This window comes from Psychrobacter sp. LFX-11D (genome assembly GCF_904846475.1).
In the GTDB taxonomy this organism is placed as follows: Bacteria; Pseudomonadota; Gammaproteobacteria; order Pseudomonadales; family Moraxellaceae; genus Psychrobacter; species Psychrobacter cryohalolentis.
The window spans coordinates 1-57,671 of the sequence record NZ_CAJHAV010000007.1; the positions used below are offsets into that span (position 1 = coordinate 1).

The 57,671-nt window shown below is 43.2% G+C and carries 42 protein-coding genes and 1 pseudogene (1 of these 43 running past the window's edge); 27 read left to right on the top strand and 16 right to left on the bottom strand.

Going from position 1 to position 57,671, the window contains the following annotated elements; genetic code table 11:
- Both JMX75_RS06650 and JMX75_RS06655 read left to right on the top strand, forming a co-directional pair.
- Nucleotides 1-600: pseudogene (locus JMX75_RS06650) on the top strand (DNA polymerase III subunit gamma/tau); the annotation flags it as partial.
- A 234-nt stretch (nt 601-834) separates the two neighbouring features.
- Nucleotides 835-1,734 carry a LysR family transcriptional regulator gene (locus JMX75_RS06655; protein ID WP_011513737.1) on the top strand — a complete coding sequence of 300 codons (900 nt, stop codon included), beginning with the start codon at nt 835-837 and terminating at the stop codon, nt 1,732-1,734.
- Between the two features lie 103 nt (nt 1,735-1,837).
- Here JMX75_RS06655 and JMX75_RS06660 read toward each other — a convergent pair whose 3' ends face one another.
- Together JMX75_RS06660 and JMX75_RS06665 are read right to left on the bottom strand one after the other, a co-directional pair.
- A complete protein-coding gene (locus JMX75_RS06660) occupies nt 1,838-3,019 on the bottom strand; it encodes an aspartate aminotransferase family protein (RefSeq protein ID WP_201531634.1) in 1,182 nt (393 codons plus the stop codon).
- A 56-nt stretch (nt 3,020-3,075) separates the two neighbouring features.
- Nucleotides 3,076-3,273 (bottom strand): DNA gyrase inhibitor YacG, encoded by a 198-nt coding sequence (locus JMX75_RS06665; protein ID WP_020443572.1) that lies wholly within the window; start codon nt 3,271-3,273, stop codon nt 3,076-3,078.
- Between the two features lie 210 nt (nt 3,274-3,483).
- Here JMX75_RS06665 and JMX75_RS06670 point away from each other — a divergent pair, with 210 nt between their 5' ends.
- A complete protein-coding gene (locus tag JMX75_RS06670) occupies nt 3,484-4,149 on the top strand; it encodes a methyltransferase domain-containing protein (protein ID WP_201531636.1) in 666 nt (221 codons plus the stop codon).
- A gap of 161 nt (nt 4,150-4,310) precedes the next feature.
- Here the strand turns inward: JMX75_RS06670 and JMX75_RS06675 are convergent, their stop codons facing one another.
- Entirely contained in the window at nt 4,311-5,705 is a 1,395-nt protein-coding gene (locus tag JMX75_RS06675; protein ID WP_201531638.1) for an ABC1 kinase family protein, read from the bottom strand.
- A 298-nt stretch (nt 5,706-6,003) separates the two neighbouring features.
- Nucleotides 6,004-7,329: a phosphoribosylamine--glycine ligase gene (gene purD / locus JMX75_RS06680; protein WP_201531818.1), complete on the bottom strand. Its 1,326-nt coding sequence runs from the start codon at nt 7,327-7,329 to the stop codon at nt 6,004-6,006.
- Nucleotides 7,330-7,776: 447 nt separating this feature from the next.
- Between purD and JMX75_RS06685 the strand changes: the two genes are divergently transcribed.
- Entirely contained in the window at nt 7,777-12,636 is a 4,860-nt protein-coding gene (locus JMX75_RS06685; protein WP_201531640.1) for an NAD-glutamate dehydrogenase, read from the top strand.
- Nucleotides 12,637-12,799: 163 nt separating this feature from the next.
- On the opposite strand, the gene JMX75_RS06690 is transcribed toward JMX75_RS06685, so the two are convergent.
- The 6 genes from JMX75_RS06690 to JMX75_RS06715 all read right to left on the bottom strand — a co-directional run bounded on the left by JMX75_RS06690 (nt 12,800) and on the right by JMX75_RS06715 (nt 23,269).
- Nucleotides 12,800-16,711: an AAA family ATPase gene (locus JMX75_RS06690; protein ID WP_201531642.1), complete on the bottom strand. Its 3,912-nt coding sequence runs from the start codon at nt 16,709-16,711 to the stop codon at nt 12,800-12,802.
- 72 nt (nt 16,712-16,783) lie between these two features.
- A complete protein-coding gene (locus JMX75_RS06695) occupies nt 16,784-18,325 on the bottom strand; it encodes an exonuclease SbcCD subunit D C-terminal domain-containing protein (protein ID WP_201531643.1) in 1,542 nt (513 codons plus the stop codon).
- A gap of 136 nt (nt 18,326-18,461) precedes the next feature.
- Complete coding sequence (gene cysG / locus JMX75_RS06700; protein ID WP_201531645.1) at nt 18,462-20,033, bottom strand: siroheme synthase CysG; 1,572 nt, start codon at nt 20,031-20,033, stop codon at nt 18,462-18,464.
- A gap of 240 nt (nt 20,034-20,273) precedes the next feature.
- Nucleotides 20,274-20,912 (bottom strand): phosphoadenosine phosphosulfate reductase family protein, encoded by a 639-nt coding sequence (locus JMX75_RS06705; protein WP_201531647.1) that lies wholly within the window; start codon nt 20,910-20,912, stop codon nt 20,274-20,276.
- An 82-nt stretch (nt 20,913-20,994) separates the two neighbouring features.
- Nucleotides 20,995-21,591, bottom strand: a complete 597-nt coding sequence (locus tag JMX75_RS06710) for a DUF934 domain-containing protein (RefSeq protein ID WP_201531649.1) — start codon at nt 21,589-21,591, stop codon at nt 20,995-20,997.
- On the bottom strand, nt 21,584-23,269 hold the full coding sequence (locus JMX75_RS06715; protein ID WP_201531651.1) for a nitrite/sulfite reductase: 1,686 nt from the start codon (nt 23,267-23,269) through the stop codon (nt 21,584-21,586). The genes JMX75_RS06710 and JMX75_RS06715 overlap by 8 nt, the downstream gene beginning before the upstream one ends.
- 361 nt (nt 23,270-23,630) lie before the next feature.
- Here JMX75_RS06715 and sat point away from each other — a divergent pair, with 361 nt between their 5' ends.
- On the top strand, nt 23,631-24,884 hold the full coding sequence (gene sat, locus JMX75_RS06720; RefSeq protein ID WP_201531653.1) for a sulfate adenylyltransferase: 1,254 nt from the start codon (nt 23,631-23,633) through the stop codon (nt 24,882-24,884).
- Nucleotides 24,885-24,979: 95 nt separating this feature from the next.
- On the opposite strand, the gene JMX75_RS06725 is transcribed toward sat, so the two are convergent.
- Nucleotides 24,980-25,498: a hypothetical protein gene (locus JMX75_RS06725; protein WP_201531655.1), complete on the bottom strand. Its 519-nt coding sequence runs from the start codon at nt 25,496-25,498 to the stop codon at nt 24,980-24,982.
- A gap of 582 nt (nt 25,499-26,080) precedes the next feature.
- On the opposite strand from JMX75_RS06725, the gene JMX75_RS06730 reads away from it, so the two are divergent.
- The 5 genes from JMX75_RS06730 to JMX75_RS06750 all read left to right on the top strand — a co-directional run bounded on the left by JMX75_RS06730 (nt 26,081) and on the right by JMX75_RS06750 (nt 31,522).
- Entirely contained in the window at nt 26,081-27,250 is a 1,170-nt protein-coding gene (locus JMX75_RS06730) for a sulfate ABC transporter substrate-binding protein (protein ID WP_041772259.1), read from the top strand.
- Between the two features lie 286 nt (nt 27,251-27,536).
- Nucleotides 27,537-28,634, top strand: a complete 1,098-nt coding sequence (locus JMX75_RS06735) for a sulfate ABC transporter substrate-binding protein (RefSeq protein ID WP_201531657.1) — start codon at nt 27,537-27,539, stop codon at nt 28,632-28,634.
- A 266-nt stretch (nt 28,635-28,900) separates the two neighbouring features.
- Nucleotides 28,901-29,785: a sulfate ABC transporter permease subunit CysT gene (gene cysT / locus JMX75_RS06740; protein ID WP_011513720.1), complete on the top strand. Its 885-nt coding sequence runs from the start codon at nt 28,901-28,903 to the stop codon at nt 29,783-29,785.
- Nucleotides 29,785-30,717 (top strand): sulfate ABC transporter permease subunit CysW, encoded by a 933-nt coding sequence (gene cysW / locus JMX75_RS06745; protein ID WP_201531658.1) that lies wholly within the window; start codon nt 29,785-29,787, stop codon nt 30,715-30,717. The genes cysT and cysW overlap by 1 nt, the downstream gene beginning before the upstream one ends.
- An 82-nt stretch (nt 30,718-30,799) precedes the next feature.
- Nucleotides 30,800-31,522: a sulfate/molybdate ABC transporter ATP-binding protein gene (locus tag JMX75_RS06750; RefSeq protein WP_011513718.1), complete on the top strand. Its 723-nt coding sequence runs from the start codon at nt 30,800-30,802 to the stop codon at nt 31,520-31,522.
- Between the two features lie 117 nt (nt 31,523-31,639).
- On the opposite strand, the gene JMX75_RS06755 is transcribed toward JMX75_RS06750, so the two are convergent.
- Nucleotides 31,640-31,963, bottom strand: a complete 324-nt coding sequence (locus JMX75_RS06755; RefSeq protein WP_133104660.1) for an ArsR/SmtB family transcription factor — start codon at nt 31,961-31,963, stop codon at nt 31,640-31,642.
- Nucleotides 31,964-32,251: 288 nt separating this feature from the next.
- Between JMX75_RS06755 and JMX75_RS06760 the strand changes: the two genes are divergently transcribed.
- From JMX75_RS06760 to bfr (JMX75_RS06770), 3 genes are all read left to right on the top strand, one after another.
- Nucleotides 32,252-32,443 carry a bacterioferritin-associated ferredoxin gene (locus JMX75_RS06760; RefSeq protein ID WP_201531660.1) on the top strand — a complete coding sequence of 64 codons (192 nt, stop codon included), beginning with the start codon at nt 32,252-32,254 and terminating at the stop codon, nt 32,441-32,443.
- A 422-nt stretch (nt 32,444-32,865) separates the two neighbouring features.
- Entirely contained in the window at nt 32,866-33,354 is a 489-nt protein-coding gene (bfr, locus tag JMX75_RS06765; RefSeq protein ID WP_011513715.1) for a bacterioferritin, read from the top strand.
- A gap of 62 nt (nt 33,355-33,416) precedes the next feature.
- Nucleotides 33,417-33,890 (top strand): bacterioferritin, encoded by a 474-nt coding sequence (gene bfr / locus JMX75_RS06770; RefSeq protein ID WP_201531662.1) that lies wholly within the window; start codon nt 33,417-33,419, stop codon nt 33,888-33,890.
- A 121-nt stretch (nt 33,891-34,011) separates the two neighbouring features.
- Here the strand turns inward: bfr (JMX75_RS06770) and JMX75_RS06775 are convergent, their stop codons facing one another.
- Nucleotides 34,012-35,388, bottom strand: a complete 1,377-nt coding sequence (locus tag JMX75_RS06775; RefSeq protein ID WP_201531664.1) for a DHA2 family efflux MFS transporter permease subunit — start codon at nt 35,386-35,388, stop codon at nt 34,012-34,014.
- A 395-nt stretch (nt 35,389-35,783) separates the two neighbouring features.
- Between JMX75_RS06775 and yghU the strand changes: the two genes are divergently transcribed.
- The 4 genes from yghU to JMX75_RS06795 all read left to right on the top strand — a co-directional run bounded on the left by yghU (nt 35,784) and on the right by JMX75_RS06795 (nt 42,010).
- The gene (gene yghU / locus JMX75_RS06780; RefSeq protein ID WP_201531665.1) at nt 35,784-36,626 is read left to right on the top strand and encodes a glutathione-dependent disulfide-bond oxidoreductase; all 843 of its coding nucleotides are present in this window, start codon (nt 35,784-35,786) and stop codon (nt 36,624-36,626) included.
- Nucleotides 36,627-37,089: 463 nt separating this feature from the next.
- Entirely contained in the window at nt 37,090-38,169 is a 1,080-nt protein-coding gene (locus tag JMX75_RS06785; protein WP_227673067.1) for a DUF1176 domain-containing protein, read from the top strand.
- A 650-nt stretch (nt 38,170-38,819) separates the two neighbouring features.
- On the top strand, nt 38,820-40,484 hold the full coding sequence (locus tag JMX75_RS06790) for a DEAD/DEAH box helicase (protein ID WP_201531669.1): 1,665 nt from the start codon (nt 38,820-38,822) through the stop codon (nt 40,482-40,484).
- 281 nt (nt 40,485-40,765) lie between these two features.
- On the top strand, nt 40,766-42,010 hold the full coding sequence (locus JMX75_RS06795) for a DUF819 domain-containing protein (protein WP_201531671.1): 1,245 nt from the start codon (nt 40,766-40,768) through the stop codon (nt 42,008-42,010).
- Nucleotides 42,011-42,021: 11 nt separating this feature from the next.
- Here the strand turns inward: JMX75_RS06795 and JMX75_RS06800 are convergent, their stop codons facing one another.
- Complete coding sequence (locus tag JMX75_RS06800; RefSeq protein ID WP_201531673.1) at nt 42,022-43,434, bottom strand: PLP-dependent aminotransferase family protein; 1,413 nt, start codon at nt 43,432-43,434, stop codon at nt 42,022-42,024.
- A gap of 184 nt (nt 43,435-43,618) precedes the next feature.
- Between JMX75_RS06800 and JMX75_RS06805 the strand changes: the two genes are divergently transcribed.
- The 7 genes from JMX75_RS06805 to JMX75_RS06835 all read left to right on the top strand — a co-directional run bounded on the left by JMX75_RS06805 (nt 43,619) and on the right by JMX75_RS06835 (nt 52,536).
- Complete coding sequence (locus JMX75_RS06805) at nt 43,619-44,569, top strand: EamA family transporter (RefSeq protein ID WP_201531674.1); 951 nt, start codon at nt 43,619-43,621, stop codon at nt 44,567-44,569.
- A 363-nt stretch (nt 44,570-44,932) separates the two neighbouring features.
- The gene (locus JMX75_RS06810) at nt 44,933-46,696 is read left to right on the top strand and encodes a hydantoinase B/oxoprolinase family protein (RefSeq protein ID WP_201531676.1); all 1,764 of its coding nucleotides are present in this window, start codon (nt 44,933-44,935) and stop codon (nt 46,694-46,696) included.
- 40 nt (nt 46,697-46,736) lie between these two features.
- Entirely contained in the window at nt 46,737-48,818 is a 2,082-nt protein-coding gene (locus tag JMX75_RS06815) for a hydantoinase/oxoprolinase family protein (protein ID WP_201531678.1), read from the top strand.
- A gap of 218 nt (nt 48,819-49,036) precedes the next feature.
- Complete coding sequence (locus JMX75_RS06820) at nt 49,037-50,137, top strand: helix-turn-helix transcriptional regulator (RefSeq protein WP_201531680.1); 1,101 nt, start codon at nt 49,037-49,039, stop codon at nt 50,135-50,137.
- An 85-nt stretch (nt 50,138-50,222) separates the two neighbouring features.
- Nucleotides 50,223-51,215, top strand: coding sequence for a RhuM family protein (rhuM, locus tag JMX75_RS06825; protein WP_201531682.1), 993 nt, complete (start codon nt 50,223-50,225; stop codon nt 51,213-51,215).
- A gap of 97 nt (nt 51,216-51,312) precedes the next feature.
- Complete coding sequence (locus JMX75_RS06830) at nt 51,313-52,056, top strand: zinc-dependent peptidase (RefSeq protein ID WP_201531684.1); 744 nt, start codon at nt 51,313-51,315, stop codon at nt 52,054-52,056.
- The gene (locus JMX75_RS06835) at nt 52,057-52,536 is read left to right on the top strand and encodes a hypothetical protein (RefSeq protein ID WP_201531686.1); all 480 of its coding nucleotides are present in this window, start codon (nt 52,057-52,059) and stop codon (nt 52,534-52,536) included.
- Between the two features lie 150 nt (nt 52,537-52,686).
- Here the strand turns inward: JMX75_RS06835 and JMX75_RS06840 are convergent, their stop codons facing one another.
- Nucleotides 52,687-53,361, bottom strand: coding sequence for a hypothetical protein (locus JMX75_RS06840; RefSeq protein WP_201531688.1), 675 nt, complete (start codon nt 53,359-53,361; stop codon nt 52,687-52,689).
- A 224-nt stretch (nt 53,362-53,585) separates the two neighbouring features.
- Between JMX75_RS06840 and JMX75_RS06845 the strand changes: the two genes are divergently transcribed.
- Together JMX75_RS06845 and JMX75_RS13020 are read left to right on the top strand one after the other, a co-directional pair.
- A complete protein-coding gene (locus tag JMX75_RS06845) occupies nt 53,586-54,059 on the top strand; it encodes a hypothetical protein (protein ID WP_201531690.1) in 474 nt (157 codons plus the stop codon).
- Nucleotides 54,060-54,693: 634 nt separating this feature from the next.
- Nucleotides 54,694-54,822, top strand: a complete 129-nt coding sequence (locus JMX75_RS13020; protein WP_265088693.1) for a hypothetical protein — start codon at nt 54,694-54,696, stop codon at nt 54,820-54,822.
- A 310-nt stretch (nt 54,823-55,132) separates the two neighbouring features.
- On the opposite strand, the gene JMX75_RS06850 is transcribed toward JMX75_RS13020, so the two are convergent.
- The gene (locus JMX75_RS06850) at nt 55,133-56,302 is read right to left on the bottom strand and encodes an MFS transporter (RefSeq protein ID WP_201531692.1); all 1,170 of its coding nucleotides are present in this window, start codon (nt 56,300-56,302) and stop codon (nt 55,133-55,135) included.
- A 223-nt stretch (nt 56,303-56,525) separates the two neighbouring features.
- Here JMX75_RS06850 and JMX75_RS06855 point away from each other — a divergent pair, with 223 nt between their 5' ends.
- Nucleotides 56,526-57,671 carry the 5' portion of a PLP-dependent aminotransferase family protein gene (locus tag JMX75_RS06855; protein ID WP_201531693.1) on the top strand. 234 nt of this gene lie beyond the right edge of the window, so the window shows 1,146 of its 1,380 coding nt (coding positions 1-1,146); its start codon is at nt 56,526-56,528; its stop codon lies off the right edge, out of view.

The window sequence follows — 57,671 nt, forward strand, 5'->3', positions numbered from 1 at the left end:
GAACCCGTTGTTGAACCCGTTGTTGAACCCGTTGTTGAACCCGTTGTTGAACCCGTTGTTGAACCCGTTGTTGAACCCGTTGTTGAACCCGTTGTTGAACCCGTTGTTGAACCCGTTGTTGAACCCGAGGTAAATGATTCTCAATTATTAATTCAATCTGAAGACCCTCGGGCGCTTCTACGTTGTCCGCCGCAAGAATTGATAGGTGAGTGGACACCAGAAAAATGGGACTATTGGCTACAAGCTGCTCGTGAAGCCGCTAGTTTGGCTCAAGATGAATTGGCGCTTGCCCGTCAAGGTATGATGACAGGCAGCTGTAATGCCGAAGCCATCTTTGTCACAGCAGTCGATAGTAAGCATTTGCAGGCAACCTTTGAGCAGCTAGCGACAAAAATGCAGGTACAATTCCCTGATGCTGCCATCAGCTTACGAATTGATAGCAGTATCGCGCAAGCCGATGATAAAACCCCAGAGCGTCGTCAACAAAAACGTCTCGTTGAGGCTAAAACAGTGGCAGAATCAAGATTGTTTAATACGCCAGTGATGCAATATTTAACCGAGCGCGGCGAAGGAAAAATGGGCAAGGTTCAGTTATATTAAACAGTCATACATTTATTAATTGATAGTTTATAAAAATTAGCACTTTATTAAAAATATTGTATTTATTGAAAAATCAAGGTGATATTTATCTATCATCTTGATTTTTTTACCTTTATTGATTAAGGGGCGCTCACATCTTACTCTGAGTTTAATATTAAAAAACTGTAAGATTTATCATTATCCGCTATAATGGTTAAGTTATATTAACAACTAAAAAGCAGCTTGGATGAGAATATGTTAGATAATTTACGTGGTATGGCTGTGTTTGCTAGTGTGGTCGGACACGGCTCCTTTAGTGGTTCAGCCCGTGAGCTTGGTATCACCACCAGCGCCGTCAGTCAGCAAATACGTTCTTTAGAGAACGAGCTTGGTGTGGTGTTATTACATCGCTCAACCCGTAAGCTCAGCTTAACAGAAGCGGGTGCTAGCTTTTATGAAGCGGCAAAAGATGTGGTAAGTGCGGCAGAGCAAGGTCGAATTAAAGTCAATCAATTACGTGATGAATTGGCAGGTAGTTTGCGTATTGCAACGACACCAGAGCTTGGTGTTAATCATATTTTGCCAGCACTATCGACTTGGATGTCAGCGCACGATGATCTTAGTATCACCTATTTTGCAGATAATAATTATATTGATATGATTGATGAGCGAATCGATATTGCGATACGTATGAGCCCTAATATCAACGACTCAACTGTGAGCAATCATCCGTTATCTGATGTGCGTCAAATGTTGGTCGCTTCACCACAATATTTACGTCAGCATAAGAAAATCGAAACGCCGAAAGATTTGGCAGATCATCATCTTATCTGTATTGATATCATGAAGGATACAAATAATGTTGAGCTTACTCAGACTGAGACTGGTAAAAAAACACGTATCAAAATGACGTCGCGTATCCATACTAATAATGTCTTTATGGCAATGACCATCGCCAAAGAAGGTCATGGTATTCTTAGAATGATGGAAATGGATGTCAAAAAAGAGCTAGAATCGGGCAACTTGGTCGAAGTTTTGACCGGCTACCAGATGCCAAGTTTTGTACTATATGCTGTAACCTTAAACCGTGAGCAACAACCTGCAAAAATCACGCGCTGCTTAGAGGTATTAAAAAAATACTTTCATGCAAACTAAGGTTTAGTTTATTTAAATGCTAATGAAGCTGATTGATTAATAACGAAAAAAGCCTATAGATAATTTGTCTATAGGCTTTTTTATGTTTTTGTTAAATAGACGTTTAAAACGAGGGTTTTAGTAAATTAACCAAGCGTTCAACCACTTGTAAGCTTTCATCACGGCTCATATTAAGTGGTGGTAGCAAACGAATCACATGACCGCCTGTGACATTGATGATAAGTTTCTGCTCATCACGAGCACGATCGACAAGCTTGCTACAGTCCATGTCTTCAGGCAGGGCAATGCCAATCATCATCCCAGCGCCGCGACTGCTGACGCCATATTGTCCAAATGCATCAACCATGCTATCACCAATAAACTGTCCCTCGTTGACGGCGTTTTGCATGATATCACTGTTCGCCAATACGTCATATACGCTATGTACCACACGACTGGCTAACGGTGTGCCGCCATAGGTTGAGCCATGACTACCAGCTCCAAATAAGCCATTAGCGCGACCACGTACCATACAGGCACCGACAGGGAAGCCATTACCTAAGCCTTTAGCCGTCGTTAATACATCAGGGCGTGCGCTGCTATGCTGATAAGCAAAATACTTACCTGTTCGTCCATTGCCGGTCTGTACTTCATCAAGCATGAACAGCCAATTATGTGTATCGCATACGGCTTGTATCTGCTCAAGGTAAGTAAAGCCGTTAGCTGCCGTATTAAGACCACCTTCACCTTGAATAGGCTCTACGAATACCGCGCAAATATCCTCATAGTCATGAGCTGCTTGTTCAATGGCGGCAATATCCCCAAATGGCACACGGATAAAATCATTATCTAAAGTGTAAAAGCCTTCGCGCGCTTTGGGGTTGGCAGTTGCTGATAATGATAATAAGGTACGACCATGGAAAGATTGCTCCATCACAATGACTTTTGGACGCTTAAATCCTTGCTGATACGCGTATAGACGCGCCAATTTTAGTGCTGCTTCATTTGCTTCAGCGCCACTATTGGCAAAAAATACACTGTCCATTTGCGCGGCATTACATAATGCTTCACCAGCACGCTCTTGCCAGTCTATACCAAATAAATTACTGGTATGAACCAATGTTGCTGCCTGCTGTTGAATAGCTTCGGTTACTTGTGGATGGCAATGTCCTAAACCACATACCGCGATACCAGTCAATGCGTCTAGATAAGGCGTCTCATCTTGAGTATAGAGCCAGCTTCCTGAGCCGCGGGTAAAACTGATAGGTTGACGAAGATAAGTGGGCATCAGGTAAGTAGCAGACATGTACAGCATCCTTGGAATCATAAAGTGATAAAAGTAAGAGGGTAAAGGGCTTAATACTATAGCTCATCAGAAAACGGCGTGGACTCAGCAGGCAATGTATAGTCTTCGTTTGCCCATGCGCCAAGATCGATCAGCTTACAGTGATGACTACAAAATGGCTTATATTTATTATCTTGCCATGTGGTTTGCTTACCGCATTCTGGACAAGGATACGTTTTAGGTGAAGGGCTGGCGTTAGAAGTAGATTCGGTCATAATAAAAGTAGAGAGATCCTTGGTTTTATCAACAAAGTATCCTCAAAAAGTAAGCAGTAATTGATTTTAAAATCATTGCTCTAGTAATCTGATTGAGAAAGCTATTTGTCGATGAGTAATCGATATCGTGATATTACTATTGGGTTGCATTGACTATATAATAGCATGCAGCCGAATAATGACAAATGACAAATATTTTAAGGACAGCAAATGACTGACAACCTTGAGCTTTCACATCAGCAAGAGCGGGCATTTCAACCTCAACGACTCTCAGCACCACGTGATTTTGTGATGCCAGACGCAGCACTTAAACCTAAATCATCACTCGTTTTGGAGATTGGCGCAGGGAAGGGCAAGCATGCCTTAAGCTTTGCCATGCAAAATCCTGATAAGCATCTGATTGCGATTGAGCGTACGCGCAATAAGTTTGAGGCATTTAAAAAATTGGCAGCGCAGCAGAATTCTGCCAATTTGACCGCTATTCATGCTGATGCAATTGCATGGATCGTACATGCAATTGCGCCAAATAGTATCGATAGTATCTATATCTTATATCCCAATCCTGAGCAGCACAATCCCAATCAACAATGGCTTAATATGCCGTTTTTTGAGTTTTTACTGTCACGCTTACAGGTAGGCGGGGAGATAATATTGGCAACCAACATCGAAACATATATGGACAATGCCGAGCATCAAGCAAATGAGGTATGGTGTTTGCCCAATACGCGTAGTCAGGTTGCAAGCAGCAGTCAGCGTACACATTTTGAAGTTAAATACTTAGCACGGCAAGAAACCTGTTGGGAGTTAAGCATGAAGAAACCTGAAGGTTATCAAACCAGATTCGATAAGTGGATGATAGCTAATGTGAGTATTTAAGGTAATAGCCTAAGTAAAAAAGATAAAAGAATTACATTTACTATAAAATGCTAAGGTTAAGTTAAAACTATAAAATAGCCTAAGCAATTAAAATTGTAATAAATAAAACCGCCCCAGAAAGGCGGTTCAAAAATCCGTCGAGTAAGTACGTTAAAATAAGTTTATAAAAACGGTTTTACTAAGTTATTAGAATCCGTACGAGCATCAAGCACCGTCAAAAATGTATAAGCACCAATAAATTTCCGACTGATAAACATAAACTCTTTAGGTGGTAGATTGAACTCGAAAGACTGCATCGCTTGTGTCGCATCATTTGAGAGGCGAGTATGCAGCTTACTGTTAGCCCAAATATAGCGCTGTTGCTCATCTAGACAATTAGCAGGCATATCCGTGTTTATCACAGGATCACTAAAAGGTTCAGTTGCCAACAAAAACAATGAAGCGATATCTGAACGTACTTTATCACTCATGGTATCAAAAAAGTCATAACCAGTCATGGCACTCATCATAGATTGATGATCATGATAATAACCGGCACGTAATAAATTATGAGCAATCGTCAATAAGTTATTATCGAACTGCCGAATCGCGCCAAAATCTAATAAGACCAGTTTATCAATTTCGGTTTCGTCGCGTGCGACACGGACAAGGTAATTACCAAAGTTTGGATCCGTTTGCATCTCACCCCAAACGAAAATCTCTTGTATCATGATTTCGATAGCCGCCTGACCGATGGCGTTTCGACGCTCAAGAGGGAGTAGTTGCAATGCGTCAGAAACCACACTGATACCCGGCTCATAAGACATACAAAGTAAGCGTTTGGTCGAATAATGGCGATTGATTTTCGGCACTACATAACGTGCATCGTCAATCAAACGGTTATAGAACCGCTCTGTTGTGTCAGCTTCCGCCTCATAGTCGACTTCATGATGTAATAAATCACGTATCTCTTCAAACCATGCATCGAGTGAACGGGTTTGTGGAACGATATTACTAACCTTTAACAAACTCTTAAATAGAGCCAAATCAGAGTTAATCGCATCGGCCACGCCCGGATATTGAATTTTTAATACCACTTGCTCACCCGTGGCTATGACGGTTGCACGGTGAACTTGGGCGAGGGATGCCGTACCAATAGGGACAGGGTCAACCTGAAGCTCCTGCAGCTTATTACCCAATAAATCCTGTAAATTCTGCTCGATTTTTGGCCATGCAAGTGTTGCTGTATCATCATTAAGCGTTTGTAAGGCACGGGTAATCTCAGGTGGTAAGATATGCTCACCATAAATCGCCAGCATTTGACCAATTTTCACGACAGAGCCTTTTAATTTACCAAGCTCTTCTGCCAAATAATGCGCCTGTTCTTCCATAAAAATCTGGTTACGTGCTGTACGTGCTTCTTTATTAAGAAACATACCAGACACGCTATTACCTGCCCAACGACGACCGATGTTCAACGAAGTTTTGGCAATCGACATACGACGATCAAACCCCGAGGTTTTTAAATTATCGATAGACTGCTTGTTATTAGAAGACCTAGAGGTATTGTTTGCCATAGATATCGTCATTTCATCGAGTTGGTATTGATTTGTGGGTGATGTACCTACAATACAAGGGAGATGTGCTATGAGTGTACAGAATTGTATCATATAAAGAAGGCAGGTTTTGCAGCTTAGCCAAGCGACGTTATTTACTTTGTAATTTAGGCTAGCATGCTGAAATTCTTAAGCATTTTTTGCCTGTTAGTTTTAGCAGCCTTTAAAAACTATAACCCATCAAAAAATTCAACCCAGCATCACGCTAGGTCGAATTTATCAAAAGTCGTTATAGGTAGGTGCTACTTATCACTACTATTTAAATGTTTTCACGGGCAATAGCATGATGACCGATATCACGGCGATAATGAGCACCATCAAAACTGATAGCAGCAGTGACCGTTAATGCTGCTTGCTGTGCATCTGAGATGCTATCTGCTAATGCAGTCACACATAATACGCGACCGCCATTGGTCACGACTTCTTTCTCATTGCTAAGGGCATCTTCATTAGAAAAAGCCGTGCCTGCATGAAAGACTTTTACCGAATTTTGATTCTCATTATTTAATTCTGGCAAGCCTGCAATCACATCACCTTTCGATGAAGTTTCAGGGTAGCCTTTTGAGGCGATGACAATACCAAGGGCAGGGCGCTCATCCCAATTGGCTTCGCTCGGTAATTTACCTTCGAGTCCTTGTGCAACCAAATCAACCATCGACGATTGCAGGCGCATCAAAATAGGCTGCGTCTCCGGATCGCCAAAACGGCAGTTAAACTCAATCACATACGGGTCGCCGGCATCATCAATCATGAGTCCAGCATATAAAAATCCGGTATAAGGATGACCGGCAGCTTTCATCGCATCTACAACAGGCTGAATCACTTGTGCCATGACTTTATCATGAACCTCTTGAGTGACGACTGGCGCAGGAGAATATGCACCCATGCCGCCTGTGTTTGGACCCGCATCACCTTCAAAAGCACGCTTATGGTCTTGGCTGGTTGCCATTGGCAGGATATTTTCACCATCGACCATACAGATAAAACTGGCTTCTTCGCCTTGCAAAAACTGCTCAATCACCACGCGGCTACCGGCATCGCCAAATTTATTATCCGCCAACATATCGTCAATGGCTTCATGCGCCTGTTCGATCGTCTCAGCAACAATGACGCCTTTACCAGCAGCAAGACCATCGGCTTTAATGACAATAGGTGCGCCTTGCTCATCGATATAAGCCTTTGCCGCTACTGCGTCGGTAAAGCCCTGATAAGCTGCCGTTGGGATATTGTTTTGTTCCATGAATTCTTTGGCAAAAGTCTTTGAGCCTTCTAACTGCGCGCAATACGCTGTTGGACCCCAAGCTTTGATGCCAGCAGCACGACAAGCATCGACAATGCCTGTTACCAACGGTGCTTCTGGACCAACGATGACCATGTCGATAGCGTTATTCTGACAAAACTTGATAACAGCGCTGTGCTCGCCTGCATCAGTGGCGTCTTCCAAAGTGACGTTTTGGCATTTGGGTTCAAGGGCGGTGCCAGCATTACCGGGCGCGATATAGATATTTTTTACATTATTATCTTTTGCGCACTGCCATGCTAGTGCGTGTTCACGACCACCTGAACCAATCACCAAAATATTCATCATACCTCTTGCCCTTAGCATTAAAATTCATAATAAGTGAGTTAATAGCGAGCCAGCAAAATACTGTCCAATATTCTGCGCTATTCTAACAAAAAAACGCCGCCCTTGTCATGACTATGTGTCATAGCTATGCGCCTGTCCGTCTATATTCAGCCGTATCAGATCACAATCGTCTCATTAGTAAATGTTATCGACATCTTACTGATTCATGAAATGATGTTGTACGCTTTAGCTATGACAGCAGGTGCGTTACAATTCCACCTGAGAGATAGCCTTGAGTGAAATTATTTACTCATAGACCTGTTAAACCTCACAAAATAGTTCATATAGCGGGAGTCAGACAAACCATGATTGCTAATGTTCAATAAGTTCAAACTTAATTATTCACAATACATAAGACATAACACCTAAATAAGAAGCTTATAAAAAAGCGCAAGGACAAAGGATATGCCAAACTCTCTAAATATCGCAAAAGAGCGGATCAGCCAGATAAGCGATATTGCCACCAGTTATGTACAAGCGGACAAATCATTATTTGACCACTTTATTCATAGCTACTATCAGCCATTGCATCAAGAGACTGCAAAGGACATCAGTAATGCTGATTTGGCTGGGATGGCGCTGCATCATTTTACGCTATTAAAAGCCTATGATCGTAGCCATCCGCAGCTTGCCATATTAAATCCCATTGCAGAAGAGCAGCATTTTCACAGCTCACATACCGTTATCCAAATCGTTGCCTATGACCGACCATTTTTGGTCGACACGCTATTGATGAGTCTTGAAGAGCAAGGCATCGATGTGCATCGTACTTATCATATCATCGTCAATGTCGAACGCGATGAAAATGGCGCGATCACTAAAGTTGAAAGTGCTCAAGAAAGTGGCACCTCACACATGTCTTTGATTCATTGTGAAATCTCTTATCAAGACAATGATGAATTGGCGGCATTAAAACAGATGCTGCTGGCAAAAGTAGACACCCTTGATGTCGTCGTTGATGACTGGCAGCAGATACGTGCCAAGCTAACCGATATAAAAGCGGAACTTGCTACAAAAACACTGCCGGAAGTATTTTACTCTCAACAAGAGATTCAAGCATTTTTAGATTGGGTCTTGGACGATCACTTTATCTTTTTGGGATATCGAGAGTACCGCTTAGAAGACGGGCACAGAATCGAGGTTAATAATGCTGGCAATATAGCCAACCAAGACGACCGTAGTGATTTAGATTTATTTTCTATTGGTAATAGTGGGCTTGGGCTATTACGTGGCGGTAGTGAAGACCAGCTTTCAAAAAGCTTTGACGAGCTGCCAAGCAATCTAAAAAGACTGCTAACAGCGCCGCAAGTATTGGTATTGTCAAAATCAAGCCGAGTATCGCCAGTACACCGCCCAGTTTATATGGATTTTTTGGGCATTCATAAGTTTGATGATAATGGAAAGCTCATCGGTGAGCATCGTTTTATTGGTCTTTTTACAGCGCAAGCTTATCAACTAAGCGTGCAACAAATTCCATTATTACGCGAAAAATCCAATAAAATCATGGCGATGGCAAAACTACCACGTGATGGTCATGCGTATCACAAAATGATGCATATCATTAATACCTTGCCACGCGATGACTTATTTCAAGCCAGCATTGAAGATCTTTACCCGACAGTACTAGGAATTAGCCAACTACAGGACAAAAAAAGCCTACGCTTATTTTGCCGTATCGATCATTACCAGCGTTTTGTTTCCTGCTTGGTCTATATTCCGCGTGATAAATTCAATACCGAACTTCGCATCAAGGTACAGAACGTCCTAAAAGAAGCTTATGGTGGTACATCTTCAGGCTTTACAACGGAGTTTAATGAATCTGAACATGCCCGCGTCCATGTGCATGTCCGTACAGTGCCAGGTCAAGTGCATGAGGTGGATACCGCTGCGCTCCAAGCCAAGCTGTCCTTTTTGATGCAGTCGTGGAGTGATAACTATCAAAAAATGCTGCTGGATAATGTCGGTGAGCAGCATGCCAATGCTTTGACGCGCAGATTTTTAAGTTATATCCCTGCCGCTTACCAAGAGCGATTCGATGCACGTACTGCCGTTGAAGATACCAAGCGTTTGGCTGGACTTAGCGATGAGCAGCCGATGATTTGGCACTTGTATCAATCGACAGGTGACGCAAGCAATCAGTTGCACTTAAAGCTATATGGTCGTCAAAAAGCAGTTATCTTATCTAAAGTCTTACCCGTACTAGAGAACTTCGGGGTATCAGTTATCTCAGCGCAGACCTATGAGTTTGATTTACCTGAGCAACCTATTTGGATGCAGGAGTATGAGCTGGTCTTAGAGCACGTTGATACCATTGATATGCAAGTGGTGCGTGCACAGTTTGAAGACAGCTTAAAGCAAATTTGGGCAGGACAGGTTGAGAGTGATTCACTTAACGAATTGGTATTGACCACCAAGTTAGATACTTATGATGTGGTGGTACTGCGCGCCTTGTCACGCTATATGATGCAAGCGAAAGCACCGTTCTCAAACGTCTATATTCAACAAACTATGGTCAAAAACAGTGACATCAGTGTCGCATTAGGCAGTTTATTTGATGCAAGAATGAATCCTAACTATAGTGAAGAGGAACGTGCCAGCAAAACCAGCCAGATTCGAGCACAGATTACCACCGCATTAGCAGGTGTCAGTAGCTTGGATGAAGACCGTATCTTCCGCTGGTACTTGGATTTAATTAACGCTATGGTACGTACCAACTTTTATCAAAGAGAGGCGAATGGGCAGCGTAAAGATCGTTTGTCCTTTAAATTTTTGGCAGCAGATATTCCAAATCTACCCAAGCCTAAACCAATGTTTGAGATATTTGTCTATTCACCACGCGTTGAAGCAGTGCATTTGCGTGGCGGTAAAGTCGCTCGCGGCGGGCTGCGTTGGTCTGATCGTATGGAAGATTTCCGTACTGAAGTACTTGGTCTGGTTAAAGCACAAATGGTCAAAAACGCCGTTATCGTACCGGTTGGCTCAAAAGGCGGCTTTATCGTTAAAACCAAAACGATGGCGGATGGTCGTGATGTGTTCCAAGCTGAAGGTATTGCCTGCTATCAAACATTTCTTCGCGGTATGCTTGATGTGACCGACAATATCGTCGATGGTGCGATTGTCCCGCCAGCCAATACCGTACGTCATGATGAAGATGATCCGTATTTGGTGGTCGCTGCCGATAAAGGTACGGCAACCTTTTCTGATATCGCTAATGCTTTGTCTGCTGAATATAACTTTTGGCTAGATGATGCCTTTGCTTCTGGTGGCTCGGTTGGTTATGACCACAAAGCGATGGGCATTACCGCCCGCGGTGGTTGGGAGTCGGTCAAGCGCCACTTCCGTATGCGCGGCATGGACATCCAAAATCGTGATGACTTTACCGTCGTGGGCATTGGTGACATGAGCGGTGATGTTTTTGGTAACGGTATGCTCAGATCAACCCATACCAAACTGGTTGCTGCCTTTAACCATCTGCATATTTTCATTGACCCAAATCCAGATACAGCAGCGTCTTTTGCAGAACGCGAGCGCTTATTTGATCTACCTCGCTCATCGTGGGAAGATTATAACCAGTCTCTCATTAGCCAAGGCGGTGGTATCTTCTCACGTCAAGACAAGACCATTGCTATCAGCCCTGAAATGAAAGCGGTTTTTGATATCTCAGATGACAGCTTAGCACCCAATGACTTTATCAGCGCGTTGCTAAAATCGCCAGTAGATCTCATTTGGAATGGTGGTATCGGTACCTATGTGAAAAGTAGTGAGGAGAGTCATGCTGACGTAGGTGATCGTGCCAATGATGCCGTACGTGTCAACGGTGGCGAATTACGTGCGGCTATCGTCGGTGAAGGGGGTAACCTAGGCCTCACGCAGCGAGGTCGTATCGAATATGCCCAAACTGGTGGACGTATTTATACTGATGCTATCGATAACTCAGGCGGCGTCAACTGCTCAGATCATGAAGTCAATATCAAAATCTTACTTGGCAAAGTGGTTGAGCAAGGTGATATGACGTTGAAGCAGCGTAATGAGCTTCTTGAAAGCATGACCGAGACCATTAGCGAATTGGTGCTGCGTCAAAACTATCTGCAACCGCAAGCAATTGAGCTGAGTCAAATCCGAGCAGCTGCAAACTTAAGCGATCATCAGCGCTTTATTCAGATGTTAGAAGCAGAAGGGCGTCTAGATCGAGCGATTGAGTATCTGCCATCAGATGAAGAGATTGCTAAACGCCAAAAATCTGGCACAGGTCTGACCAATCCTGAGCTAGCCGTTGTGATGGCTTACGGAAAAATGTGGGTTTATGACAACTTACTGCTCTCAGATTTACCGGATGCGCCGTATTTCGTTAATGAATTACGCAAGTATTTCCCCGATGAGCTGGCATCGCGCTTTTTTGATGAGATGACTGAGCATCGTTTACACCGTGAAATCATCAGTACGTATATGACCAATAGTGTGGTCAACCGTCTGGGTATCGAAGCATTATTCCGTCTGCATGAAGAGACAGGACAAACGCTTGCCACTATCGTGCGCGGCTATGCCATTGCGCGTGATGTATTTCATGTCTCAAAAGCATGGGAGCTGCTTGAAGCACTTGATAATCAAGTCGATGCCACTTTGCTGCTTGAGCTTGAACTGCGTCTGCGCGATGCACTCGAAAACGGAGTAGTCTGGTTTATCAATGCCTTTGGACAAGATTTGCAAGTGGCTGATATGATTAGCCGTTTTGAAGACAGTGTCGAAAAGCTAACCAAATCAGGCGGATTTATTGAGCAGCAATTCTCACAATACTTGCAAGCCGATACCACAAGATTGATAGAAGATGGTCTTTCTATCAATGATGCATCGATGTTTGCAATGTTGCCATACCATGTTGATGCCCTTGATGCTGCCCTTTTAGCAGAGCAGTACGAACGTCCGGTTGACGAGATTGCCACTTTATACTTTGAGGCCTATCACGTTTTGCAGCTTGATTGGATGATGGATAATATTGCTATCTTGCCGCAGCAAGACCACTGGGATCGCCGTGCCCGTCATGCGCTTGCCAATGACGTATCGCGCAGCTTACGTATGCTGATGGAGACGTTATTGACTCGACCTGATGCCATTCAAGCCTTCAGTGATTGGAAGTCGCGTCATGCTAGCCAGCTTGCCGGCGTTACTGCTGAGATGGATAAACTTGATAGCAATAATGATAGCCAAATCAGCCTCTCAACGTTATCCGTCTTGATGAGTGAGTTAAGTGGTTTAGTGACCAAATAGCGAATCGAGTAAGTAAAAAGATAGTTTGATTATAAAAAACCACCGTTATTCATTAACGGTGGTTTTTTTACATTTTTATGCTAAATAGCTGTGCCAGTATCATTTAATAAATGCCTTTAAACGTACTTCTTTATCATATGTCGTCATCAATCAGGCTAACCTATCATACTTTATCACTCATAACACGCCGACATCCTTGACCACTGATTTGACTAAAGCCGCCAGAGATTTTTTCGACCTTTATTTGGGTCAAAATGCGATCTTTTAACGCCTGTACGTGAGAGATAATACCAATCAATTTTCCTTCTTGTTGCAAGCCTGTCAAGGTATCTAGAGCAATATCTAACGACTCTTCATCAAGCGTGCCAAAACCTTCATCCAAAAATAGCGAATCCACACGGATGTTGTGGCTGGCCATTTGAGATAGTCCAAGAGCGAGCGCGAGACTGATAATGAAGCCTTCACCACCAGATAAGTTTTTGGTGCTGCGAATATCGCCGCCTTGATAGTTATCAATCACATTAAGCTCAAGCGGATTGCTGTCATCATGAATCAGCAAGTAGCGGTCACTCATCTTTTGTAATTGGCTATTGGCATGGCTAATCATCACTTCAAAGGTTAAGCCTTGAGCAAAGGTGCGATATTTCTTACCATCGGCTGAACCAATTAAAGTATGCAGCTGCTGCCAAACTTGTAACTTCTCTTTTTGTGCATTAATGGCTATAAGCTGCGTTGCTTGTTGACCTTTTTGGTTTTCATTGTCTTTAAGCCTTTGAACAATAGCACCAATCTGTTGGCTGAGCTGATCAATCTCCATCTGAATGTGCTGATGTTGGGCGGCAATCGTTTCTTGGCTGACATTCGTCATAGCAAGAGATAGGTTCTGCTCTAATGATTGTTGGGTGCTATCTAACTGTGACTGTGCCTGCTGCAAGGCGCTGTCAATCGCAAGCTTACGAGTATGTAAAGCATCACGCTCTTCTTTAGGCAGGCGCGCAAGGGTAAAAGCGTCTTCATCCACAAATTGCGCCGCTGCTAGATGCTCCATAAATACCGCTTGTTGCGTATTAAGGGCTGTCATAGCAGACTGCAATTCTGCCAATAGCTGTCGTTGCCTTTTTTGCAATTGCTCTAATACTTGCTGCGTGCTGTCTAGCTGTCTTTGAGCATTTGCTTGTTTGGCTTTTGCGTCATCCACTGTGTGGCGCAGTAGAGTGTCTTCTGACTCTGGGTTTTTATCTGAAAAAAGCTTTGTTCTTTTGCTCTTGAGCAGCTCAAGTTCAGTGTTTTTATCCGCTATCAAATGTTCGAGGTTCTTTAGAGCGCTTTCATCCGTGCAAAGCTGTGCTTGCTTAGTGTCAATTTGAGCGCTCACTGCACTTAAGGTATTGGTTAGCTGTTGCTGGCTGTTTTTTTGCTCGTTAAAATATTTTTTTAGCTGACTGAGCATGCTGCGCTGTTGACGTAATCTGTCAATATGACGCTCATAGTCGCTGCTATCTAATACGGTTTTATTATGAATACTAGCGTCCAATTGCTTAATTGCACTTTGAACGTCTGCTTTTTTAAAATCAATACTTAAGTATTCTGCATAGTTATCCGCCGGATACTTATCTGCCAAAGTTAGAATACTGCTAGTAAGAGGGATTAATGCCGAAAAGTTGGTGGCTATTTTATCTTCAGTAGTGTCTATTTTCTGCGAGTGTAGCTTGATATCCATCGTCAGGTTATTGATCTTATTCATCAGTGCTTGATGCTGCTTTTCATCACTTTCTATAGCAATACTTAGCGTTGATATGCTTTGTGTCAAGTCATCATGTTGAATTAATATATTTTTAAGAGACTGTTTTTGCTCAAGCAGATTTTGTTTGGTAATGTCTAATAAAGCTAAAGGGCGTTCAATATCACTATCAGGTTTATTTATATCCTCACTCAATTGATAAAGCGGATGGATAATCGCTGCCATCGCTTTTGAATGATTTTTATTGATATCAAGTAGTGAGAGCAGGCTTTCTTGAATATCTTTGCCCAACATCTCGCATTGCTGCTGCAAAGGGGCTAACTGCTGCTGTTGGTGGTTAATGGCTTCGTTCTTAGTAGCATGGTCAATATGATATTTGGACAACGTTTTCTCTAGACTCTCAATGAGTATCTCAAGCTCAGATAATTGCTGCTGGGTCTGCTGCATCAGCGATAACTCTTGTTTATTGTCAATCTGACTATCTAATAGCGGATGATGTTGACCATAAGGGTGCTCATGCGCACCGCACAAAGGGCAGGGCATACCGTCTTTGAGTTCCACGATGTAATCTTCAAGCCTTGCGACTTTTTGTAGTAGATGAAGGTGTGTCTGCTTATCTTGCTTTTTAAGTTTAGTATTTTGAATATCTGCGCGATGAGTGGCAATTAAGTCGTCTAAGACCGTCAATTCTTGATTCAATATCGGTAGCGCGAGATTGATATTATGAACTTGACTGATTCGCTCAGACCGCTGTGTAATCTTAAATCTCACTTGCTCAATTTGTGTGATAATCTGATCGATTTGTTCTTGCTCACCGCGCATACTAGCAAGCGGCTGCTTTTGAATGATCACTGCTTGCTGCTGTTGGAGATTTAGCAGTTGCTCGCGCCGCTGCGCTACCAATGAAAGATCAGTATCTTGCTGTTTAGACAATATCTCAAAATCCGCTTGTAGCTGGCGGGCATGGCTATGTTGACTCATCCTAGCGGCTGAAAGTTCAGCGTTATCTTCTAGTAGCGCCCTTAATCGTTGACAGCTAGTATCAAAGATTGTCATATCGGTATCAAGGTCGATCAGCTCTGGGTAGTTGTCAAAGTAATTGTCGATATTATTTAGCTGAGTTTTGGTGCTATCGGCGGTTTGCTGATGGTTTTGTATTGCTTGGCGCAATATCTGTACATTGCCTACCGATAAGTCCTTACGCTGGTTGTATTCCACTAAGGATTGAGACTGTTGTCTGATTTTGTTATCTAATTCGCGTACCTGTGCGATGATGGGTAAGTTTGTTTGCAGGTTGTCTGCGGCTTGCTTTTCTAGCTTATTGGCATCGCATAAATGGCGAGCAGCTTGCGTAAGCGTTTCTTGCTGGTCAGGGATTTGACTCAGCAAACTCTGTTGTTCAATATCTAGATTTTTTACCGTGTCACGACTATAGCTAAGCTCACGAAACTGGCTATCAATCTCTAATGCCTTGTTGGCAATATCTAGACGCTTGGCTTCTGGAATAAAGGCTTGCTGCGCTTGCTGGGCGGTTGCAAACTCGCTCTGATAAATAGACAGGTTATGTTGTAGCTGTTGTATGTTATTTAGCCATTGCAGCTGCTCACTTAATGTCTTAAAGGTTTGTCGCTGTGTGCTTTGCTGTTGATTTAAGGCTTTTAGCTCGGCTGCCAGCAGATTTTCGTCTTTAACACTGATCAAGGATAAGCTATCAACGCCTGCCTGCAACTTGCTGAGCACATCTTCTTCAAAGCGTTTTTTCTCATGAACATTGAGTGAGATTTTAGCATAGATAGCGGTACCTGTTATCTTCTCTAAAATCGCCGCTCTATCACCGATATCAGATTTTAAAAAGGCGGCAAAACTGCCTTGTGCCAGCATGATGGAGCGGGTAAATTGGCTAAAATCCATACCAATAAGATTCTGAATATACGCAGAGGTCTTAGATTTTTTCTCTTCTAAAATCTTGCCAGATTTGACCTCGCTAATCTCGTGCTTAATCGGTAATAAGTTGCCTTTGGCTTTTTTGTGGGCACGATGTTGATACCATGAACACTGATATCGCTTGGCGTCAATCTCAATGATGACTTCTGCGGAACACTCTCCTGTACCTTGAGTCATAATCTCATTGGTAGAGCCAGTAATATCACCAAGTCGTGGCGTTTGGCTGTAGAGCGCCAAACAGATAGCATCCAAAATGGTGGTTTTGCCAGCGCCCGTTTGTCCTGTAATGGCAAAGATACCTTCGTTAAGAAAAGCGGCGTCACTAAAATCAATGTGCCATTCGCCTTTTAAGGAGTTGAGGTTTTTAAGTCTTAGTTCAATTAGGCGCATGGCATGGTCTTATTTTTATAGATAGTAGTGATAATTTACTGTTAGTTGTATTAGGCTTACGAGTTGTGGATATTATTCAGCTTGAGTATCTGCATGATGTAGGTCATAAACGATCTGACCATAAGCTTCTCGCAAGGTCAATCTTTGCTCATCAGGGATGTTATGAGTGGCTAAACAACGCTCAAATACTTCTTGCTCATTTAAGTCTTGTAGCGTCTCAGAGATTTGTTGCTGATGAAGTACTTTATTATAGTTGCGTGGATTTTTAGTGATTAACACTTCAACCGTTAACTCTTTTGTTATCTCGTCAATTTTCTCACGCAAATCATTTACGATAGTATCGCCGGTATAAGTTACCTCTAACCAGACCGATTCTGAATGAACGAGTTCTTTAATGGTGCTCTCAATAGTTTCCAAATCACCTGATACTTGCGCCAAGTTTTGGAACTTTGGAATAGGGAGTGAGGTAACTTGCATCTGACGGGCGGTATCATGATGCAGTGGCGTGGCGGGTAAAGTGAAAGGAGTGCTTAGAATAACTTCTGTTTGTTCAGAGGGTTCTTCAATACTCGTTTCACTATGCTGATCACTTTCTAGAGACTCGACATCAGCAAATAGGTCATCCATAAAACTTGCCGCCTGATTGACTGCTTTTTTAGCGGTTTTTTCTACGGTCTTATCAGTGTTAATAAGGGTGTTGTTCAGCTGATGAGTGCTGCTCTCAGAGGCATTTTCCAGTGTTAGCTCTTTGTTTTTTAGCACCGTGCCAAACTGTATGAGCAATACTTGCTTTTGCTGGCGCGCCTCACCAAAGCCCATTGCAATGGGTGATCCTGAATATCGAATGGTTTCACGCCCACCGACGCGTTGTGGCACATGTAAATGCCCAAGCGCCACGTAATCAAAGCTTTCACTGAACATATCAGCGGAGACTTTACCAAGCGAGCCAACATATAGCTCACGAACACCATCATCATCAGTAGTGGTGCCGCCGGCAGCAAACAGATGCCCTGTGGCAATAATAGGGATATGGCGCTTATGCGATTTTAATAATTCAGCTTGTTTGGCGTTGGCAATATCTGCGACTTCATCATAGTGCGCGCAGATACCTTTGATAACATTGGCGTCTTTGCTTTGAGCTGACTCGCCAGCCTGACTGCCACGCACATCCCGATCACGCAGATAAGGGACAGCGGCGATAATGCAATGCGGTGTACCGGCTGCATCATCTAACACCATCACTTCATCATTTAAGTCATCACAAGCCGTACCAACGACATGGACGTTTAAAAACTTAAGTACATTGCTTGGGGCATCCAAAAATGTCGGTGAATCATGATTGCCAGCGACGATGACAATATGTTGACAGCATGACTTTGAAACCTTGCCTAAAAACTCATAATACAGCGCTTGGGCTTTATTGCTTGGCGTCATGGTATCAAAGATATCACCAGCGACAATAAGTACATCCACTTGCTGCGCACTAATAGTGTTTTGTAGCCAATTTAAAAAGTCGGCAAATTCATCGTAGCGCAGACGTCCATAAAGCCTGCGTCCCAAATGCCAGTCAGAGGTGTGCAGGATAGTAAGAGGGGTAACAGCGGATACAGACATAATGAGGCTTAATGGTGAATAAAAGACAGCCATTATTCTAGCAAGGATTGGAGGATTTTGCTCTGTTGCAATCAGAAAAAAGCCCTACCACTAGATTGGCAGGGCTTTAAATAAAAAGGGGCTTTTAGGGCGCTTTCTAATCAATCACTAACTGCTCAAGACCACCATCTTCTGTTGCCAAATTAGCAATCATAGATAGCGCATGCGCTTGTTGGTTAGGATTTGGTTTTGGTGTTGTAGCAGTACCGCCTCGTAACCAGTTATTATCGTTTTCTGAGGTCTTTTTATTATTATACCAAGCCAAATCATGATGTAAGCTTACGACATCACCCATGATGAGTAGAGCAGGCGTATGTAGTTGATGTTGTGCTTGTAATTCAACGATACTTGCAAGTGTACCCGTTAATACTTGCTGATTGGGCATACTGGCGTTAGAGACGATGGCAATCGGGGTCTTTGCGCTACGCCCAGCGTCAATCAAACCTTCCGTCAAGCGCGGTAGCGAATGCAGACCCATATAGAATACGACTGTTTCATCAGTATTCAAAAAACTTTTGAAGTTATTATTAGGCGAGCCTGCCTTTAAAAACCCTGTCACAAAACGTACTGACTGCGAATGGTCACGATGGGTCAGCGGAATACCAGCATAGCTAGCAGCGGCATTGGCAGCGGTAATGCCTGGCACTACTTGATACGGAACATTGTGAGAGCGCAAACTTTCAATCTCTTCACCGCCACGCCCAAAGATAAACGGGTCACCGCCTTTTAAACGCACCACACGCCGACCTTCTTTTGCGCTATTAACCAATAGCTCATTGATGCCCAATTGTGCAACGGCATGATTACTGCGTTTCTTGCCCACAAATACTTTATCGGCATCGCGGCGGCACAAATCCAATACTTGCGGTGATACCAGCGCATCATAATAGACGATATCTGCTTGCTGCATCAGACGCAGTGCTTTAAAGGTGAGTAGCTCTGGGTCACCGGGACCGGCACCAACGATATAGACTTCGCCCATCGTATTTTGGGCTTCTGTTGATTCATCTGTAGCATTTTTTGCAGTGATATTTGCCGCTGTGTTATCCAGATCAGTTTGCAATTGGGCAATGGCTTCGTTTTCATTACCGGAAAACATCAATTGACTGACTTTACCTTCAAATACTCGCTCCCAAAACTGCCGACGCCCAGTCAATGTTGGAATTTTGGCTTTAACGTCACCACGAAACTCGCCAGCCAGCTTGGCAAGCTTACCATAGCCTTGCGGAATCAAGGTCTCAAGGCGTGCCCGCAGCAAACGTGCCAGCACCGGTGCTTTACCGTTGGACGAGATACCAATGACGATGGGATTGCGATCAACAATAGCTGGGAAGATAAAATCGCATAAATGCGGCGTATCGACGACGTTTACCGGAATGTTGAGTTCAGTGGCATCAGTATGGATTTGGTGATTAAGCATCTCATCATCAGTCGCCGCGATAATAACGCGCGAATCTGTCATATAGGTTTTATTATAATTCTCATAAATCAGCGCGTGCTTACTCTCACTGAGCAAGGCTTGTATCTCATGGCTAATGCTTGGCGCAAGGACAGTGATACACGCGCCAGCACGGCTCAGCAAATCAGCTTTGCGTAATGCCACATCACCGCCGCCAACAATCAGTACTTTACGATCTTCTAATTTAAAAAATAGGGGAAAGGTATTCATAGTATGACCAGTCATTCAATTGAATATATACTACTATTATGAGTTATCAGTTGCGCAGGCTCACGTAATGTATTGGCATTAGTATATTCGTTTTTGAGATATTAAAAGTAGTTTTTGTTGAGAAAGGGAATAGCAATATAAAATCATGATACTGAAAAAATCCCGCTTAACTCGGTATAAACCGGTTAAGCGGGATTTTTATCCATTGTATTCATTAAATCATAATTCTGTATTTAGCAATTACAACTGTGTATGCAAGCCACACTCGCGATGCTCTTCTACCTTAGTCGGATCGAAGTAATCAAACTCATTAGGTAGGTTATGTTCTTCAAGATACACGTCTAGCTCAGCATCTGTCTTATCAAACAACGGTGCGACTTTTAACACGCCGTCTTTAGACAAGCTCAGGACATCAAGACCTTGACGGAATTCGGTTTGATCTTTACGAATAGCATTGAACCAAACATCAGGTTTTAGCTCATCTAAAGCGCGGCGGAATGGCTCAAGCTTCACTTGATCGGTGAACTCATCATGTAGTGGGTTATCAATACCAGGAATACCTTCCATTGTCACGTCACGATGGGCAGCAGTTTGCTTAGGAATATAGGTGATCACGTTTAAATTTAAATCACGGATGACTTTATTGGCAAACTGGTAAGTGGCGTCAGTGTTATAACCAGAATCTACCCATAGTACCGTGATATCAGGGCGCAGCGACGCAACCAAATGCAAAATCGCTGACTCGTAAGGACGGAAGTTAGTGGTAATAATCGGGTTTTTCGCTTGGCTTAATGCCCATTCTACGATTTGTTCTGGCGTTTGACCTTGCAAGTCTTGGTTGGCTTGATCGATATCTAGATTTGGGTGTAATTGACTCATGGTAGATTCCTTGATGAAAGTTCATGTAAAAATGATTTGAGTGAAAAGTAACTAATATAAGTGCTTATGATTTATTCTAAAACTAAGTGCCTGCAAACATCGGTAATGCGCTAGCATCGCGTCCATCGTAACTGCTGGCAAGCGCATTAAATGCTTGACTGATATCAGAGATAGATTTCATATCATGCTCACTGAGCACAAAGCTATCTGCACCCGCGCGTAAAAGGTAAGCAATTTGGTCACGGCCAAACTTGCCAGCCATACGAATCTCGCCCTGATAGCCTATTTGACGCAGGGTTTGCGCATAACTAAAACCGCGTCCGTCGGTAAAGGCTGGTACATGGATCACAATCAAATCTTGTTGTAATAAAAACTCTGACAAACCAACCAATGTATCGGTGTCATTATCTGACGTAACCCAAACGCCAACACGGCTGGCATGTTCAGTCAATAGCTCGTTCAGCTGCTGTAATAGCCCGCCAGCAAGCTTGCCTTCAGCATTCAATAAATCAGTGAGCGGCAATACGATATCGAATTTTTCTTGTTTATGTAATAGCTCAAGCAGCGATATATGGCTAAGAGCAATGCCATCTGGTAGCTCATCGGTATTAAGCGCCAACCACGTATCACTTTGACCGATATCAATACCTTTGCTGTTTAACACATGATGATTACCCATAGACCTTCTCCTTAAAAGGTGCCACGCCAACGCGATTGACCAAGTCACTAAAAGCTTCTACGTCGTTCTCATTGCTCACGCGCTGCTCTAAATAGACATCCAGTATTTTTTGTAGGGTAATCGCCACATCTTCGGCTGGTACTGCTTTACCCAATATTTTACCGACTTTGGCATCGTTACTAGAGTTACCGCCAAGGCTGATTTGATACCAATGCTCACCCTTTTTATCGACACCAAGAATACCGATATCACCCGTATGATGATGCGCACAAGCATTCATGCAGCCAGACATATTGAGGCGAATCTCACCCAAGTCATAAAGGTAGTCGAGATCATCAAATTGCTTTTCGATTTGTTCAGCGATATTGTGAGTTGTGGCATTGGCGAGTGAGCAGTAGTCCCAACCTGGGCAAACAATCATATCTGTTAATGTGTTTATGTTGGCACGTGCTAAATGCAGATCCGCCAACTGTTCCCATAGCTCATATAGTTGATTGGTTTGCACATCAGAGAATACGAGATTTTGCTGATAAGTACCGCGCAATTCACCAAAGCTATATTTGTCTGACAGATCCGCGAGAGCATCCATTTGTGATTCGCTGACATCACCAGATGGTACGTAGGTTCCGTCGACCAAACCTGCCTTTAGCGAAATGACGACAGCGCGATAGCCTGCTATTTTATGCGCAACTGTATTTTGGTTATACCAATCGGCAAAATCTTTATTCGCATTGAGTTGCTGTTGCAAGTCAGACTGTACTTGTAAGGCATCAAAACCAACATAATCAGGCTCACTAAAGAAGCCAATAGCAGTGTCAAAATTGGCATCGGTCAGCGTCAGTGGACCATCTTTGGTATGAGCTTCCCACTCAGCATCGACCAATTTCGCAAAGGCAGGACCGCCCATGCTCTCGACCAATATTTTGATACGCGCTTTGTATTTATTATCGCGGCGACCATGCAGGTTATAAACGCGCAAAATAGCGTCTAGATAGCTAAGCAAATGCTGACGTGGCAAGAATTCGTTAATTACTTTACCAATCACTGGTGTACGGCCAAGACCGCCACCCACCAATACTTCAAAACCAAGCTCGCCTGCGTCATTGGTTTTTACATGCAATCCCACATCATGTACTTGCGTCGCCGCGCGGTCATTGGCAGTACCAACGACAGCAATCTTAAATTTACGCGGTAAAAAAGCAAATTCAGGATGAAAGGTAGACCACTGACGGATAATTTCGCAATAAGGACGTGGATCCGCAATCTCTTCTTGATGAATACCCGCATAAGGATCGGTAGTCGTGTTGCGAATACAGTTGCCCGACGTTTGAATGGCATGCATCTGTACCGATGCCAGCTCCGCCAATATGTCTGGCACATCTTCTAGCTTTGGCCAGTTTAGCTGGATATTGGTACGGGTCGTGAAGTGTCCGTAACCCTTATCGTATTTACGGGTAATCTCTGCCAATTTACGCAGTTGGTAGCTGGCTAGCAGGCCATATGGAATGGCGATACGCAACATTGGTGCATAGCGCTGAATATAAAGACCGTTTTGCAAACGCAGCGGTAAAAATTGCTCTTCTGGCAGCTCGCCTGCCAAAAACCGTTCGGTTTGGTCGCGAAACTGTGCGACTCGTTCTTCTACCAAGGTTTGGTCAGCGTAGTTATATTGATACATGACGTAATCTCAATTTTATTTTTAAACATAAAAGCTGCGACGAAAATGATTTGCGTGTGTATTCGATTTTATTGCCAGTCGCAAGGTAAACCATTCAGATTTACATCATATAAGCTTGCGTCTATAAACATAAATTCCTTTAAGACATATCTATATCCAAACACAGCATAAATTTTCATAACGAAAATTAGGTAGCCTATGCTTATCGAATTCAATACCTGATTTTAATGAGCAGTTTTTAATCATTTAATAAATAGCTTTAACGTACTGCCATTATCCCTTTATTCGCCCAATTGCTTCTCTACGACTTTTATCTACAGTTACTCATCTTTCTCTCATCTCTTAAGGCTGTAAAATTACTATGACATCTATCACCCATAATCAAACACCCTCAAAACTTGTTCCTCCGCACGGTAGTACTGAGCTTAAGCCGTTACTATTGAATGGTGAGGCTCGCAACCAAGCATTAAAACTTGCTAGTACTTTGCCAACCATTACGCTCAGCTCACGTGAGCGCGGTGATTTGATTATGTTTGGTATTGGCGGTTTTACGCCGTTAAATGGTTTTATGAATCAAGCCGATTGGCAGGGCGTGGTTGATAATATGCACCTGCAAAGTGGTGATAATGCTGGCTTGTTTTGGCCGATTCCTATTACTTTATCAGCACCGAAAGCGACAGCGGACAGCTTAAATACAGGTGATAAAGTCGCATTGGTGGCGCAAGATGGCGAGATTATGGGCATCTTGACGGTAGAAGAAACCTATACCATCGATAAAGGCCATGAGTGCCAGCAAGTATTTACCACCACAGATCCAGAGCATCCTGGCGTACAGCAAGTACTGGAGCAAGGTGAAGTCAACATTGCAGGTAGCGTTGAAGTCCTAAGCGAAGGCGAGTTTCCAACCTTATATCCTGAGATTTATAAAACACCAGCTGAAACCCGCGCAATTTTGGACAATAAAGGCTGGCAAACGGTCGCGGCGTTCCAAACCCGTAATCCCATGCACCGCTCACACGAATATCTTGCCAAGATTGCCATCGAGATTTGTGACGGCGTATTGATTCACTCATTATTAGGCGCATTGAAGCCCGGTGATATCCCAGCAGACATCCGTCAAGAAGCGATCAAAACTTTGATTGATAATTACTTTAGACAAGACACTGTGATCCAAGCCGGTTATCCGCTTGATATGCGTTATGCCGGACCGCGTGAAGCATTATTACATGCCGTATTCCGCCAAAACTACGGCTGTAGCCATTTGATCGTTGGTCGTGACCATGCCGGTGTTGGTGATTATTATGGTGCCTTTGATGCGCAAACCATCTTTGACCACGTCGGTAAAGATGATTTGATTACCCAACCGTTAAAGATTGGTTGGACGTTTTGGTGTAATGCTTGTAATGCCATGGCGTCAGACAAAACCTGCCCGCATGAAGCGTCTGAACATGTCAAAGTATCAGGAACCAAACTACGCAAAGCACTCTCAGAAGACCTTGATGTACCAGAGAACTTTAGCCGTCCAGAAGTGTTGCAGATTTTGCGTGATTATTATGCTGGTATCGCTTTTGATGAGCGTGCTGAGGTTAAATTGGTCGGGGCTTCTGCGGTATAGAAATTTATATCAAATGTGAACTATTAACAATAAAAAAGGGTCAGATGATAAGTCTGACCCTTTTTTTGTTATTTGAAGTTTTGAACATCTCGTGGTTAGCTGAGCTCTAAATCACCAGCCAACTTTTGATAGTCACCAACCAATGTGCCACCGCCAGAGCAAAAGTAGTTAAGCGCGTATTTATCTTGGCTATCAATAGTCAATTTATCATCTTTAAATTGAAAAAAAGCCGTACTGTCATTAACCTTGCTCTGAAAAATAATGCCGTGTGCATCATCTTGACCCATCAATGTTGCTTTGCCATCAAAATAGCAGGTCGGTTTTTTGATATCGCTGCGCGCACGTACCTTAATGTCAATCTGCTTATCACCTTCTGCTTTGACCATCACGCCTACCCAGTCATCGCCTTGCGTACGCTTAGCATAACCCTCAGAAGCATAGTCACCAACGATGACTTTTACGGCAGGCGAGAGTGTCGCTGCGGGTTGCGTAACGCTGTGATTATCCACATTGGCTTTTATAGTGTTATTACAACCACTCAAAGCAAGCAGCGCTGCACTCGTTAAAGAAAGAGCAGCAAAAAAACGCGAGTAACAAGAGAAAGAAGTAATCATTAAGTTGCCTTGGGTAAGTGAGTAAGTGATAAAAATGGCTTTGCAAAATGGCTATTTTTGATTGAATTAAACAGTTTTAGGTAGCAGTCGTTTATTTGCAGCGATTATAGTTGATCCACTTTTAAAAGAGTACGGAACTACTGGGGTTCATTATTCGCAGCCTCTGTCTGCGTAGGCACAGCAAGCAAGAAAAATTAACCCCAGTAGTGATTGATAATATTTGTATTTCTTTTATTAAGGACTGACTATACAGCGCCAGCGAGAATACAGCTTACACAAATATTCGTCTACTGGGCAAACAATACCATCACTTACGTAAAAGCGACGGCTTATCTTTATATTCCAAAAGCAGCTCCTAAAAATATCCATTATAGAATAACTCATAATAGCGCTACTAATCATCGTGCTTATGCCAAGTTCACCACTCGATAAGCGTATTCGTCACTAAGCGTTTGTTATCTATGCTGCTAGCATATCTCTCATCAACAAAAAAACCAATGTATCTCCCAAAATTCTTACCATCACTGCCTTTGTTATCCTTATTTATAGAATTATAAAATAGTAAGGTCCACAAGTGGCAGCATGACATTATCGAGAGCGTCTATGCAAACGACCAATATAGCCAAGAATCAGCCTTTGCGTCATACCTCAATGACTGATAATCAAGTGATTCAAAATAAAGCACCACGTACCTTGATAATGGGTGGTGTGCTGACAATGGCGGTATTCATGACGGGCTGTAGCCCTACTGAATCTAAGCAAAGTGAGACCCAAAACGGCGCCCAAAAATCAGCAGCGCCGTCACAAGATATTGATTTGTTGAATGTCTCTTACGATGTCTCACGCGATTTTTATAAAGACTATAATACCTTATTTGCCAAAGGCTACCAAAAAGAGCATCCCAATAGCAAAGTACATATCAATCAGTCACATGGTGGCTCGAGTAAGCAAGCCCTGTCGGTTGCTAATGGTCTACAAGCGGATGTGGTGACCTTTAACCAAGAAAGCGATATGAATCTATTGGTTGAAAAAGGCTTGGTTGCTGCTGACTGGCAGAAAGCGCTACCAAACGGCGCGGTCCCTTATACTAGTACCATGGTTCTATTGGTGCGCAGCGGCAATCCAAAGGGTATTAAAGACTGGCAAGATTTGGCACGTAGTGACGTAGCTATAGTAATACCAAATCCGAAAACCAGTGGTACGGCGCGTTATGCCTTTTTAGGTGCCTACGGTTACGGTCTGCATCATTTTAAAGAAACTGTCGAAACCTCTACCAAAACAGATACCTTTATCAAACAACTTTTGGCAAACGTCGTCACTTATGACAATGGCGCACGTGCAGCAACGACCAGCTTTACCCAACGCGGTCTGGGGGATGTGCTTATCACGACCGAAAATGAAGCGCATTTGGCCGCCAAGCAATTTGCCAAAGGGCAAGTCGATATCGTCTATCCAAGTTATTCAGTGTTGATTGCCAATCCTGTTGCAGTGGTGAATGCGGTGACTGACAAAGCGGGCAAAACAGAAGCGGCAAACACCTATCTAAAGAGTTTATGGGACACGCCAGCTCAAGAACTGATGGCACAGATGTACATGCGTCCTAGTAATGAGCAAGTACTTGCCGCCCATAAAGGTACTTTGCTTGATATTGAGACTTTTGAGCCAGTCAGTGTCTTTGGTCCTTGGACACAGATTATGGAGACGTTTTTTGTTGATGGCGGGCGTTTTGATAAGCTGGCAAGCGTGCAGTAAAGGTAACCACAAAGGTAATCAAGTTGTTCAGTTATAAGCCATTTGATTCAGACATTCATGCTTAGATGAAAGGCTGAATTAAATGGCTAAATTATTGGCGGATAGCCAATGATCATTAAAAATATTTAACCTATGCATTACTGATAAATTTAAGTTATTGATAATCTTATATTTCTCATTTCTTTATTCCATTTTGGCAATAACATACACATATTCATCATTAAACATAATAAGATAGCGCTGTTAGCATACTTACATTACTTATCAGACATTTTTTGAGGCAGCCATGACATCATATACCGCAGGTTATAAAAATAAGACACTTAGCGCCCTAAGTATCGCCGGTGTGGCGCTCACTTTAGGCGTTGCAGGCTGTAGCAACAACGAAAAAACTGAGCCAGCTGCCAATGCAGAGGGCACGCCAGCAGCGACAGAAGGGCAGGACATCGAAATATTGAACGTCTCCTACGATGTCGCCCGTGATTTTTATAAAGACTACAATCCATTATTTGTTGATCATTACAAAAGCGAGCACCCAAACAGCAATATTCTTATCAAGCAGTCGCATGGTGGTTCGAGTAAACAAGCCCTGTCGGTCGCTAATGGTCTACAAGCCGATGTCGCAACCATGAACCAAGGCTCTGATATTGAGCTGCTTGAGAAAAAAGGCTTGGTTGAGTCAGATTGGGAAAGCAAATTCCCAGACAATGCCGTACCTTTTACCAGCACCATCGTCTTCTTAGTGCGCAAAGACAATCCAAAAGGCATCAATGATTGGGCAGATTTGACCAAAGAGGGTGTTGAGATTGTCATGGCAAACCCAAAAGTGACGGGTAACGGTCGCTATGCCTTCTTAGGTGCTTATGGTTATGGCTTACATGCTTTTAATAAAGATGAAGCACAAGCGGAAAAATACGTCAAAGACATGCTAAAAAACGTCAAAGTCTATGAAAGTGGCGGACGTGCGGCGACTACGACATTTGTACAGCGTGGTATCGGCGATGTCTTGGTAACGTTTGAGAACGAAGCCAACCTTGCAGCAAAAGATTTTGGCGTCGGTCAAGTCGATATTGTTTATCCAAAATACTCAATCAAATCTGAAAGCCCAGTTGCTATCGTAAAAACCGTCACTGATAAAAAAGGCACCACAGATGCCGCCGAAGCTTATCTTGATTTCTTATGGAGCGATGCAGCCCAGCAATTGGCAGCTGATCTATACTTGCGCCCAAGTGTGAAGAGTGTTCTTGATAAAAACAGTGATAAATTGCCACCTATCGACACCTTCCGTCCGAATGATGCATTTGGCACATGGGATGAGATCATGAGCACCTATTTCAGTGATGGTGGTTTGTTTGATAAGTTAGCGGTTAATGCACCTCAGTAACACCAGTAGTACTGTCAGTAACCGACGATAAAAGCCGTTACTTATTCAAGGATTTATTTGAGTATAGCGACTGCATTATTTGACTATTAATCAGTAACGCACGACATCATGAAATTATGTCAATCTCATAAAGGACATGGCCGTCAACGCTATGTCCTTTATACCATGAGCATATTCATCATCTCTTTTTATCATACTTTTTTCTCCATATCGATACGATAGAGTGCTTACGATAAGTACCATCAGCTAGGCAATAGGACACTATTATGAGTGCAACAACACCTTCTACCATCAAACCCGTGCCGAAAAAAGGCTGGTTAACACGCTTGCGTCAGCGCAATGTGCTACCAGGGTTTGGGCTAAGTATGGGTATCACTGTCTTTAGTTTGTCACTGTTGGTAGTACTGCCGTTTGCCATGATGGCCTATACCACAACACAAATGGGCTGGACGGGATTTTGGGAGACTATTAGCCAACCACAAGTTACGGCGGCGATCAAACTCAGCTTATGGATGTCATTTTTGGCGATGCTAACCAATATGGTGTTTGGCACACTGGTCGCATGGGTGCTCGTACGCTATGAATTTTGGGGCAAATCCTTGATAAATGCCTTGGTGGATTTACCCTTTGCACTACCGACAGCGGTCACGGGTATCTCTCTTGCGACTTTGTATGCACCCAATGGTCTTATCGGGCAATGGTTTGCCAAGTTTGATATTCAAGTGGCATTTACACCGATTGGTATTTGGTTGGCTTTAGTGGTCGTCAGTTTTCCCTTTATTGTTCGTGCTGTACAGCCCGTACTTGCGGAGTTATCGGTTGAGTTCGAAGAGGCGTCTGCGGTATTGGGTGCCAATCGCTTGACGACATTTCGCAAGGTAATTTTACCAGAGCTGTTGCCTGCGTTACTGATGGGTGCTGGCATGATGTTTGCCCGTGCGACCGGCGAGTATGGCTCGGTTATTTTTATCGCAGGTAATATTCCAATGCAGTCTGAGATTTTGCCATTAATCATTATCAGTAAGCTTGAGCAGTTTGATGTTCAAGGCGCGTCAGCCGTTGCATTATTTATGCTGCTTATCTCCTTTGTGATTTTATTGACCATTAACATCGTACAGTGGAAGCTGTCGCGCCGTGTAGGAGCTCGCTAATGCAAATCTCTAATAGCTACGACTACCAAAGCAACCCAGCAACCAAAGATACGCCATGGGTACGCCTCACCTTTATTATCATTGCGGTTTTATTCATGGTTATTATGTTGGTAGTGCCGCTGCTAGCTGTGTTTTATGAAGCTTTTAAGGGTGGCTGGGAATTATATATTGCCTCTCTCGTTGATCCTGAAGCCTTGCAGGCGATTAGGCTAACCTTGATTACTGCGGCAATTGTCTTACCGATTAATATGGTGATGGGTATTGCCATTGCGTGGCTAGTAACCCGTTATCATTTCAAAGGTAAGCAGTTGGTGACGACGTTGCTTGATTTACCATTCTCAGTGTCTCCCGTTGTAGCCGGTTTGATGTTTGTTCTGTTATTTGGACTTAATTCTACGATTGGTGGCTGGCTTGAGAGCATGGGTTTTCAGGTAATTTATGCCGTACCCGGTATTATTTTAGCAACGTTATTTGTCACCTTTCCTTTTGTGGCGCGTGAGTTAATACCGCTGATGCAAACGCAGGGCGATAGTGAAGAGCAGGCAGCATTAACGTTAGGCGCGACGGGTTGGCAAACGTTTTGGCATGTGACACTGCCCAATATCAAATGGGCGCTGCTATATGGTTTGATTTTGACCAATGCACGGGCGATGGGGGAGTTTGGTGCGGTGAGTGTGGTCTCAGGTCATATCCGCGGAGAAACCAACACTATGCCGCTACTGGTTGAGATTGCCTATAATGACTATAACTTTACCGCCGCCTTTGCCTTATCGAGCTTACTTGCCGCGCTTGCTTTGGTCACGTTACTTATTCAGCAAATCATGACCAAGCTACAAGATCACAAATTTGCCAAGTCCGAACGTTTGATAAGTGCGCCTGAACTGCCAGTCAGTGCTAATGATACTGTTACAGAATCGGCAGGCAAATCATAACGGTTTATAGAAGCCACTATTGCTATACGCCATACTATTGAAACTATCTGCTACGATAAAAGAAATAATAAGAGACACTATTATGAGCATCGAGATTCGTAACGTTAATAAAAAATTTGGTAACTTCACTGCCTTAGATGATATCAATATCACAGTACCTACCGGCAAATTAACGACTTTATTAGGTCCTTCAGGCTGCGGTAAAACCACTTTGCTGCGTATCATTGCCGGTCTTGAGTATGCAGACTCTGGGCAGATATTATTTGATGAGCTAGACGTCACCAATACACCGGTACAAAAGCGCCACATTGGTTTTATGTTTCAGCACTATGCGTTATTTCGACATAAAAATGTTGCTGACAATGTAGGCTTTGGTCTGACATTACTACCAAAAAACGAGCGCCCCAGTAAAGCGGATATTGATAAGCGCGTGGCTGAGCTATTAGATTTGGTACAGCTGCCACAAGTGGCAAACGCTTACCCGCATCAGCTATCAGGCGGTCAGCGGCAGCGTATTGCGCTGGCTCGTGCACTCGCAGTTAAGCCAAAACTACTGCTATTAGATGAGCCATTTGGGGCGCTGGATGCCAAGGTGCGTAAAGAGCTGCGAACTTGGCTAAAAGACATACATCATGAGCTTGGTATCACCAGCATCATGGTGACTCATGACCAAGAAGAGGCAAGGGCAGTATCTGATGAAATTGTCGTGATGAATCACGGTCGTGTCGAGCAAGTAGGCACCTCAGAGGCGCTGATTCATCATCCAGCCAATGCCTTTGTCAGTGATTTCTTAGACTTGGTTTAACGTTCAATCAAGAGTGCTAGCGATAGCGCATAAAAAAAGACCTTATCATGAGGTCTTTTTTTATGCGGCTAATATAAACCACAGTTACTTAAGCAAAATTTTCACTGCCCATTAGCATTAGGCTAGTTTTAGCATGGCTTTTTCTTTGATTGATATCTGCTTATAGGTAGTGTCCAAGATGTCTTGACACCATTCTGGCAAGTCATTTGCGACCTCGTACCACATCCAAGTTCCATCACGAACACAATTTAGGATGCCCAGTTTTTTTAAGTGGTTGAGATGACGCGATATCGTTGGCTGTGGTTGATCAAGTATCTCTACTAACTCACCGACGCAGCGTGATTCTTTATTATATAGGATTTGGAAAATCTTCAAGCGCGTAGGGTCAGATAATACTTTAAACAACTCAAGTGGTTGTATCATAGAATTATTATTAGACATGGGTCAGTTCCAATGTATATTTAGTTAATAGGAGGACAATATAACAGCAGTTATCCTTAAAATCGATTAAAAAATGAGCAAATTTACAGTTCGTCGCCATTTTACTACCTTTGATACCGTCGGTTTACATGGATTACTATATTCAGTTACATGGATTGATTAAGATCAACATAACCATAAATCTGTCATTAACCTGACTGAAAAAGTCACCAAACACTATTGTAAATGCTAATAATTATCGTTATTATAGCGAATAACACGTTAGTCAATCACAGTAGGAACCCATTTATGTACGTCTGTATCTGTAATGATGTCAAAGAAAAGCAAATAAAAGCTGCTATCGCGTCTGGTATCGATACGTTAGATGGCTTAAAAGATACGTTAGATGTCGCCACCTGCTGCGGCTGCTGTGAGCCTATGGTAAATGATTATCTAGAGGAGCATCATGCTAAGCTCGAAGTATTGTCTTATGCTGTTTAAGCGCTAAATACTTATAAGGCTTTACGCTCTAACTTGTGCATCCTAATCGTGTATAAGCCTTGATAAAACAGGATTATATTCACTATTATGCATTTATTATTTTAGCATTATACCTAAAGAGTAGGTTGCAAGCGTCCATATAACTCCACTGATACTCCACATCAAAACTAGATCTAGCTACTTCTATTGGGAGTTTGCTATCGCACCTGTTGCTGATACGCTAATACAAATAGTGGTTGGTTATGATTCTCAGTTCATATCGTTACAAGCGTTAAGCTCTCTCTATGCTACTATATCCTTCTTAATATGTAAGGGCCTTCGTTGATTTTAATCTTTACTGATTGGTTTACGAATGGCGCTTTATATATATGCAAAATTATGAATGTATATAACAAACAATGATACATACAGGAGTGTAAGTGATGATTGGCAACCCTAAAGTGATTGATTATTTAAACTTTTTGTTAGGTGGTGAGCTTGCAGCTCGTGATCAGTATTTTATCCACTCTGAGATGTATGCAGAATGGCATTACGGTAAATTGTACGATCGTATCAGCCATGAGATGGAAGATGAGACCTTACATGCACAGGCAATTATTCGTCGTATTTTGATGTTAGGCGGCACGCCTAAAATGAGCGTCGACGCGATTAATATTGGTACTACTGTACCTGAGATGCTACAGCTTGATTTAAATTTAGAATATCAGGTACAAAAACATCTTAAAGACGGTATCGCAATGTGTGAAGAAGCGCATGACTATGTCACACGCGAGATGTTGGTTGTGCAGCTCAAAGACACGGAAGAGGATCATGCCCATTGGCTTGAGCAGCAGCTACGCTTGATTGATATGATTGGTCTGCCAAATTATTTGCAAAGTCAGATGGCTGAAGTCTCTTCAAATCTTGTTTGATAGTAACGGATAATAATCGCTATATAGTTAAATCAAATATCCAATAGATAGGGAGAGAGAATATGAATGGGGATAAAGACATTATCTGCGCACTGAATAAAGTGCTGGGTCAGTCGTTAATAGCCATCAACCAGTATTTTTTACATGCACGTATTGCTCGCCATTGGGGCTTAGAATCATTAAACGAAAATTTCTATAAACAGTCTATCGCAGAGATGAAATGGTCTGATGATTTGATTGCACGGATTTTATTGCTAGGTGGTTTACCCAATTTGCAAGATTATGGCAAGATGTTTATCGCTGAAGACGTGCCTGAAATGATTGACTGCAATTTGCGCTTAGAAAAGCAAAAGTTTAGCATTATTACCGATGCGATTACTTTGTGTGAAACGCAGCAAGATTATGTATCACGTCAGCTATTGGTTACTCTAAAAGACGGTAATGAAGAGTATCAAGACTGGCTTGAGACGCAAGAAGACTTAATGAAAGATGTCGGTATTCAAAACTATATCCAATCGCAGATGAATGACGATTAGATATTAGCAACTCTCATTGAGTCACAATAAGCCAGCCTATGTTTTGCTCATAACCCAAGCATAGGCTGGCTTTTTTTGGTCTATTTTTTATATTTCAAATACAACCTTTCAATACTTACTTTTAATATAAACCACGACCGTCCTCGGGTTTTAAGCGTAAAAAATGCAATCCTGAGAGAATGGTAAAGACACCCAATATCCAATAGGTGGTTTGAAAGGCGGTCAATGTATCCATTTGTAGGCGCTCACGTAGCAGAGTGAGCAGCGCAGCGCCAAAGGCAATACCAAAGCTGATGGCGAGTTGTTGGTTGACAGCCATCAGGCTATTGCCGCTACTGGTTTGAGTACCATGCAGGTCGCCAATAGTAATGGTGTTCATTGCGCTGAATTGCATAGAGTTACATGCGCCCATGACAGTTAAAATAGGTATAAACCACATCCACTGCGCCGCATCATTAAACTGCGCCAAGATGATAATCAAGATACCCATAAAAGTCGTGTTATAGACTAATACCGTGCGATAGCTGTAACGCTGGATAATCTTACTCACCCAAGGCTTGATGCCGATAGCACCTACGGCGATAGGGGCAAGTAGCCAGCCAGCTTGCGAGGGAGAGTACTCGAACACCACCTGCAAAAGCAACGGCAGCAAAAATGGCACAGCGCTAATGCCAAATCTGGTAAATAAATTACCCGTGATACCAATGCGAAAGGTACGGATATCAAACAAACTCAATGGAAATAGCGGAGCTGTACGACGTTTTGCGTGCCAAATATAAGCACTAAGCAACAGACTTGCTAGCAGTCCAAATATCAGCCCATAAACTCCACGCCCGACTTGTGCGCCAAACTCTACCGCCAAGGTAAAACCACAAGCGGCAGCGGCAAACAACAAAAACCCTGTCCAATCTAGACGCTTGGTATCCTCAAATAACGCTGGTACCAGTTTTTTGCCCATGATAAAACCAAAAACACCCATGGGTATGTTGATTAAAAATATCCAGTGCCAACTGGCGTACTGTACGATATAGCCACCCAATACCGGTCCAACCAATGGCGCAACCAAAGCGGGGATTACCGCAAAGTTCATCACCGTCAACAGCTTATTGCGCGGATAAGACTTGACCAAAATTAAGCGTGCAACCGGCGTCATCATCGCGCCGCCGATAGCTTGTATAATACGTGAGCCTATTAAGAAGTCTAGTGTCGGAGAAGCGGCACATAATAGCGAGCCGATACAGAATATGATAATGGCGGACAAGAACACGCGGCGTGTGCCATATTTATCGGCTAAAAATCCGCTAATAGGAATAAAAATAGCCAAAGTAAGTGCGTAGCTGATGACTGCCCATTGCATTTGTAGTGGCGATTCGCCCAATGCTTGTGCCATCTGTGGTAGGGACGTGTTTAGAATAGTAGCGTCTAAAATTTGCATAAATAACGCTACCGCCAGTACATAGGGTAGGTATTTATCTTGCGTTGGAGTCAGGGCTACCATTTTACTTTCACCATATCTTAAAACCGTGGCTCGTGGAAACTTACCTTAATCGACAGTAAATTTTCAACAAAGCCATTATATTATGCGTAGTATAAAAATAACTGCCGAGTAGTTAAAGAGCAGCATAGTAAACATTCAAAAGGACTGATCTAAATAGTTGCTATCTAAAAGAAATGGCTTAATAAATTTTTAAAATGTCTGTCATTATCTTATATCCTAAATACTAAATACTAAATACTAAATACTAAATACTATTTCACTTAAACATCTCTACCATATAAATTACAAGACAGGACTTTAATAGCAGGATCAGTCCCCGTTATAGTAGAAGATATATAGTAGAAACCCCCATTTCTAAAATATGACAATCAATACAACAAAAAATAGGTCACATTATGAGTCAGGATAACAATTCTACGAACGATCAGATAGAGAGCTATACACCGCCCAAAATTTGGACACAAGATAAAGAAAACGGCGGCAAATTTGCAAGTATCAACAGTCCAACCGCTGGCGCACGACAAGATAAGGCACTTCCAGTAGGCGATGCGTCATTACAGCTATATTCATTGAATACGCCTAATGGTGTTAAGATAAATATCTTATTAGAAGAGCTTGCTGAGCTTGATATCAAGGAAGCCGCATACAATGCTTATCTGATAGATATCTCAAAAGGCGCTCAGTTTGGCTCGGGCTTCGTCGCTATTAACCCAAACTCGAAGATACCGGCTTTGGTCGACCATAGTCCTAGCGAGGCTGGCGAGCCGTTAGCTATCTTCGAGTCTGGCGCTATCTTAATGTACTTAGCGGAAAAATTTGGCAAATTCATTCCGATGCAGCAAGGTAAGGCACGGGTAGAATGCTTGTCTTGGCTAATGTGGCAGATGGGCAGTGCGCCTTTCTTAGGTGGCGGTTTTGGGCATTTTTACGCCTATGCCCCAGAGCCAATGGAGTATCCTATCAATCGCTATGCTATGGAAGTCAAACGCCAGCTTGACGTCCTTGACCGCCACCTAAAAGACCATACATATATGGGCGGAGACGAGGAGTCTGATTATAATATCGCCGATATGATTATTTGGGCATGGTATGGTCAATTGGCACTTGGCAAGCTCTATGAGGCGGCAGAATTCTTACAAGTGGATGAGTATCAACATCTACAGCGCTGGGCGAAAAAAATTGCTGAACGTCCAGCCGTTAAACGTGCGGTGAACTTAGTCCTTGAGCCTATTGCTTAGACCAATTGCCACGATAATTCATCTAAGCGTCTCATTTATTTGTCTGTAAATGTTTGATATAAAAGGTAAAAAATAAAACATCTTTGTATATTTACGAACAAAAAGGTTAATAAGCACCTGTCTTATTAACCTTTTTTCTGTTTTAAATATTCATTATTCCAAATATACATATGGACATAAGCATTTGAGCTATACTTTGTTAATTACATAATGGTACATTAGTACAACAGATAGAAACATGGATGCGTTAAGATAGCAGCCTCCACCCAAAAAGGGTAGGCGCTTAAACCTCTTCTATTGATGAATGATGATTATGAAGGAGAATGATATGCTTAGGAATAGACCAACCCTCTTATTGAGTGCAAATGGTCCTAGTAGCCAGAGTAGTGTTGTCAAACCTAAATACTCAAACAACTCTCATATCAAAGCGCCGTCTAAAAAAACAAAAAAGATAACAAAAACCATGTCAAAAAGAATTTTATTACCCATCCTTACTGCTATCAGTACCGCGTTATACAGCGCCGCAGCTAGTGCTGATACGCCTATAGATTTTACCAGCCAAGATTGGCAAGTGGTCTGTGACAATACACGTACTTGCCGACTGGCGGGTTATCAAGCAGACAATGATATCGAATTGCCAGTGTCTTTATTGTTGATACGCCGTGCAGGTGTCAATGCCACGGTTGATGCTCGGGTCAAGCTTGGCGGTGCAAGAGAAAATTCTGCCAAAGCCTTGATGCAATTGGGTAACCGTCACCGGATATCTTTATTTATTAATGATAGAGATTATGGCGAAGCCAAGCCTTTTTCAGGTGCTGCTGGTTATGCTGAGCTCACTTCACCGCAAGTCACAGCGCTGTTAGAGGCACTGACCAAATCAAGTAAGATAGAGCTGGTTATCCGTAATACGCGTTGGCGCTTGTCCGATAAAGGGGCGAGTGCGGTCATGCTAAAAGCGGATGAAGCACAAGGTCGAGTGGGCACAGCCAGTGCTTTTGTTCGTACAGAGGGCGCCAGCAAATCTAACAGTAGTGTGTTATCGCCTAAGTCAATACCAGCGATACGGATGGTGATGCCCAATCCGAAAGCCACCTCTGGTAATAAGAAAAAATTCGTCATGCGCTCATCTCAGTTATCAGATCTGATGAAAGGCACCATAAAAGATATCAGTAGCGACTGTCCAAGCCTATATGACAAATCGTCATGGAACGTCAATCGCCTAAACAGCAAGCAGGTATTGGTACAGCATAATTGCTGGACAGGTGCTTATAATGCAGGTAAGGGTGTCTGGGTAATCAATGATACCAAACCATACGAGCCAAAGCTGATCACAAACAACGCCACCGATTACGACAAGGGTCAGATCACTTCTGTCCAAAAAGGTCGGGGTCTTGGCGACTGTATCTCTAAAACCGAATGGTTATGGACGGGTAAGGATTTTGAGAAAAGTCATGAGAGTAGCACTGGTCTGTGCCGTATGATTGAAGCGGGCGGTGCTTGGCAGATGCCCCTATACGTCACTGATGTGAAACTATCACGTTAATATCAATGTCTACAATGCCTCATTGCTTGCTTTTCTTTTAAAGCGGTAATGATCATTTATTCGATATTCTTTAGCGTAAATGCAGCGCGCATGATAAAAATATTTAATGTAAAAATACCTATATTATTAATTATGTATAGCGCACCAACTCTTGTATTATAGCCGTTTTCTACAATAATCGTAAAAACAGCTACTGATTACGATTTTGTTGTGTTATACTGCGTCGCCACGTTAGCATAGTCTAATGTGAATTATGAGATTGATAACATCGCCTGCGATTTTGGGTCTAGGATGACCGAAAGTAATTGTTGCCGATGATTTTGTGTACTTAAATAATCCTATTATTTTTGACTCATATCTTATCTACGGACCCTTGTAGGGGCTAGATTGGTTGTTATTTACCTTTATCTGCTTTGGAATAAGCATTGATATCGAGTTTTTAGCAGACAAAGATGAGACACTCGGCACTACCACCAAAATACGTCAGACAGCACGAACGCCTTTATATAATTTTGACAAACCTTATGGGTTTGGCATGTAATTATCATTATTTTGATAATCAGATTATATGGGTAGCGTGGTGAACGGTTATCAGTGGTATGCATCAAGTTTGCTGAATTTACAGCAGCTTATACTTACCAAGGATACTCATGACTGACATCTTATCTGCAATTGCCGCTGAAAACGGTATCATCGAAAGCACTGACACCCCAAACACTGACACAAATACTCAAGCGGCTACTACTGACGCTTCTGACGAAAACCAAGTTACTTTTACTGATCTTGGCATCGCTAAGCCTATTCTAACTGCACTTGATCGCAGTGGTTATACCAACCCAACGCCTATCCAAGCACAAGCGATTCCTTTTGCTCTAGCAGGTCGTGACCTTCTATTGTCAGCGCAAACTGGTAGTGGTAAAACTGCAGCATTCGTTATCCCAGTACTTGATCGTTTAAGCCGCGCTACTAGCTTTGACAAACTAACCAAAGCACTTATTCTAACGCCAACGCGTGAACTTGCTCAGCAAGTACATGACAGCGTACGCACCTATTCTAAAGACATGCGCGGCCTGTTCTGTGTACCACTAGTTGGCGGCGCACCATATAATGGTCAGATCACTGCTCTGAAGAAAGGCGTTCAAGTTATCGTTGCGACCCCAGGTCGTTTACTTGACCATATCAATGCTGGTCGCGTTGACTTATCAAGCCTAGAAATTTTGGTACTTGATGAAGCTGACCGTATGCTAGACATGGGTTTTGCTGATGACATCAGTGACATCTTGCGTGCTGCACCAACTGATCGCCAAACAATCATGTGTTCTGCAACTTGGGATGGCCCAGTAGGTAAAATTGCTGCCAGCTTCACTAAGAACCCTGAGCGTGTCTCAATCAAAGTAGAATCTGCACACATCGAAGAAAAAGTGTACTACTGTGATGATTTTGATCATAAAAACCGTTTACTTGATAAAATCGTTTGCCAGCAAGATATGGAACAGATCATTATCTTTGCTGCTACCAAACGTAGCACTGAAAAACTAGCAAAACAGCTACAAGAAGCGGGTCATAAAGCCAGCTTCCTACATGGTGACTTGCCACAAAGCAAGCGTAACCGTATCGTTCAAGATTTGCGTAATGGTAAAGTCAAAATCCTAGTAGCGACTGACGTTGCCGCTCGTGGTCTAGACATCCCAGCAATCTCGCACGTTATTAACTATGACTTACCGCGCCAAACTGAAGATTACGTCCATCGTATCGGTCGTTGTGGTCGTGCTGGCCGTACTGGTATCGCTATCAGCTTATGTAGCATGGATGACCGTCCACAGCTAAACGCTATCAACCGTTATTTAGATCGCAAAATGGAAGTATGTATCATCGAAGGCATGGAGCCTAAGAAGACTTATGTACCTAGCGAAAACAAAGGTAACGGTCGCGGTCGTGGCCGTGGTCGTTCAAACGGCGGCGGTAATGGTCAAGGTCGTGGTCGCGCGGGTGGTGGCTATCAAGGTAATCCTGCTAATGCACGCGGTCGCTCAAGCGACAGCGCTCCAACCGGTCAACGCGCAAGCAATGACAGCGGTTATCAAGGTAAGCCACGTGACGCGTCAGGTAAGCCAAATGAGCGTTCAGGTGGCAAGCCGTATCAAGGCAAGCGTACTGGTGCTCCTAGTCGCGGCGATAGCACTGGCGTTCCACGCGGTGAGCGTGCTGCAACGGGTCGTGGTCGTCCAAGTGGCAGCCAAGGTCGCCCAGCTGGTCGTTCAGACAGCCGTGGTCAAGGTCGTCCAACTGGCGGCAACCGTGGTAACAACTCGTAATAGCCTTATTTTAAACGATTAATGATTTTTGATAATCATGTCTTAATCGTCTAAAGATATTGCAAGAAAAGCCAGATACTTGTTATCTGGCTTTTTTGTGCCCAATAGTTTGATATTAACCACCACATAGAGATATGACCCAAGTATATGCAGGTATTTAAAAACTCTGACTTATTCAAAGCTTTTAAAATTAAGCTTTGTACTCGATAGCTACTTGCGCGTTTTTTTTGCCTTGTCTATACTGACAAACTTTTACTCATCGTGTGCTGTGGAGCCAGTTGATGCCGGATATTTCTTATTTAGCTATTGAAAGCTTGCCATTAGCGTTTGGCATCATTATGGCGATTATTGGTTTGGTATTTTATACCCAAGCATTGCCTGGTAAGTTTTGGCAACGGTTTTATGCGGTGCTACCGGGTATCGTACTGTGCTGTTTTATCCCTGCGACGCTAAATAGTCTAGGTGTCTTCGCTGACGGTATTGGCTCGCAGATTTATGGTTTTACTGCCACGTATCTGTTGCCAGCAAGTTTGCTGTTAATGACCTTGTCGATGGATGTACCGAAGATACTGGGCTTAGGCTGGAAAGCGATTGCGATGTTCTTCGCTGCTAGTATCGCTATTGTCATTAGTGGTCCTATTAGCTTAGGTATCGCTAAATGGGTGTCGCCTGAGATGTTTACCGATGACACGCTATGGCGCGGCTTTTCAGCGGTTGCTGGTAGTTGGATCGGCGGCGCGGCAAACCAAGCAGCGATGAAGGAGCTGTTTGGCGTCAGTGATGATCTGTTTGGGATGATGATATTGGTTGATACTACCAATGCTTCACTGTGGTTACTGGCCATCTTAGTCATGGCAAAACACAGTGAGAAGATTGACAAGTTTTTACGGGCGGATAGCAGTAGCATTGATAAGGTCGTCAAAGCCGTTGAGAATTATGAGCGTGACAATGCTCGTCCAGCGACTTTAAATGACTTGATGGTGATGTTTGGCTTATGCTTTGCTATGGTAGGTGTGGCACATTTCGTTGGTGGTCAGATTGCAGGGTTTTTTGCGCCTTATAGCTGGGCGGTGCAATATAGCTTTGCCAGCTCGTTTTTTTGGATGGTAGTGATCATCACGTTAATCGGCGTGGTCTTCTCTTTTACTAAAATACGCAGACTTGATCATGTTGGTGCTTCAAAAATTGGTACCGTCTTTATCTTCATATTAATTGCCGCTATCGGTATGCAAATTAATCTAGCAGGCATCGTCTCACAATGGCGACTGCTACTAATTGGTTTGCTTTGGATGAGCATCCATGTGATATTGATATTTATTTTTGCCAGAATCATCCGTGCGCCGTTTTTCTTTTTGGCGGTCGGCTCCAATGCCAATACTGGCGGCGCGTCATCGGCACCGATTGTCGCAACGGCCTTTCATCCATCGTTAGCACCAGTTGGCGTGTTTTTAGGTATTTTGGGTTATGCAGTGGGCACGTTTGGTGGTTATATCAGTACGCAGCTAATGCGATTGGTGGTGGGATGATAGTATTTTTATCAGTATTGACAGCTTTTATCCAAATAATCACCCAACCACCTCAAAAATTCATCGCTTGTTGTTGATACATTGAGTCGCAGATGGTTTGAGGCGCGGGCATCTGGATAAAATAATTGTCCCGGTGCGACTAGCCAACCTTCTTTATAGGCATCTAGTGCAAGCTGGCTGGTATCTTGCCCCGTGTCTACCCAAACAAAGAGACCTGCTTGTGTATGCTCAGGGTAGATAAGCCCTATCTTTGGTAATGCGTTGCGCATTCTTTCATGAGCGCTATACAAATGCTGCTGCAATTTTTTAATCTGCCGACGATACTCACCATGCGTCCATAAATGATGACAAACCCGTTCGCCAAATTCTGGCGTGTTTGAATTGCTTAAGGTTTTCATACGTAATACATCATCAATATACTTATCAGGACAGACCAACATGCCGACGCGCCAGCCAGACGCCATCGACTTTGAAAACCCAGTTGCATAAAACACCCGTTCAAACTGATCAAGACTGGCATAACGCAGCACTTGACCACCCGGTACGAATGCGGCGTATAAATCGTCCTCAAAAATATAAGCATTGTACTCATGAATAAGATTGAGTACTTGGTGCGCGCGGGCAGGATGCAGATTATAGGATGTTGGGTTGTGCAGCACGCTATTAGTCAGGTATAACTTAGGGCGATACGTGGCAAACAGTTTTTGCATGTGCTCGATATTAGGCCCTTGATGGTCGCGTTCTACAGAGACGACGTTTAAGCCCTGTTGTTGCAGGCAGCTCGATAGCCAATACCAGCCCGGCCCATCAACGACTACCGTATCCCCAGCTTGAGTAAGAAGCCGCGCAACCATGGTCACGGCTTGCGACACTCCTGCTGTAGTAATTACGTGGTCGGCATTAGTTTGCATGCCTAGCGTATGTAGGTGTTGAACCAGCTGCTGACGTAGCGGCAGATAGCCGTGAACATTACCATAGTCATAGATAAAGTTATCAGCTTGCTGGGTGACCTGCCGTATGGCCCATTCCATCTTATCATTACGTACCCAGTCTCTCGGTAAAGTTCCCACCCCTGGCGAGCGATGATGCGGAATATCACTAAAAACTTGCTGTATCAGCCAGCGCGTATCTATTACTGGATACTTAACGACTGCTCTTTTATCATCATTCGGCTGAACTGCTTTTGCTTGCGTATTAACATAATAGCCCGAGCTGGGCTTAGCGACTAGCACACTGGTAGCCACCAATTGCTCATAAGCTTGTACCACCGTAAAGCTTGATATATTTAACAGTTTCGCTAACTTTCGCACCGAGGGCACGCGCTGATTGGGCAGGTAAATCTGCCAGTTAATACGCTGCTGTAACCATTCAGCGACGGCGGCAGTCTTGGTTAAATTTGGATTGAGCGTATAGGTTTCGACCATAATGAAGGACGCCTATTTTTATATGAGGTTTATGAATAAAAGAAGTGTCATGCTGAGAATAACTATACACTTTGTTCACCATTAGTGAAACTGTATCGGGTCTGTTATGGGCATTTAAACTATAGTTGGTTCTTAAGATTCAAATATTAATAACAATTAATAATAGCTATTCTAGGATAAGCCTATGACCCTTCTACACATCGCTCTAGCTGTATTGGTTGCCTTTATTTGGGGTGTCAACTTTACCTTTATTGCATGGGCGCTTGAAAGCTTTCCGCCACTGATGTTAACCGCGCTACGTTTTTTCTTTACTGCTGTGCCGTTGGTTTTGTTCCTTAAACCGCCCAAATTCAACCATACTTTATTTATCTATGCTATTGGTACGTTTGTTATGCAGTATGCTTTTGTATTCACCGCCATGCATTTGGGTGCATCGGCAGGATTAACAGCGCTGTTGTTGCAAGTTCAGATTTTTATTACCGTATTACTGGCTTTTGTCATACTGGGTGAAGCAGTGAGTCGCATGCAGATCATCGGTATGGTAGTCGGTGTGCTAGGACTGGGTGTCATTGCGTTAAACCTTGGGGGTGATATGCCCTTGGTTGGCTTTATCTGCATACTGATTGCAGCCATAGGCTGGAGCTTTGGAAATATTGCTTCAAAACAAGCCTCAACGCAGCAGAGTGCTAGTAATATTTCTACTGCCTTGCCTGTCAATAGCAACAACAAAGCTTCAAATAAGACATCGGCACTGTCTGCGCTAGCACTGGTGGTATGGGGCGGTCTGATCGCCTGTGTGATTTTGACGTTATCTTCTCTACTATTCGAAACCGAAGCATGGCAGTTAGCGACGTTCAAGCAAGCATCGCTCAAGTCTTGGCTATCGCTTGGGTTTATAGTCTATGTCTCAACCCTGATTGGCTTTGGACTGTGGGCACATCTGCTGGCGCAAAATACCGCCTCAAAGGTTATGCCCTTTGCTCTACTGGTGCCCGTATTCGGTATGGCGACTTCAGTGCTGCTCATAGGAGAAGTGGTTACATGGTGGAAGATGCTAGCAATGGTGCTCATCTTATCTGGACTGATTTTGGCTAATGTGAAGATGGGCCTAGGCAGGAAGTCTGCACACGCATAGTAGTAAATAACTTATAGCTTCCTATAGGGTTAGTAAGAATAGACAAAAAGAGCAGTGCATCACATATGAAGCATTGCTCTTTTTTTTATTCTGAACGCTTTATATCCCACTATGATAAAGATGAAAACAGGCTGCTTATAGCTACAGATGTACACTCATAGTCAAAAACTCTGCACGCACAGTCAATCTATTTTTCCAAAACCTCGCTATAGTGAAAAAGCTTGATCATTAGGATAGATGATAAGCCAGATAAAGCGCGCGCTGAAGGGTAAGGATAAATGGTCATATAGACCAGCATATTCTCTTATTTCTCTTATATAAATGCGCTTATTCTGACCCAAATTTCTCGACAAGGAGTCTTTCATGAGCAACGCTCACCCCTCTATAGATCCTATTACCTTGTCTGTCGTACGTGGTGCCCTAGAAACGGCGCAGCGTGAGATGACAACCACCTTAGAAAAAACTGCCCGTTCGAGTGTCTTTAACTTAGCCCATGACTATAGCAATGCGCTGTTTGATCATTTGCCTGAGATGATTTTGCAAGGGCAAGATATTCCCATTCATTTAGGCTCACTCATGCCAGCCATGAAAGCCGTCGCTGAATATTACGGTGATGACATTCATGAAGGCGACGTCATTTATCATAACGATCCTGTGATGATGGGCAGCCATATCCTAGATTGCTGTATGTATAAGCCGGTATTTTATAAAGGTGAATTAGTCTTTTGGACAGTCTGTAAAGGTCATGTCACTGATATCGGAGGCCCTGTACCAGCCGGCTATAACCCTGACGCCAAAGAGATATATGCCGAAGGCTTACGCATTCCGCCCATTAAGATTTGGGAAAAAGGCGTCAGACGTCGTGATGTGATTAACCTCATACACAGTAATATGCGCTCACGCCGTAATCAAGAAGGCGATCTCAATGCTCAGTATGGCGCGTGTGCCGTTGGCGAGCGTAATATGATTGCGCTGCTAGACAAATACGGTGTTGAAACGGTGCGCGGCGCGATTGAAGAGCTAAAGAACATGGCTGACCACCATATGCGCTCATTAATCTCCTCTATCCCAGATGGCGATTATCATGGCGAGGCGGTGTTAGAAGACTCAGGTCATGGCTTGGGTGATATGACCATTAGCGCTGATATCGTTATCAAAGACAGCGACGTACATATTAAAATCACCAGTCCACCGCAAGTCCCTTACTTTATCAACTCTTATGCCGGTAACTCGATGTCAGGGGTGTTACTTGGGCTAATGATGTTTGCCCAAGTAGAGCCGCCGTATAACGAAGGCCTATATCGCTGTGTGACCGTTGATTTGGGCGAGCATGGCACCTTATGTAATGCCAAAGAACCGGCGCCGCATGTCAACTGTACGACCACGCCAATGGAAACTTTAACCGATGCGGTACGTATGGCATTTGAAGCAGCAGCACCAGAGCGCGTTACCGCCTCTTGGGGACATTCGTCAGGGATTAATATCGCTGGTATCGACCCAAAAACTGGCGAGCAATACGTCACCATGATTTTGGCGTCTATTATTTCAGGGGCAGGAGCCACGCAGCAAATGGATGGCTGGCATGCTTGTGGACCATTAAGCTGCTTTGGGGCGCTAAGCTCGGGAGATATTGAGCTATTGGAATATCAGTATCCTATCTTAATTCATAAGTATGGATTGGCAGAAGACAGTGGCGGCGCTGGCGAGTACCGCGGCGGCTGTGGTACGGTTTGGGAAGTTGAGCCATTAGACCATACCATGACAGTTATTGCCTTTGGCGAAGGTCGTCAGCATCCTACTATGGGCGCAGGCGGCGCGGAACAAATCTCACCTGAGCTTAAAGTTGGGCGTCTAGAGATACTACATAAAGACGGACAAACGGATTTGTATAGAAAAAACACCGTCACGGAAATCACGCCGGGTGAACGCGCGCGCAATACCAATCCGGGTGGCGGCGGCTACGGCAGCTCATTTGATCGCGATATTCAAGCGGTCATCAAGGACGTACAAGAAAGGATTATCTCAATCTCTGCGGCAAAGATTGAATACGGCGTGGTAATTGACCCAGAAACTCTGACGCTCAATGAAGCTGAGACTGAGTGCTTACGCCGCCAGATAACCGCATAAAACACACATTGAACTTTCATGATTGAGTTAAGGATGACTTATGAACAACGATTTTCGTATTGGCGTTGATGCTGGCGGGACTTTTACAGATTTTGTCTTGGCAGAAAAAACCGGTGACATTCATCTGTTTAAAGCGCCATCGACCCCAGAGGATGGCACCTTAGCCATTGCCAATGGTCTACAGCAAATTGCCAACAAATTTAACCGTCCTATTGAGGACATCATTCAAGCCTGCGACTTATGCATAAATGGTACGACCGTCGCACTGAATGCATTGATTCAGATGACAGGCGTAAAAGTGGGCTTGCTATGTACCAAAGGGCATGAAGACAGTATCGAGATACGCTTAGGGCACAAAGAAGAAGGGCATCGCTATGATGCCAGTTACCCGCCGGCACCACAGATTGCCACGCGTGACCGCCGCTTTCCTATCCGCGGTCGTATCTTAGCAGACGGCACCGAACACGAGCCGTTACATGAGCAAGATATCCTCGATGCGATTGAAGTGTTAAAACAGCAAGACGTGCAAGCAGTTGCCATCTCTTTTGTGTGGTCTATCCGCAATACCCAGCATGAACAGCGTGCCAAAGAGCTGATTGAGCAGCATATGCCGGGGGTATTTGTCTGCTGCGGTAGTGAAGTATATCCGCAGATTAAGGAATATACGCGGACCTCAACGACACTGGTGAATGCCTATCTAAGCCCGGTTATGGCGTCTTATGTACATAAGATTGATGATTACTTTAAGGCACTCGGCGCTGAGCAGCCCGTTCGTTACTTTCAGTCGAATGGTGGACTTGCGGTCGGTAATATCATGCGTGAACGAGCGGTTAATGCCATCAACTCAGGACCCGCATCAGCACCGCAAGCCGGTTTATATATTGCCAGCGCCTTTGGTATTGATAATATTATTACCGTTGATATGGGCGGTACGTCTTTTGATATCACTATGGCCAAATCTGGTCGAACCAGCCTAAACCGTGATATTGATTTTTTACGCAATCGTATTGGCGTGCCGATGATTCATGTCGAAACGCTGGGCGCAGGCGGCGGCTCTATTGGTCATGTGAATAATTTTGGTATGCTCGAGGTCGGTCCACAAAGTGCTGGCGCGACCCCAGGTCCAGCCTCTTATGGTAAAGGTGGTGAGTTGCCAACGGTTACCGATGCCAATCTGGTTTTAGGCTATCTTGAGCCCGATGCGGTGCTAGGCGGCTGCGTGACTTTGGATAAAGACAAAGCGGTACAAGCGGTACAAAAACATATCGCTGATCCATTAAAAATTGACTTGGCACATGCAGCCTTTGGTATCAGTGCCATCGTCAACCAAAATATGGCAAACGGTATTCGCCGTATTACCATTGAAAAAGGCTATGACCCTCGCGACTTTGCGCTTATCTGTGCAGGCGGTGCTGCTGGCATGCATATTGTTGATTTGGCAGAAGAGATGGGTATTGGTACTATTTTGATACCAAAGATTGCCTCTTGTCTCTGCGCCTTTGGTCAAATCATCTCTGATATTAAATATAATTATCTGGCCACGCAGATGATGATTATTGCGCCAGATTCAGAGCTACAGTCACTCAATGCCACCTTACATGAGCTAGAAAGCTTGGGCGTGCAAAAGCTGCTAGAAGATGGCTTTGCAGAAGACGATATCATCATCGAGCGCACCATGGAGATGCGCTACGTCGGGCAGGTGCATGAGTGTAATGTACTGATACCCAATGGCAAGCTTGATGCCGATAGCGTGCAAACGATTCTAGAAGCCTTTCATCATCGTCATAAAGAGCTCTATACTTATGATGAGCGTGACAATAAGGTCGAGCTGGTCAATATCGAAGTCGCTGTCATCGGTAAAATCAGTAAGCCCAAGCTACCAGAGCTTGCTAAGCAACAAGGTGATATCAGTCAGGCGCAAGTTGGCAGCCGTGAGATGATCATGGATCAAGAATACGAATGGATTGATACGCCTATTTATAATGGTGAGGAATTTGGGGCAGGGGCGCTGATTGCAGGGCCGGCGCTTATTCAAGAGCCAACCACCACGATTGTGATTAAAAAAGGCTGGCAAGCAGAATTGCATGAGACGGGCACTTATAAGCTAACCAAAGCCGCTTAGCTTGCTGTTTTCATCGTTATCGCTTTATAGTTTTCCCATCAGGCATTAAACCTCGTTTAATGCCTGATGTTTGTTTTAGGTATCATATTTAGACATCAGGGTAATAATACGTTTATGATATAAAAATAACCGCTTAGCATCTAATAAAATGCTTACAAATAGCGCTTAGTGTATAAGCAGCCATTACCGCTCATTTTTTATTCATAGAGTATTCAAGGATGAATGCAAGTCGCGATACAGACAATACCAATGCCAATAGCACAGCAAACAGCGATAGTCTCATAGACATTGTAGGGGACAGTTCTATTTCAAATTCGGCAATATCATCACCACTATTAACCCCATTTGCGCCAATATCTTCAACACCTGCTATAAGTGCTCCTCAAACGTTAGACGCGTTTGATTGGAAGCGCACCATCAATGATACCTATTTTGATCTCAATGTAAGCTTTCGCCAGCCAAGTCAGTTTTCTGGTTACTTGCAACACGCCAAGCTTTTGGATATCGGCGTGTCTCATTATCATGCCAATACCGTGCATTATAAACGCAGCTTAGCGAGCAAACAGTCTAGTGACGGCGTTAAGGACAATAGTAGCGACGACAGTATTTTAATCACCTTTCCTGTGACCGGTAGCGTCCGTTTTGCGCAAAAAAACCGCCAATTAACCTCAAGCCCGGGTCAGTTCTTTATTGAATTATCAAACTTACCTTATGAGTTTTATCATCTGCAGCAAGTGTCGTTATATGTGATCAAGGTGCCTTTGGCTCTATTAACCCCGCAAATGGGCACTATAGATCGGCAGTTTGCCCGCAGTCTGTCTATTGATGAAGGGGCAGGCAGGTTGCTGGTTTTTCAAATCAGGCAGATATTAGAGCTGATTCAGCAGCATCGATTGGCGGCTTTAGAGGTTAGAATCCTAGAGCAACAGCTGCTTAACCTTATTGTATTGACATTAAGCGCCCCGAAAGAGGTGATGATGAGTACCAGCTCGTCCATACAGTCGGTACATCTAAAGCGCATCGAGCATTACGTCCATCTGCACCTAGAAAACCCTGCTTTAACCCCAGCGATGGTCGCTGCTGCTTGTCATATATCGGTCAGATACTTGCATAAACTGTTTGCTGAGTTGCCCTATAGTTTTTCAGAATGGGTAAAAGAGCTACGCTTAAAGCAGGCCAATCATATTTTAAAAACCAAAAGCTACGTAACCATCGATGAAGTGGCGCATAGAGTCGGTTATGGTGACCAAGGTTATTTTTCACGCATTTATAAGCAGCATTTCGGTTATACGCCGCGAGATACTCCAAGCACAGGATAGTCATTGTTATGTACTCTGTCACGCAGTCGCTGTATGATTTATGGATTGATCATAAGCGCGTATATTAAGTTAAGGAAAAACCAAGATGACTGATGCGACGAATGATAAAACAGCAAAAGTAGAGATTTATGAAAGCGCTGATGGAGAGGCGCAGGTAGACGTTCGCTTCGAGCAAGAGACTGTTTGGCTCACGCAAGCACAAATGACCGAGTTGTTTGGTCGTGACCAATCAGTGATTTCGCGTCATATTGCCAATGCTATAAACGATGAAGAAATTGCTGAAAAAAGCAATATGCAAAAAATGCATATTGCAAATTCTGATCGCCCTGTGACGTTTTATGACTTAGATGTGGTTATCTCAGTGGGTTATCGCATCAAATCTCCCCAAGGTGTGCAGTTTAGACGCTGGGCAACCCAGCGCCTACGTGAATACTTGGTGCAAGGCTATACACTCAATCAAGAGCGCTTTGATAAAAACTCAAGCGAGCTACAACAAGCGTTAAATTTAATCAGAAAAACCGCGCAAAGTCCCGAGCTGAAAACCGATGAAGGTCGCGGCTTGGTTGAGATTATCAGTCGTTATACACAGACATTCTTATGGTTACAGCGCTATGATGAAGGTTTGCTTGATAATCCTGCAGGGGAGGATGGCGGTATCTTACCCAGTCCGACTGAGGCGATGGCAGCGCTGACGGATTTGAAAGCGCAGCTGATAGATAGAGGTGAGGCGACTGAGCTATTTGCCAAGCCTCGCGGTGATGGCTTGGACAGCGTATTGGGTAATTTAGAGCAGACGGTGTTTGGCGAGCCTGCATACCCGACCATCGAGAGTAAAGCGGCGCACTTACTGTACTTTATGGTCAAAAATCATCCTTTTACCGATGGCAATAAACGCAGCGGCGCTTTTTTGTTTGTAGATTTTTTGCATCGGAATAATCGACTGCTCAATGATAAAGGTGACATGGTTATTAATAACACCGGGCTTGCCGCATTAACCTTGTTGGTTGCCGAGTCTGACCCCAACCAAAAAGAAACTTTGATTAAATTGATTATGAATATGCTGTCATTAGAATCTTGATAAATAGGCTTATTGTCAGCATCACTTAACCTCTTAAAAACACATAACGCCAATAATAAAAAGCACAGTCTAACGACAAAATTAAAGGAAATTCAATATGTTTAGCATGATAAAAGACTGGCGCGAGCAGCGCATATTGGACAACAGCGAGTTTACCCATGCTGACTGGCTGCAAGCTGCCAAGCGTATTGTGATACTTGAGAGGCTAAACGAGGATGAGCTAACACGCTTGTTTGAGCTGGCGACGTTGTTTTTGGCGGATAAGTCGATTACTGGCGCGCAGGGTTTCGAGATTACCGATGCGGTCAAGCAATCTATCGCCTTGCAAGCTTGTCTGCCTATTTTAAACCTAAGCCTTGAATGGTACGCTGGCTGGTCGGCCATTATTATTTATCCGGGTTCTTACAAAAGCGAAACCAGCACCGTAGATGAGTTGGGTATCGTCCATGAGGGCAGTCAGCATCGTAGCGGCGAAGCATGGCTGCGTGGTCCCATTATACTGTCATGGAAGGATGCCAAACACTCAGGCGAGCGTGATGGGCATAATGTCGTCATTCATGAGTTTGTGCATAAGCTTGATATGCTAAATGGTCGCGCTAATGGCTTTCCGCCGCTGCAACCGGATATGGATCCTGCGCGCTGGACTGAAATTATGAGCCGCGACTTTGAGGATTTTCAAAGCCATCATAAATCAGGTCTCGATCGCTATGGTGCCACCAATCCTGCGGAATTTTTTGCGGTACTGAGTGAAGTGTTTTTTGAGACGCCGCAAAAGCTGATTGATGCTTATCCTGATATTTACGAGATAATGGTGAAATTTTTTCGCCAAACGCCGCTATGAATGAAAGGTGTCTTGGTAAAAGCGATTAGAAAAAACCATACTTACGAGAATATGAATTTCATGAAAAAATTGCTAATTTTAATTTATGCTTTGCTGATAACGCATCCGGCATATGCTATCAATGCTCCCTCACAATATCCTAAAGAGCTGCAAGAATTAGGAGTATATATAGATTCAACCCTCGATAAAGTCCAAAATATATCTGATAATAATGAAGATTTTTGTTCAACTCAGTCAGCTTTTGCTTTCAATATTATGGAGATGAGACAAAAGGATGTTGATTATAGTGACATTTATCATTTAATGAATATAAACAACAAAGCAGATTTAACTACAAAAGGCATGGATAAACTAGATAGTTATAAGGGCATTTTTGAGGAAGCGTATGATTATCCAGTATATGAAAGCAAAGAGGATAAGGGTACTGCTACTACCTTCTATATGACCTATAAAAATCATCAATGTTTACTCAGTTTATAAGTGTTTTTACGGATTTTTCAGTCGCTAATTTCTTAATTATCCGTTTAATAGCTTAAAAAAACCATAAAAAGGGCAGTGTATTGATTTAATAACACCGCCCGTTATTGATTTTTATGACTGTAAGCACTTGTTTTTACAGGTAAAGGTTGTTTAAACCGTCCATTGTTCATTGACAATAGCAACCAGATAACGTTTGCCTTGATACTCATCAAACACTAAGCGTAGGATACGCCAGTCCATACCAGAGTATTGCTCTGAGCCTTTATGATAAAACTCAACAAACTCTGAATTGGGGTAAATCTCTTTTAAATTATTGATCATACTGCCGTTATGTTTAAACTCATTAACGCTGATACTGGCATTATTATATTTCTCACCGGCGACCCACGTATCTAAGTATTCTGGTAGTGGCACTACCAATGCCTCGCCAGTACCGTCTTTTTCGCCCCAAGTAAAACGAATTTTTGATTGTTGTAGATACTGAGCATACTGCTCGCGGCTAAAGACTTTATCCGTATCAGTCCTTACGTAAGCATACATCGAAAAACGTACGCCACGAGTTGGATGAATATCATCTGTGATTCTAGAAAAATCATTATTGGCAAGAGCGCGCTGGATACGCAGTGCTTGCTGTTTGAGCGTTTGCTGGCTCATATCTGAGACTATAAGTACAGATGGGTTGCCAGTTGATTGATTTGGAGTGCTGGCGTTGGATTCAGCAGAAGATTGGCACCCTGTGATTGCTAGCACTAAACCAAACCCCGCCGCGGTTGATAGCTTATAAAGATAAGACTGAAAAATATTAGAACGAGTAGATGGCATCATAACAATATCCTTATCGTAGCTTATTTAAGTCATTCCAAAACACATACTAGATCCAATGTATATTTACCAATCAATAGTACTAATAACGCATCAAAGTTTATAATGGTGCTGTGTAAACAGTGTTTTTTAATAAACTCGATAGACACAATTAAGCAGTAAAGTGGTAGCTTGTATGTGATTTAATGAATATAACACTTAAAACGTCATATTTCATGGAGGGTGCCATGCAAAAAATGATATTTTCTATAATGATGCTCGCAATAGGATTTTCTGCTATCACGGCTACTGCCAATCTAACGCAGCCGTTACAGACAGCTTTTGCCATGAAAATTGATACTGTGGCCAAGATGTACCAGCAGGATGTGAATAATGAAGGAATGGATAACCCAGTGGTATTACATCAATATGCCAATCCGGATCTGAAGGCTGCCATGCAGCGTGAGCAAGATTACTTTGCTAAAGCGCAAACATCCTGTCATGTGGGTTACGATGTCTTGTGGAATTCTCAAGATCCTGATTATGCACAAGACAAGCAATTTTCAGTGACAACCAGAGGCTTGGTCCAAGTCAGCTTAGCGCATGGCCATGATGTTTATTATGAATTGTCCTGTGATAATTCTGCGTGCCAAGTGGCGGATGTAATCTTAGATGAGGATGGAACATCTTTACGAGCGCATTTGCTTAAAAACTGTCCTTAATTAGAAACCAATATATCGACATCAAATAACTGCTGATAGAAATCAATGGGATGATTAGCAAATAGCATTATACAAAATATGATGTGCCCAAATTATAAAACCGTTGGTTTGTTTTCGCATAATGTATATTATGTTAAATGAAGTGTATGTAGTACTAAGTTCATAGGACTATGTTCAAGCATTAAGTTGTTAGTCAGTCTGCTCGATAATTGCTTAATCATAATATGTGTTACCTGTTTAAATAATCATTGTAATCATCACTAGTATAATTACTAACTGATATGTCTTGAAGGTTTAATACGCGGAGTCCTAATCGAACTTAATGCATTAAATCAAGTCGCTAATAGCCTCTCTGCATATATTTCAGAAACCTCTTATAGACATGTTGTGGATACAGTGATTTTATTATTCATTCAAAGTTAACCTCTTTGATAAACTTGTTCTGCTCATCATTACTGTACTGTGCTTACTACCTTCGCAATACCTAATAAGCCCCTTGCATAGTCTCTCATTCACAATTATCACCTCACAGCCAAATATATTACGGGCTTTATCAAAATGACCAAAAAATAAATAGTTACTGTTGCCTACTAATTTAAGCAAGTCTCATCGCTTTATGCGCTTGGATGAGCTCATGCTAACACCTAAAAAACTGGTCAATACTGCGGGGCAAGAGTTTATAGAACAGGCGTTTTACGGTGATAATTGGATGGAAAATCGCTATGATATTACCGTACTGTTTATTGTCGCTTGTCATCAGTAAGATAAAAACGAGGGCTTCTATTCGGCAAAAGACCAGAAAATTATTCAATTTTCAACAGTTTTTTCTAAAGAATATTCTTCTCAAGGTCAAGGTAATGAGCACTTATCTATGTCAGGCTTTAACGCTACCCTATTGTATCAACAGGATGCTTCTTGCTATGAAAAAGCGGCTTATCATAGCAGTGAGAGCAGTCATTATCTGATTGTGCCTTATGTTCGGTTTATTGTGTGCTGTGTTTGATTGATTACAATGAGAAGCATTTATTTATTTCCTATTAAAGAAAGCTTGTTTAGCTAAATAAAATCTTATATCAAGGTGCTGCAATAGTGGCGGACTCTGGTTTTAAAATAGACTGACTTGCGAACAATAAAAACGCGCCCAGCAGTAAAAACAACCCAAAAGCGTAAAATGCAACAGTAGAACCATACTGATCTATCATCAAACCAGTAAAAATCACTGGCACGCTAAACCCCATGTAAGCCATTAAAAAATAGCCAGCACTAGCACGAGCTTGCTCAGTGCCAGCAGACTGTGTCACCCCTGACAACCCGCCTAAATATACGAAACCATAACAACTACTGCTAGCTAAAAAAGCCGCTAAAAGAATTACTGGTAGATTGGCATGCAGCGCACCCCAAGCAAGCAACACATAAGCAGGAAGTAAAATCAGAATACCCAATTTACATGATACTTGAGGATCAAGCTTTCGAGCGATAGGCTGAAACAATAATCCACAGCTGATGGCAAGCATAGAGGATATTCCAGCATACTTAGCCAGTCCATGCGTGGCCAATACTGATGGAATAATCGATAAAACCAATCCGGTAGTCGCCCAACAAATCAAAATACCGCCGCCATACCATATCACTTCACGATTAAAATATGGCAGCTTAAGCATTGATTTAAATGTATTAGAGCGTTTCGGCGCAGTCTCAGGCAGCCGCCATACTAAAAATATTGATAAAAACGCGCTTATTAACAGGAAGAAAAAGCTGGCAGGATGCTGTGTCTCATACAACAATAGAGAAACTGTCGTTAATGCAGGCCCAAGACCAAAACCTATAGTGGTACTTGCAGTTACCCAAGTGGTCGCACGCCCCGTATCGGACGAGCCAATCAACTCAATCATATATGCGGTCGCTGTTGCTGCCATTAAGGCCGTGCCCACACCAAGCAACAATCTCGCTATTGCTAACGCTCGCGTATAAGGATAGAACATCATCAGAGCAGTTGCCGCTATTGATAAACTTAAAGAGATTAAAATCGTCTTGCGTCTCCCAATCCTATCGGAGAGTCCACCAAAAGCTAATAATACCGGTATCACCCCCAACACATAAAAAGAGAATGCGACCGTGGTTGCTAAAACACCGTAGCCATCATTTTTAGCGTAAATAGCATAAAGTGGTCCTTGTATATTAACGCTTGTTGTTATGACACATAATGCAAATGCCAAATATTTATTATATTTTTGAGTGCTCATATATAGCCGCTTTTAAAAAAGTATCATTGGGTTGATTGATATTAATGGTTGTCACCACTCAGGCTTTATAGCCATATCACATCGTTTTAGGCTCAATGATTAAAACAAAAGTGCGTTAGTTTATCTATATACAATCCAGTACAATTAGACAGAACTGTTTGGTATATAAAACCCATACAGCTCTTCTATCGAATTTATATATTCATGGGTTCACTTGAAAAATATGAAGCATCAATTAACACGAATTGAAGTCGTCATGGCTGACGTTAAAGAAAAGATAGCAACCGTCGTTTATATGCTCGGAACACGCCTGCCCTCCGTACGAGCAGCGGCGAACAGTTACGGGTTTTCACCCTCAACGGTAGTTGAAGCTTACGAGCGCTTGCAAACAGAAGGTATTATTTACTCGCGTCCTGGCGCAGGGTTCTATGTCGCAGAGACGACAGCGCCGCTCTCATTAACAGAAACAGGGCATAATCTTGATCGCGCGATAGATCCACTCTGGGTGTCGCGGCAATCGCTTGAGCCATCCGATAATGTACTAAAGCCTGGCTGTGGTTGGCTGCCATCCGATTGGTTGTTTGTGGAGGGTATGCGCCGCGGTTTACGACATGCGGCAAGAGGTGACGCTACCGTTATCAGCGAGTATGCAACGCCGCTAGGATTGCCCGCATTGCGCCAATTACTGACACGGCGTATGGCAGGACTGGGCATCGATGCGCAGCCTTCACAAGTCATGCTGACAGAGTCTGGCACACAAGCGATAGATTTGATTTTACGTTTTTTATTGACCGCAGGCGATACAGTAGTCGTCGATGACCCTTGTTATTTTAATTTTCGAGCGCTATTGCGTGCTCATAGAGTCAAAATCATTGGCGTGCCTTATACGCCGAATGGTCCAGATATAGATGCCTTTGCGAAAATTTTAGAAGAACACAAACCACGCCTATATATTACTAATGCCGCCATCCATAACCCTACCGGTGCAACCTTATCGCATGCTACGGCTTACCAAATATTGCAATTGGCTCAGACCGCTGGTTTATATATTATCGAAGATGATATTTTTGCTGATTTTGAAGTCAAACCTGCGCCACGGCTTGCGGCATTAGACGGCTTATCACGCGTGTTTTATATTGGTAGTTTTTCTAAAACCTTATCGGCATCCTTGCGCTGCGGTTATATAGCCGCGCCAAATGAATGGATTGAGAGTTTGCTCGATTTAAAAATAGCAACTGGCTTTGGCGGCGGTCAGCTGGCAGCAGCAGTTGTGTTATCGGCGCTAACGGACAGCGGTTATCGCAAACATATGAGCACGATGCATATGCGTCTTGCAAGCGCACGTTCTCAAGCGCTGCCACGCTTGGAA

What these genes read in the sequence shown, in the direction of transcription:
- JMX75_RS06655 (WP_011513737.1), top strand. Translation starts at nt 835, where the DNA reads ATGTTAGATAATTTACGTGGTATGGCTGTGTTTGCTAGTGTGGTCGGA.
- JMX75_RS06660 (WP_201531634.1), bottom strand. Translation starts at nt 3,019, where the DNA reads ATGTCTGCTACTTACCTGATGCCCACTTATCTTCGTCAACCTATCAGT.
- JMX75_RS06665 (WP_020443572.1), bottom strand. Translation starts at nt 3,273, where the DNA reads ATGACCGAATCTACTTCTAACGCCAGCCCTTCACCTAAAACGTATCCT.
- JMX75_RS06670 (WP_201531636.1), top strand. Translation starts at nt 3,484, where the DNA reads ATGACTGACAACCTTGAGCTTTCACATCAGCAAGAGCGGGCATTTCAA.
- JMX75_RS06675 (WP_201531638.1), bottom strand. Translation starts at nt 5,705, where the DNA reads ATGGCAAACAATACCTCTAGGTCTTCTAATAACAAGCAGTCTATCGAT.
- purD (WP_201531818.1), bottom strand. Translation starts at nt 7,329, where the DNA reads ATGAATATTTTGGTGATTGGTTCAGGTGGTCGTGAACACGCACTAGCA.
- JMX75_RS06685 (WP_201531640.1), top strand. Translation starts at nt 7,777, where the DNA reads ATGCCAAACTCTCTAAATATCGCAAAAGAGCGGATCAGCCAGATAAGC.
- JMX75_RS06690 (WP_201531642.1), bottom strand. Translation starts at nt 16,711, where the DNA reads ATGCGCCTAATTGAACTAAGACTTAAAAACCTCAACTCCTTAAAAGGC.
- JMX75_RS06695 (WP_201531643.1), bottom strand. Translation starts at nt 18,325, where the DNA reads ATGTCTGTATCCGCTGTTACCCCTCTTACTATCCTGCACACCTCTGAC.
- cysG (WP_201531645.1), bottom strand. Translation starts at nt 20,033, where the DNA reads ATGAATACCTTTCCCCTATTTTTTAAATTAGAAGATCGTAAAGTACTG.
- JMX75_RS06705 (WP_201531647.1), bottom strand. Translation starts at nt 20,912, where the DNA reads ATGAGTCAATTACACCCAAATCTAGATATCGATCAAGCCAACCAAGAC.
- JMX75_RS06710 (WP_201531649.1), bottom strand. Translation starts at nt 21,591, where the DNA reads ATGGGTAATCATCATGTGTTAAACAGCAAAGGTATTGATATCGGTCAA.
- JMX75_RS06715 (WP_201531651.1), bottom strand. Translation starts at nt 23,269, where the DNA reads ATGTATCAATATAACTACGCTGACCAAACCTTGGTAGAAGAACGAGTC.
- sat (WP_201531653.1), top strand. Translation starts at nt 23,631, where the DNA reads ATGACATCTATCACCCATAATCAAACACCCTCAAAACTTGTTCCTCCG.
- JMX75_RS06725 (WP_201531655.1), bottom strand. Translation starts at nt 25,498, where the DNA reads ATGATTACTTCTTTCTCTTGTTACTCGCGTTTTTTTGCTGCTCTTTCT.
- JMX75_RS06730 (WP_041772259.1), top strand. Translation starts at nt 26,081, where the DNA reads ATGACATTATCGAGAGCGTCTATGCAAACGACCAATATAGCCAAGAAT.
- JMX75_RS06735 (WP_201531657.1), top strand. Translation starts at nt 27,537, where the DNA reads ATGACATCATATACCGCAGGTTATAAAAATAAGACACTTAGCGCCCTA.
- cysT (WP_011513720.1), top strand. Translation starts at nt 28,901, where the DNA reads ATGAGTGCAACAACACCTTCTACCATCAAACCCGTGCCGAAAAAAGGC.
- cysW (WP_201531658.1), top strand. Translation starts at nt 29,785, where the DNA reads ATGCAAATCTCTAATAGCTACGACTACCAAAGCAACCCAGCAACCAAA.
- JMX75_RS06750 (WP_011513718.1), top strand. Translation starts at nt 30,800, where the DNA reads ATGAGCATCGAGATTCGTAACGTTAATAAAAAATTTGGTAACTTCACT.
- JMX75_RS06755 (WP_133104660.1), bottom strand. Translation starts at nt 31,963, where the DNA reads ATGTCTAATAATAATTCTATGATACAACCACTTGAGTTGTTTAAAGTA.
- JMX75_RS06760 (WP_201531660.1), top strand. Translation starts at nt 32,252, where the DNA reads ATGTACGTCTGTATCTGTAATGATGTCAAAGAAAAGCAAATAAAAGCT.
- bfr (WP_011513715.1), top strand. Translation starts at nt 32,866, where the DNA reads ATGATTGGCAACCCTAAAGTGATTGATTATTTAAACTTTTTGTTAGGT.
- bfr (WP_201531662.1), top strand. Translation starts at nt 33,417, where the DNA reads ATGAATGGGGATAAAGACATTATCTGCGCACTGAATAAAGTGCTGGGT.
- JMX75_RS06775 (WP_201531664.1), bottom strand. Translation starts at nt 35,388, where the DNA reads ATGGTAGCCCTGACTCCAACGCAAGATAAATACCTACCCTATGTACTG.
- yghU (WP_201531665.1), top strand. Translation starts at nt 35,784, where the DNA reads ATGAGTCAGGATAACAATTCTACGAACGATCAGATAGAGAGCTATACA.
- JMX75_RS06785 (WP_227673067.1), top strand. Translation starts at nt 37,090, where the DNA reads ATGTCAAAAAGAATTTTATTACCCATCCTTACTGCTATCAGTACCGCG.
- JMX75_RS06790 (WP_201531669.1), top strand. Translation starts at nt 38,820, where the DNA reads ATGACTGACATCTTATCTGCAATTGCCGCTGAAAACGGTATCATCGAA.
- JMX75_RS06795 (WP_201531671.1), top strand. Translation starts at nt 40,766, where the DNA reads ATGCCGGATATTTCTTATTTAGCTATTGAAAGCTTGCCATTAGCGTTT.
- JMX75_RS06800 (WP_201531673.1), bottom strand. Translation starts at nt 43,434, where the DNA reads ATGGTCGAAACCTATACGCTCAATCCAAATTTAACCAAGACTGCCGCC.
- JMX75_RS06805 (WP_201531674.1), top strand. Translation starts at nt 43,619, where the DNA reads ATGACCCTTCTACACATCGCTCTAGCTGTATTGGTTGCCTTTATTTGG.
- JMX75_RS06810 (WP_201531676.1), top strand. Translation starts at nt 44,933, where the DNA reads ATGAGCAACGCTCACCCCTCTATAGATCCTATTACCTTGTCTGTCGTA.
- JMX75_RS06815 (WP_201531678.1), top strand. Translation starts at nt 46,737, where the DNA reads ATGAACAACGATTTTCGTATTGGCGTTGATGCTGGCGGGACTTTTACA.
- JMX75_RS06820 (WP_201531680.1), top strand. Translation starts at nt 49,037, where the DNA reads ATGAATGCAAGTCGCGATACAGACAATACCAATGCCAATAGCACAGCA.
- rhuM (WP_201531682.1), top strand. Translation starts at nt 50,223, where the DNA reads ATGACTGATGCGACGAATGATAAAACAGCAAAAGTAGAGATTTATGAA.
- JMX75_RS06830 (WP_201531684.1), top strand. Translation starts at nt 51,313, where the DNA reads ATGTTTAGCATGATAAAAGACTGGCGCGAGCAGCGCATATTGGACAAC.
- JMX75_RS06835 (WP_201531686.1), top strand. Translation starts at nt 52,057, where the DNA reads ATGAAAGGTGTCTTGGTAAAAGCGATTAGAAAAAACCATACTTACGAG.
- JMX75_RS06840 (WP_201531688.1), bottom strand. Translation starts at nt 53,361, where the DNA reads ATGATGCCATCTACTCGTTCTAATATTTTTCAGTCTTATCTTTATAAG.
- JMX75_RS06845 (WP_201531690.1), top strand. Translation starts at nt 53,586, where the DNA reads ATGCAAAAAATGATATTTTCTATAATGATGCTCGCAATAGGATTTTCT.
- JMX75_RS13020 (WP_265088693.1), top strand. Translation starts at nt 54,694, where the DNA reads ATGCTAACACCTAAAAAACTGGTCAATACTGCGGGGCAAGAGTTTATA.
- JMX75_RS06850 (WP_201531692.1), bottom strand. Translation starts at nt 56,302, where the DNA reads ATGAGCACTCAAAAATATAATAAATATTTGGCATTTGCATTATGTGTC.